54 protein-coding genes, 1 tRNA gene and 2 pseudogenes (1 of these 57 only partly in view) are annotated in these 55,956 nt (G+C 70.6%); 12 read left to right on the forward strand and 45 right to left on the reverse strand.

All coding sequences use genetic code 11. From position 1 onward, the window contains the following. Positions 1 to 143 (forward strand): annotated as a pseudogene (locus AB4Y78_RS14560) (IS5/IS1182 family transposase); the annotation flags it as partial. Positions 144 to 203: 60 nt separating this feature from the next. Here the strand turns inward: AB4Y78_RS14560 and AB4Y78_RS14565 are convergent. The 5 genes from AB4Y78_RS14565 to AB4Y78_RS14585 all read right to left on the reverse strand — a co-directional run bounded on the left by AB4Y78_RS14565 (position 204) and on the right by AB4Y78_RS14585 (position 4,717). Beyond that, positions 204 to 1,184, reverse strand: a complete 981-nt coding sequence (locus AB4Y78_RS14565) for a co-chaperone YbbN (RefSeq protein ID WP_306512473.1) — start codon at positions 1,182 to 1,184, stop codon at positions 204 to 206. 33 nt (positions 1,185 to 1,217) lie between these two features. Beyond that, entirely contained in the window at positions 1,218 to 2,195 is a 978-nt protein-coding gene (locus AB4Y78_RS14570; protein ID WP_306512475.1) for a hypothetical protein, read from the reverse strand. Continuing rightward, positions 2,192 to 2,830 carry a hypothetical protein gene (locus AB4Y78_RS14575; RefSeq protein ID WP_306512477.1) on the reverse strand — a complete coding sequence of 213 codons (639 nt, stop codon included), beginning with the start codon at positions 2,828 to 2,830 and terminating at the stop codon, positions 2,192 to 2,194. The genes AB4Y78_RS14570 and AB4Y78_RS14575 overlap by 4 nt, the downstream gene beginning before the upstream one ends. A 107-nt stretch (positions 2,831 to 2,937) precedes the next feature. Beyond that, positions 2,938 to 3,240, reverse strand: a complete 303-nt coding sequence (locus AB4Y78_RS14580) for a thiamine-binding protein (RefSeq protein ID WP_259909990.1) — start codon at positions 3,238 to 3,240, stop codon at positions 2,938 to 2,940. 13 nt (positions 3,241 to 3,253) lie between these two features. Further along, a complete protein-coding gene (locus AB4Y78_RS14585) occupies positions 3,254 to 4,717 on the reverse strand; it encodes a serine/threonine-protein kinase (RefSeq protein WP_259909991.1) in 1,464 nt (487 codons plus the stop codon). A 102-nt stretch (positions 4,718 to 4,819) separates the two neighbouring features. Here AB4Y78_RS14585 and AB4Y78_RS14590 point away from each other — a divergent pair, with 102 nt between their 5' ends. Beyond that, positions 4,820 to 5,374: a hypothetical protein gene (locus tag AB4Y78_RS14590; RefSeq protein ID WP_259909993.1), complete on the forward strand. Its 555-nt coding sequence runs from the start codon at positions 4,820 to 4,822 to the stop codon at positions 5,372 to 5,374. Positions 5,375 to 5,550: 176 nt separating this feature from the next. Here AB4Y78_RS14590 and meaB read toward each other — a convergent pair whose 3' ends face one another. Next, complete coding sequence (gene meaB, locus AB4Y78_RS14595) at positions 5,551 to 6,513, reverse strand: methylmalonyl Co-A mutase-associated GTPase MeaB (protein ID WP_265231353.1); 963 nt, start codon at positions 6,511 to 6,513, stop codon at positions 5,551 to 5,553. Positions 6,514 to 6,515: 2 nt separating this feature from the next. Next, complete coding sequence (locus AB4Y78_RS14600) at positions 6,516 to 7,712, reverse strand: acetyl-CoA C-acetyltransferase (protein ID WP_007929357.1); 1,197 nt, start codon at positions 7,710 to 7,712, stop codon at positions 6,516 to 6,518. A 210-nt stretch (positions 7,713 to 7,922) separates the two neighbouring features. On the opposite strand from AB4Y78_RS14600, the gene mce reads away from it, so the two are divergent. After that, positions 7,923 to 8,354, forward strand: a complete 432-nt coding sequence (gene mce, locus AB4Y78_RS14605) for a methylmalonyl-CoA epimerase (protein WP_265231350.1) — start codon at positions 7,923 to 7,925, stop codon at positions 8,352 to 8,354. Positions 8,355 to 8,634: 280 nt separating this feature from the next. Beyond that, the gene (ccrA, locus tag AB4Y78_RS14610; protein ID WP_202865254.1) at positions 8,635 to 9,975 is read left to right on the forward strand and encodes a crotonyl-CoA carboxylase/reductase; all 1,341 of its coding nucleotides are present in this window, start codon (positions 8,635 to 8,637) and stop codon (positions 9,973 to 9,975) included. A gap of 357 nt (positions 9,976 to 10,332) precedes the next feature. On the opposite strand, the gene AB4Y78_RS14615 is transcribed toward ccrA, so the two are convergent. Beyond that, entirely contained in the window at positions 10,333 to 10,617 is a 285-nt protein-coding gene (locus tag AB4Y78_RS14615) for a hypothetical protein (RefSeq protein ID WP_259909997.1), read from the reverse strand. A gap of 75 nt (positions 10,618 to 10,692) precedes the next feature. Here AB4Y78_RS14615 and AB4Y78_RS14620 point away from each other — a divergent pair, with 75 nt between their 5' ends. Further along, complete coding sequence (locus AB4Y78_RS14620) at positions 10,693 to 11,247, forward strand: DUF421 domain-containing protein (RefSeq protein ID WP_265231348.1); 555 nt, start codon at positions 10,693 to 10,695, stop codon at positions 11,245 to 11,247. 61 nt (positions 11,248 to 11,308) lie between these two features. Here AB4Y78_RS14620 and AB4Y78_RS14625 read toward each other — a convergent pair whose 3' ends face one another. Beyond that, the gene (locus AB4Y78_RS14625; protein ID WP_007929969.1) at positions 11,309 to 12,517 is read right to left on the reverse strand and encodes a 3-hydroxyacyl-CoA dehydrogenase NAD-binding domain-containing protein; all 1,209 of its coding nucleotides are present in this window, start codon (positions 12,515 to 12,517) and stop codon (positions 11,309 to 11,311) included. 93 nt (positions 12,518 to 12,610) lie between these two features. Between AB4Y78_RS14625 and nucS the strand changes: the two genes are divergently transcribed. Beyond that, on the forward strand, positions 12,611 to 13,306 hold the full coding sequence (gene nucS / locus AB4Y78_RS14630; RefSeq protein WP_265231346.1) for an endonuclease NucS: 696 nt from the start codon (positions 12,611 to 12,613) through the stop codon (positions 13,304 to 13,306). 139 nt (positions 13,307 to 13,445) lie between these two features. Here nucS and AB4Y78_RS14635 read toward each other — a convergent pair whose 3' ends face one another. The 5 genes and pseudogenes from AB4Y78_RS14635 to AB4Y78_RS14655 all read right to left on the reverse strand — a co-directional run bounded on the left by AB4Y78_RS14635 (position 13,446) and on the right by AB4Y78_RS14655 (position 17,414). Further along, positions 13,446 to 13,760 carry a hypothetical protein gene (locus AB4Y78_RS14635; protein ID WP_265231344.1) on the reverse strand — a complete coding sequence of 105 codons (315 nt, stop codon included), beginning with the start codon at positions 13,758 to 13,760 and terminating at the stop codon, positions 13,446 to 13,448. Between the two features lie 23 nt (positions 13,761 to 13,783). Beyond that, positions 13,784 to 15,799, reverse strand: coding sequence for a protein meaA (locus AB4Y78_RS14640; protein WP_441715132.1), 2,016 nt, complete (start codon positions 15,797 to 15,799; stop codon positions 13,784 to 13,786). Positions 15,800 to 15,944: 145 nt separating this feature from the next. Next, complete coding sequence (locus tag AB4Y78_RS14645; RefSeq protein ID WP_306513893.1) at positions 15,945 to 16,415, reverse strand: DUF418 domain-containing protein; 471 nt, start codon at positions 16,413 to 16,415, stop codon at positions 15,945 to 15,947. Continuing rightward, positions 16,407 to 16,931: pseudogene (locus AB4Y78_RS14650) on the reverse strand (hypothetical protein); the annotation flags it as partial. The gene AB4Y78_RS14645 and the pseudogene AB4Y78_RS14650, both read right to left, overlap by 9 nt. Positions 16,932 to 17,057: 126 nt before the next feature. Continuing rightward, positions 17,058 to 17,414, reverse strand: a complete 357-nt coding sequence (locus AB4Y78_RS14655) for an STAS domain-containing protein (protein ID WP_306513889.1) — start codon at positions 17,412 to 17,414, stop codon at positions 17,058 to 17,060. A gap of 166 nt (positions 17,415 to 17,580) precedes the next feature. Between AB4Y78_RS14655 and AB4Y78_RS14660 the strand changes: the two genes are divergently transcribed. Beyond that, a complete protein-coding gene (locus AB4Y78_RS14660) occupies positions 17,581 to 18,210 on the forward strand; it encodes a cob(I)yrinic acid a,c-diamide adenosyltransferase (RefSeq protein WP_282072791.1) in 630 nt (209 codons plus the stop codon). On the opposite strand, the gene AB4Y78_RS14665 is transcribed toward AB4Y78_RS14660, so the two are convergent. From AB4Y78_RS14665 to rpmE, 19 genes are all read right to left on the reverse strand, one after another. After that, a complete protein-coding gene (locus tag AB4Y78_RS14665; protein WP_306513887.1) occupies positions 18,203 to 18,634 on the reverse strand; it encodes a DUF2550 family protein in 432 nt (143 codons plus the stop codon). The genes AB4Y78_RS14660 and AB4Y78_RS14665 overlap by 8 nt on opposite strands. Before the next feature lie 6 nt (positions 18,635 to 18,640). Further along, the gene (locus AB4Y78_RS14670; RefSeq protein ID WP_306513885.1) at positions 18,641 to 18,907 is read right to left on the reverse strand and encodes a F0F1 ATP synthase subunit epsilon; all 267 of its coding nucleotides are present in this window, start codon (positions 18,905 to 18,907) and stop codon (positions 18,641 to 18,643) included. A gap of 74 nt (positions 18,908 to 18,981) precedes the next feature. Next, positions 18,982 to 19,461 carry a DUF2752 domain-containing protein gene (locus tag AB4Y78_RS14675; protein ID WP_306513883.1) on the reverse strand — a complete coding sequence of 160 codons (480 nt, stop codon included), beginning with the start codon at positions 19,459 to 19,461 and terminating at the stop codon, positions 18,982 to 18,984. Then, positions 19,458 to 20,000, reverse strand: a complete 543-nt coding sequence (locus AB4Y78_RS14680) for an NINE protein (RefSeq protein ID WP_306513881.1) — start codon at positions 19,998 to 20,000, stop codon at positions 19,458 to 19,460. Before AB4Y78_RS14680 ends, AB4Y78_RS14675 begins: the two co-directional genes overlap by 4 nt. A 129-nt stretch (positions 20,001 to 20,129) precedes the next feature. Further along, positions 20,130 to 21,584: a F0F1 ATP synthase subunit beta gene (gene atpD, locus AB4Y78_RS14685; RefSeq protein ID WP_282072798.1), complete on the reverse strand. Its 1,455-nt coding sequence runs from the start codon at positions 21,582 to 21,584 to the stop codon at positions 20,130 to 20,132. A 17-nt stretch (positions 21,585 to 21,601) separates the two neighbouring features. After that, positions 21,602 to 22,501, reverse strand: coding sequence for a F0F1 ATP synthase subunit gamma (locus tag AB4Y78_RS14690; RefSeq protein ID WP_007926956.1), 900 nt, complete (start codon positions 22,499 to 22,501; stop codon positions 21,602 to 21,604). A gap of 101 nt (positions 22,502 to 22,602) precedes the next feature. Next, entirely contained in the window at positions 22,603 to 24,240 is a 1,638-nt protein-coding gene (gene atpA, locus AB4Y78_RS14695) for a F0F1 ATP synthase subunit alpha (RefSeq protein WP_007926955.1), read from the reverse strand. Positions 24,241 to 24,313: 73 nt separating this feature from the next. Continuing rightward, entirely contained in the window at positions 24,314 to 25,123 is an 810-nt protein-coding gene (locus AB4Y78_RS14700; protein ID WP_306514292.1) for a F0F1 ATP synthase subunit delta, read from the reverse strand. After that, a complete protein-coding gene (locus tag AB4Y78_RS14705) occupies positions 25,123 to 25,719 on the reverse strand; it encodes a F0F1 ATP synthase subunit B (RefSeq protein ID WP_282072805.1) in 597 nt (198 codons plus the stop codon). The genes AB4Y78_RS14700 and AB4Y78_RS14705 overlap by 1 nt, the downstream gene beginning before the upstream one ends. 50 nt (positions 25,720 to 25,769) lie before the next feature. After that, positions 25,770 to 25,976 carry an ATP synthase F0 subunit C gene (locus AB4Y78_RS14710; RefSeq protein ID WP_007926951.1) on the reverse strand — a complete coding sequence of 69 codons (207 nt, stop codon included), beginning with the start codon at positions 25,974 to 25,976 and terminating at the stop codon, positions 25,770 to 25,772. Positions 25,977 to 26,076: 100 nt separating this feature from the next. After that, the gene (gene atpB / locus AB4Y78_RS14715; RefSeq protein ID WP_007926950.1) at positions 26,077 to 26,874 is read right to left on the reverse strand and encodes a F0F1 ATP synthase subunit A; all 798 of its coding nucleotides are present in this window, start codon (positions 26,872 to 26,874) and stop codon (positions 26,077 to 26,079) included. Next, the gene (locus tag AB4Y78_RS14720; RefSeq protein WP_265231332.1) at positions 26,871 to 27,206 is read right to left on the reverse strand and encodes an AtpZ/AtpI family protein; all 336 of its coding nucleotides are present in this window, start codon (positions 27,204 to 27,206) and stop codon (positions 26,871 to 26,873) included. Before AB4Y78_RS14720 ends, atpB begins: the two co-directional genes overlap by 4 nt. A gap of 41 nt (positions 27,207 to 27,247) precedes the next feature. Continuing rightward, complete coding sequence (locus AB4Y78_RS14725) at positions 27,248 to 27,667, reverse strand: hypothetical protein (protein ID WP_259912125.1); 420 nt, start codon at positions 27,665 to 27,667, stop codon at positions 27,248 to 27,250. Positions 27,668 to 27,786: 119 nt separating this feature from the next. Beyond that, complete coding sequence (locus tag AB4Y78_RS14730; RefSeq protein ID WP_306514296.1) at positions 27,787 to 28,932, reverse strand: glycosyltransferase family 4 protein; 1,146 nt, start codon at positions 28,930 to 28,932, stop codon at positions 27,787 to 27,789. Between the two features lie 69 nt (positions 28,933 to 29,001). Continuing rightward, positions 29,002 to 30,279, reverse strand: coding sequence for a serine hydroxymethyltransferase (gene glyA, locus AB4Y78_RS14735; protein WP_441715117.1), 1,278 nt, complete (start codon positions 30,277 to 30,279; stop codon positions 29,002 to 29,004). Beyond that, the gene (locus AB4Y78_RS14740; RefSeq protein ID WP_128276978.1) at positions 30,276 to 31,154 is read right to left on the reverse strand and encodes an L-threonylcarbamoyladenylate synthase; all 879 of its coding nucleotides are present in this window, start codon (positions 31,152 to 31,154) and stop codon (positions 30,276 to 30,278) included. The genes glyA and AB4Y78_RS14740 overlap by 4 nt, the downstream gene beginning before the upstream one ends. 10 nt (positions 31,155 to 31,164) lie before the next feature. Further along, complete coding sequence (prmC, locus tag AB4Y78_RS14745; RefSeq protein ID WP_306514299.1) at positions 31,165 to 32,070, reverse strand: peptide chain release factor N(5)-glutamine methyltransferase; 906 nt, start codon at positions 32,068 to 32,070, stop codon at positions 31,165 to 31,167. Continuing rightward, the gene (gene prfA, locus AB4Y78_RS14750; RefSeq protein WP_306514301.1) at positions 32,067 to 33,155 is read right to left on the reverse strand and encodes a peptide chain release factor 1; all 1,089 of its coding nucleotides are present in this window, start codon (positions 33,153 to 33,155) and stop codon (positions 32,067 to 32,069) included. The genes prmC and prfA overlap by 4 nt, the downstream gene beginning before the upstream one ends. 90 nt (positions 33,156 to 33,245) lie before the next feature. Beyond that, positions 33,246 to 33,464, reverse strand: coding sequence for a 50S ribosomal protein L31 (gene rpmE / locus AB4Y78_RS14755; RefSeq protein ID WP_306514302.1), 219 nt, complete (start codon positions 33,462 to 33,464; stop codon positions 33,246 to 33,248). Between the two features lie 195 nt (positions 33,465 to 33,659). Here rpmE and AB4Y78_RS14760 point away from each other — a divergent pair, with 195 nt between their 5' ends. Next, positions 33,660 to 34,229, forward strand: a complete 570-nt coding sequence (locus AB4Y78_RS14760) for a GNAT family N-acetyltransferase (protein ID WP_441715119.1) — start codon at positions 33,660 to 33,662, stop codon at positions 34,227 to 34,229. Positions 34,230 to 34,254: 25 nt separating this feature from the next. On the opposite strand, the gene AB4Y78_RS14765 is transcribed toward AB4Y78_RS14760, so the two are convergent. From AB4Y78_RS14765 to argS, 7 genes are all read right to left on the reverse strand, one after another. Further along, positions 34,255 to 34,716, reverse strand: a complete 462-nt coding sequence (locus tag AB4Y78_RS14765) for a sensor histidine kinase (protein ID WP_007927783.1) — start codon at positions 34,714 to 34,716, stop codon at positions 34,255 to 34,257. A 69-nt stretch (positions 34,717 to 34,785) separates the two neighbouring features. After that, positions 34,786 to 36,789 (reverse strand): transcription termination factor Rho, encoded by a 2,004-nt coding sequence (rho, locus tag AB4Y78_RS14770; RefSeq protein ID WP_407716933.1) that lies wholly within the window; start codon positions 36,787 to 36,789, stop codon positions 34,786 to 34,788. 423 nt (positions 36,790 to 37,212) lie between these two features. Further along, on the reverse strand, positions 37,213 to 38,142 hold the full coding sequence (thrB, locus tag AB4Y78_RS14775) for a homoserine kinase (protein WP_441715122.1): 930 nt from the start codon (positions 38,140 to 38,142) through the stop codon (positions 37,213 to 37,215). Positions 38,143 to 38,144: 2 nt separating this feature from the next. Continuing rightward, entirely contained in the window at positions 38,145 to 39,245 is a 1,101-nt protein-coding gene (thrC, locus tag AB4Y78_RS14780; RefSeq protein ID WP_007927789.1) for a threonine synthase, read from the reverse strand. Between the two features lies 1 nt (position 39,246). Further along, on the reverse strand, positions 39,247 to 40,572 hold the full coding sequence (locus tag AB4Y78_RS14785) for a homoserine dehydrogenase (RefSeq protein ID WP_441715124.1): 1,326 nt from the start codon (positions 40,570 to 40,572) through the stop codon (positions 39,247 to 39,249). Further along, positions 40,569 to 42,032 carry a diaminopimelate decarboxylase gene (gene lysA / locus AB4Y78_RS14790; protein ID WP_441715126.1) on the reverse strand — a complete coding sequence of 488 codons (1,464 nt, stop codon included), beginning with the start codon at positions 42,030 to 42,032 and terminating at the stop codon, positions 40,569 to 40,571. Before lysA ends, AB4Y78_RS14785 begins: the two co-directional genes overlap by 4 nt. Positions 42,033 to 42,051: 19 nt before the next feature. Further along, a complete protein-coding gene (gene argS / locus AB4Y78_RS14795; RefSeq protein WP_441715128.1) occupies positions 42,052 to 43,695 on the reverse strand; it encodes an arginine--tRNA ligase in 1,644 nt (547 codons plus the stop codon). 95 nt (positions 43,696 to 43,790) lie between these two features. Here argS and AB4Y78_RS14800 point away from each other — a divergent pair. Continuing rightward, positions 43,791 to 43,863, forward strand: a tRNA-Arg gene (locus AB4Y78_RS14800). 142 nt (positions 43,864 to 44,005) lie between these two features. On the opposite strand, the gene AB4Y78_RS14805 is transcribed toward AB4Y78_RS14800, so the two are convergent. From AB4Y78_RS14805 to AB4Y78_RS14825, 5 genes are all read right to left on the reverse strand, one after another. Then, positions 44,006 to 44,149, reverse strand: a complete 144-nt coding sequence (locus AB4Y78_RS14805) for a methionine/alanine import family NSS transporter small subunit (RefSeq protein ID WP_083853725.1) — start codon at positions 44,147 to 44,149, stop codon at positions 44,006 to 44,008. Beyond that, positions 44,146 to 45,729, reverse strand: a complete 1,584-nt coding sequence (locus AB4Y78_RS14810) for a sodium-dependent transporter (protein ID WP_007927796.1) — start codon at positions 45,727 to 45,729, stop codon at positions 44,146 to 44,148. The genes AB4Y78_RS14805 and AB4Y78_RS14810 overlap by 4 nt, the downstream gene beginning before the upstream one ends. Positions 45,730 to 46,151: 422 nt before the next feature. Then, positions 46,152 to 47,183 carry a hemolysin family protein gene (locus AB4Y78_RS14815; protein ID WP_387355472.1) on the reverse strand — a complete coding sequence of 344 codons (1,032 nt, stop codon included), beginning with the start codon at positions 47,181 to 47,183 and terminating at the stop codon, positions 46,152 to 46,154. Beyond that, positions 47,180 to 48,523 (reverse strand): hemolysin family protein, encoded by a 1,344-nt coding sequence (locus AB4Y78_RS14820; protein WP_282071673.1) that lies wholly within the window; start codon positions 48,521 to 48,523, stop codon positions 47,180 to 47,182. Before AB4Y78_RS14820 ends, AB4Y78_RS14815 begins: the two co-directional genes overlap by 4 nt. A 396-nt stretch (positions 48,524 to 48,919) precedes the next feature. After that, positions 48,920 to 49,198, reverse strand: a complete 279-nt coding sequence (locus tag AB4Y78_RS14825) for a GIY-YIG nuclease family protein (RefSeq protein WP_259912110.1) — start codon at positions 49,196 to 49,198, stop codon at positions 48,920 to 48,922. Between the two features lie 601 nt (positions 49,199 to 49,799). On the opposite strand from AB4Y78_RS14825, the gene AB4Y78_RS14830 reads away from it, so the two are divergent. The 3 genes from AB4Y78_RS14830 to AB4Y78_RS14840 form a co-directional block, all read left to right on the forward strand. Then, positions 49,800 to 50,774: an ABC transporter ATP-binding protein gene (locus AB4Y78_RS14830; RefSeq protein ID WP_441715717.1), complete on the forward strand. Its 975-nt coding sequence runs from the start codon at positions 49,800 to 49,802 to the stop codon at positions 50,772 to 50,774. Then, positions 50,774 to 51,604, forward strand: coding sequence for a hypothetical protein (locus tag AB4Y78_RS14835; protein ID WP_441715715.1), 831 nt, complete (start codon positions 50,774 to 50,776; stop codon positions 51,602 to 51,604). The genes AB4Y78_RS14830 and AB4Y78_RS14835 overlap by 1 nt, the downstream gene beginning before the upstream one ends. Positions 51,605 to 52,280: 676 nt before the next feature. Then, positions 52,281 to 55,956, forward strand: partial view of a multifunctional oxoglutarate decarboxylase/oxoglutarate dehydrogenase thiamine pyrophosphate-binding subunit/dihydrolipoyllysine-residue succinyltransferase subunit gene (locus AB4Y78_RS14840; RefSeq protein WP_441715713.1) — the 5' portion only. It continues 131 nt past the right edge of the window; only the first 3,676 of its 3,807 coding nucleotides appear in the window; it begins with the start codon at positions 52,281 to 52,283; its stop codon lies off the right edge, out of view.

Consider the following 55,956-nt stretch of genomic DNA (forward strand, 5'->3'; position numbering starts at 1 on the left):
ACGTCGTCGAGTGCCGCTTCGCCAAGCTCAAGCAATGGCGCGCACTGGCCTGCCGCTACGACAAGCTCGCCCTGACCTACCGCGCCGCCGTCGTCCTCCACGCAGTGATCGCCTGGACCCAACTTTTGTCAGACACGCCCTAGGGAAATGCGGCCAGGCGTGCGCATTTCCCTAGGGAAATGCGCAGGTGGGGTGGGGCGGGGTCAGAAGAGGGCGCTCATCAGGCTGGTCCGGCCCTTGCGCACCCGCTCGTCGTGGTTGCCGACGACGGCGAAGAGGTCGAGCAGGTGGGCCTTGATGCGGTCGCGCTCCTCGGCCTGCGTCACCCGGACGAGGTCGATGAGTCGGGTGAAGGCATCTTCCACGTGGCCGCCGAGCACGTCGAGGTCGGCGACGACGAGCGCCGCCTCCACGTCGGAGGGGTCCCCGGCCGCGCGCTCCCTGGCCTGCTGCAGGTCGACCCCGCGGGTGCGCTTCATGAGCGCCACCTGCGCCAGACCGAGCTGGGCATCGGTGTCCTTGGGGTTGGCCGCGATGGCCTGCTCGTAGGCGGCCGTCGCCGCGTCGAGGTCGTCCCGCTCGATGGCGTCGTAGGCCTCCTGGTGCAGGGGCGGCAACTCCTCCTCCGCCTCGGGCGCCGCGCCGCCGCTGACGCGGCCGGTCACCCCGTGCTGCACGGCGACCTGGAGCAGCTGGTCCAGGACCTGGCGGAACTGCTCCTTGTCGACCATCCCGGTGAAGAGCGGGACCGGCTGACCACCCACGAGGCCGAGCGCGACCGGCACCTCGGGCGGCTGGATCGCGGACATGATCCCCGGGTTGGTCGCCACGTCGAGGCCGACGACCTGCAGCCGGCCCTCGAGACCGGCAGCCAGGTCGATCACGTCGTCGAGCAGCGCCCGACTCTGCGGGTGCTGGGAGGACCAGACGATCGCCACGGCGGGGACGACGCTCGTGCGGCTGACGATCTGGTTGAAGGTCGCGTCCGTCGCCTCGACGACCGGGCCGTCGATCGCGCCGCCGGCATCGGCGGCCTGCCCCGCAGACTGACGGGGCGCGGCGGAGGAGGGTGCAGCGGCCGGCTGACCGGCTCCCGCCGAGGTCGGCGGCTGACCGGGTCGGGCCGCCCCTCCGAGGCTGGAGAGGTCGACGGCTCCACGCAGTGCTCGGGTCGGATCACTCATGGCGCCATTGTCCCCTACCGGCGCGGCGGGCGATCACCTGCCCTTGGCCGACTCCAGGACGTCGCTGGCGCCGACGACGCGCGCCTTGCCCTCCGGTGGCGTCACGAAGGCCACCGTCTCGGCGTGCTTGACGGTGAGCGACTTCTTCACGGAGGACCGGTCGATCTCACGCTTGAGCGCCGGCTGCTCGATCTTCAGCTCCTTGAGCTTGGACGTCGCCGTGATCGTGTCGGTCCGCGTCATCGGCAGGAAGGTCAGCGAGCCACCGTCGGCGAGCTCGAACTCGACGCTCTGCCCGTCGGCGATCGCCTGGCTCTGCCGGTAGGTCGCGAGCTTGCCGAGGTCCTTGGACGTCGCCTTGGCGTTCTTCTTCAGGGCCGCGGAAAATCCGTCGCTGACGGAGACGTCGGCGGGCGCCTTCGATGCGGGGTAGGCCACGCCCTTCGCCCACGCGTCGGCCGCGGCGGTGACGTCCTGCGAGGGAGCCTTGGACACCTTGACCGGCGAGCCCTCCTCGATCGGGGCGAGCGCCGGCACGCTGGCACCGGAGGCCATCGGCACGTCCGCAAAGAGCGTGTACGGCTTGTCGACGGCCGGGGCGACGAGCACGTGGAGGTACTGCACGTCATCGGTCTGCGAGGTGGCGAGCACCGCGCGCGGCCAGTCGGTGCCGCGGCTGACCGCGAGCACCTTGAGGCCGTCGATCGTGTCGTCGCTGCGGCTGGTGCGGTCCTTGGTCTCGACGGCCGCCTCGACCTCGCGCAGCGCCGGGCCGGAGAGGACGTCGGCGCGCGTGGCCTCGCCCTTCTTGTCCGAGGCGCGGCTGACGTCGACGGCACCGGTGATGACCCGGTCGGCGACCTGGTCGGCGGCCTGCGAGGAGATCGAGGCGCCACCGGTGTCCTCGGCCGGCGCGTCGTGCACGCCGGCGATCGAGGCGCCGAGGCCGCAGCCGCCCAGGGCGACCGGCAGGGTGACGAGGGTGATGACGAAGGGGGTGCGACGGGTCATGCGCGCTCCTCACGGGTCGTGCGGGAGACCCGCGAGCGGATGACGCCGGCGAGGCCGGAGCGGATGAGCAGGACGATGCCGGCGGCGAGCAGCAGGAGGCCGACGACGAGGGTGACGAGGGCGGTCATGCCCCAGCTGCCGTCCTCGACGGTCATCGTCACCGACTCGATCTCGCTGCCCTCGGGGGCGGCGACGACGAAGGTCTGGGGGGCGTCGTCCTGGTCGACGGTGCGGGTGATCTCCCCCTTCGCGGCGGAGGACTGCTGCCAGATGTCCAGACCGGCGGGGTCGATGGCCTCGCCCTGGCCCTGGTCGGTGGCCGTGAGGGCCCAGTCGCTGACGTCGACGCCGGCGACCTGCGCGCGCTGCGCGTCGCCGAAGAAGGCCTCGACGTCAGAGGGGCGGGCGGTGCCGACCCACACGTCGCCCGAGCCGGTCGCGGTGATCTCGACCGGGTGGTCGACGCGGTTGAGCACGTCGGGCTCGAGGACGACGACCCGCTGGCCGGGCTCGGCAGTGAAGGTGGCCGTGCCGGAGGTGCCGAGGTGGGCGAGGAACCACGCCCCGACCACGGCGGCCACGAGGCCGACGAGGGCCAGGAGGGCGCCGGCCACGCGCTGGATGAGCATGCTCACGTCGAGTGCTTTCGGTCAGACATCAGGGGGTGTCACCGAACCGGCGACGTCCCACCATGACAAAGGTCGACCGAATGTCACAAATCGGTCACGACTGCGACCATGGCTCAGTCGCCGGCGAGCAGCCCCTCGACGCGCTCGACCTTGGCGGCCATCTGGCCGGTGTGCCCGGCCCGGATGTCGGCCTTCATCACGAGGCCGACGCGGTCGCCGTAGGGCTCCATCGCGTCGACGCACGCCTTGACGACGGCCATCACCTCGTCCCACTCCCCCTCGATGGTCGTGAACATCGAGCCGAGGTCGTGGGGCAGCCCGCTGTCGCGGACGACACGCAGGGCCGCGGCCACCGCCTCGGCGTAGGAGCCCCGGTCGTCGGGCGACGAGGGAGCGATCGAGAAGGCGAGCAGCACGGGGACCTCCGGGTCACTTGGTCATGCGGAGCCGACCGTCGACGCGCTCGAGCACGTAGGTGTGCGTCTCGACGCTCTCGTCGCGGTCCTTGGGGTGGTAGGTGAGGGTCACGGTGACCTCGCGCGCTTCCTCGTCGACCGTGATGTCGCTCGTCTCGACCGACTCGATACCGCTCCAGAAGTCGTCGTAGCCGGCACGGTCGGTCTGGCGCGACGGCGCGAGCATGTCCCACGCGGCGTCACGGTCGGAGGTCACCGTCGAGAAGTAGTCCTCGACGAAGGTGCGCCCCTCGTCCTGCGTGATCCCGTCGTCATCGCTCTCGCTCGACGAGCTCGACGAGGGCTCGGTCGTCGTCGAGCTCGACGACGGCTGGCTCGACGTGGACTCGCTGGGCGGGGGGTCTTCGCTCGTCGACACCTCGGTCGTGGTGCTCGACCCGCCCGGCGACCCGCTGTCGTCCCCGCGCGAGGCGGCGAAGGCGATCGCGGCCACGGCCAGGGCGACGAGACCCGCGGCGAGCAGGACCCACAGCCACCCGACTCCGCGGCGTGGCGGCAGCCGGTAGGGGTCCTCGGTCGCAGCACCACCCGGGACGAAGGGGGCGCTCCCCCCGTGGTCGGGTGCCGTCGCGACGGCCGTCGGGGCGGCTCCCGCAACGGCACCGGAGCCGCCTGCGGCGACGTCCTCGAGCCGACGCAGCACCTGGCTCATCGTGCCCCGACGGGCCGGGTCGCGGGAGAGCATGTCGGCGAGCACCGGCTCGAGCGGCCCCGCACGCTCGGGCCGCCGCGGCGGGTGGGCCGCGATGCTGCGCAGGGTGGCCAGGGCATTGCCCTGGGGTGGGTAGGCGTCCTTGCCCTCGACGGCGAAGTAGATGACCGCTCCGAGGGCCCAGACGTCGGCGGCCTCGCCGTGGTGACCGCCCACGGCGACCTCGGGCGCCATGTAGCTCGGGGTGCCGGTGACCATGCCCGTCTGGGTCAGCTGCTCGTCGCCACCGGAGCGGGCGATGCCGAAGTCGCCCAGCTTGGGGCGGCCCCCGCCGATGAGGACGTTGGCCGGCTTGACGTCGCGGTGGACGATGCCCGCCCGGTGTGCCGCGGCGAGCGCGCCGGCGAGCTGGGCGCCGAGGTCGGCCGCCCCCTTCGGCGTCATCGGGCCGCGCTCGCGGATGGCAGAGGTCAGGGTCGGGCCGGCGACGTACTCCATGACGAGCCAGGGCGTGCCCTCGTGCTCGGCCACGTCGTAGACCGCGACGACGTTGGGGTGGTTGAGCGCGGCCGCGGCCCGGGCCTCGCGCATGGCGCGACGGGTCTCCCCTTCGCTCTCGCCCGAGAAGTCGCCGATCTGCTTGGCCGCCACCTGGCGCCCGAGCACGGTGTCCCGGGCCAACCACACGGTGCCCATCCCGCCACGACCGATGGGCCGCACGGTCTCGTAGCGGCCACCGATGAGCTGGGGCGTGGTCTCAGTCATGTCCGGGCCAGCGTAGATGCTCGCGCGCGGCTACCGGCACGTAGACTGCCGCCCGCAAGCGTCCGCCTGCTCCGTCGTCGTGTCCTACAGGGGGATCCCGCCATGTCGTACCCAGCTCCGCCGCCTCCCGGTGGCGCCGGTCAGCCCAACCCGTACCAGAGCACGCCCTACGGGGCCGGGCCGGCGGGTCCCGCACCGAAGAAGGACAACACGCTGCTGTGGATCCTCGGCATCATCGCGGGCGTCGTCCTGCTGTGCTGCTGCGGTGTCGGCGGCTTCTTCCTCTTCATCGCCAACGAGGCGGACGACGCGATCTCGAGCTACTCCTCCTCCGCCGGCGCGGGCAAGGACGCCGACGCCGCGAGCGCTCAGGTCATCGGTGAGGGCAGCTCCGCCACCGTCGACGGCGCGGCGATCCGGCCCGGGTGGTCCGAGTCCGGCGGCGACATCTCGGGGCTGGCCGTGCGCAACGACAGCGGCTCCTCCGACTCCTTCTACCTGACCTTCTACTTCATGAAGGACGGCTCGGTCGTCGAGGACATCGTGTGCACGACCGACTTCCTCGACGCCGGTGCGACGGACTACTCCGCCTCGTGCGTGGGTGCCTTCGACGACCTCGGCGACGTCGACGAGATCCGGGTGCGCGAAGGGGTCTGACGCCCGACGCACGACGGGATCCTCGTCAGCGTCGAGTGACCTGAGTGGTGGGCGGCAGGCCGGCGAGGCCGACCTGCCCCCACCCCCGCCACCGCATTTCCCTAGGCAGATGACAGGTCCGGTGGTGATTTCCCTAGGTAGATGCGCCCGACGAGCTCTGGCAGTACGCCAGACGGCTACAGACCGAGGGCTCCGCGCAACTCGTGCGCCGCGGCGAAGGGGTCCGTGGCACCGTCGACGACCCGCCCGGCAAGCGTGTCGAGCGCGCCCCCCGAGCCGAGGTCACCGAGTCGCTCCCGCAGACCGGCGACGACGAGCGCGGTGATCTCGTCGCGGGCGCGGGCCGTGCGACGCTCCCGCAGGGTCCCGCTCGAGGCCAGCCACGACAGGTGCTCACCCAGCGCGTCGACGGTCTCGTCGACGCCGGTGCCCTCGAGTGCGGAGGCCCGCACCACCGTGCGACGCCAACCGCCCGGGACGGAGCTCTCCCCCATCTGGATCATGTGGCGCAGGTCCCGCACGGTCGCATCGGCACCGTCGCGGTCGGCCTTGTTGACCACGAAGACGTCCCCGATCTCGAGGATCCCCGCCTTCGCCGCCTGGATGCCATCGCCCATGCCGGGCGCGAGCAGCACGAGCGTCGTGTCCGCCGCCCCGGCGATCTCGACCTCGGACTGACCGACGCCGACGGTCTCGACGAGGATCGTCCCGAAGCCCGCCGCGTCGAGCACCCGGATGGCCTGCGGAGCCGAGACCGAGAGCCCGCCGAGGTGACCGCGGCTGGCGAGCGAGCGGATGTAGACCCCCGGGTCGCTGGCCGAGTCGTTCATCCGGATGCGGTCGCCGAGCAGCGCACCTCCGGAGAAGGGCGACGAGGGGTCGACGGCGATGACGGCGACCTTTTCCCCCTTCGCCCGCAGGGCACGCACGAGCGCGTCGGTGGTCGTCGACTTGCCGACGCCGGGGGCGCCGGTGATGCCGACGACGTGGGCGCCGCCCGTGTGGGGAGCGAGCGCCGCCATGACCTCGGGCAGGGCCGGGTGCTGGTCGTCGACGAGCGAGATGAGTCGCCCGACGGCACGCGACGTCCCCGCCCTGGCCTCCTCGACCAGGACGGGGACATCGATGCTGCGGCTCAAGCTCAGGCGCTCGGCACGCGGATGATCAGGGCGTCACCCTGACCACCGCCACCGCAGAGCGCGGCCGCACCGACGCCGCCACCGCGACGCTTGAGCTCGTGGGCCAGGGTGAGCACGACGCGAGCACCGGAGGAGCCGAGCGGGTGACCCATGGCGATGGCGCCACCGTTGGGGTTGACCTTGTCCTCGGCCAGGCCGAGTTGCTGCGCCGAAGCCAGGCCGACGGCGGCGAAGGCCTCATTGATCTCGACGACGTCGAGGTCGGAGGCGGAGATGCCCTCCTTCGTGGCGGCAGCCTCGATGGCATTGGCCGGCTGCGCCTGCAGCGTGGAGTCGGGGCCGGCGACGACGCCGTGGGCACCGATCTCGGCCAGCCAGGTGAGGCCGAGCTCCTCCGCCTTCGACTTCTTCATGACGACGACGGCGGTCGCACCGTCGGAGATCTGCGAGGCCGAGCCGGCGGTGATGGTGCCGTCCTTGGCGAAGGCCGGACGCAGCTTGCCGAGGGACTCGGCGGTCGTGTCGGCGCGCACACCCTCGTCGGTGTCGAAGACGACCGGGTCACCCTTGCGCTGCGGGATCTCGACCGGGACGACCTCGTCGGCGAACTTGCCCTCGGCCCAGGCCTTGGCGGCCTTCTGGTGGCTCGCGGCGGCGAAGGCGTCCTGCTCCTCGCGGGAGAAGGCGGAGTCGTCGGCGTTCTTGGCCTCGGTGAGCGCGCCCATCGCCTGGTCGGTGATGACGTCGTGCAGACCGTCGTAGGCCATCGAGTCCTTGAGCTTGGTGTCGCCGTACTTGATGCCCTCACGACTCTTGGGCAGCAGGTGCGGGGCGTTGGTCATCGACTCCTGGCCGCCGGCGACGACGATCTCGAACTCGCCGGCGCGGATCAGCTGGTCGGCGAGCGCGATGGCGTCGATGCCGGAGAGGCAGACCTTGTTGACGGTGAGGGCGGGGACGCTCTTGGGGATGCCGCCCTTGATGGCCGCCTGCCGGGCCGGGATCTGGCCCTCGCCCGCGGTGAGGACCTGGCCCATGATGACGTAGTCGACGTCCTCACCCTTGACGCCGGCCTTGTCGAGGGCGCCCTTGATGGCGAAGCCGCCGAGGTCCGAGCCGGAGAAGCCCTTGAGCGAGCCGCTCATGCGGCCCATCGGGGTGCGGGCCCCCGCGACGATGACGGTGGGGTCGGTGGACATGCGTTGGCCTCCGGGGTGCGTGTCGGGGACGGCGCCGCAGCGGCGCCGTGTCTTGCCCGTCACCCTAGCGACGCGGACGAAGGGAGGGCAGTGCCCCCCGGCGTGGGGCCCGTCACGACTGGCGCAGTCGTCTCGTCCGCCCCGCCCGGGTGGGGCAGGCCACAGGCGAAGGGGGCGCGACAGCCCCCTTCGCCTCTCTAGGCTGCGGGCATGACCGATCTCTTCACCGCCATCGACCACGTGGGCGTCGCCGTGCCCGACCTCGACGAGGCCATCGCCTTCTACCGCGACTCCTACGGCATGGAGCTCGCGCACGAGGAGACCAACGAGGAGCAGGGCGTGCGCGAGGCGATGATGCGCGTCGGCGCCTCCGGCTCGTGCATCCAGCTGCTCGCGCCGCTCTCGCCCGAGTCGACGATCGCGAAGTTCCTCGACCGCAACGGCCAGGGCATCCAGCAGCTCGCCTACCGCGTCGAGGACATCGACGCGGTGTGCGCGACGCTGCGCGAGCGCGGTCTGCGCCTGCTCTACGACACCCCCAAGCGGGGCACGAGCAACTCGCGGGTCAACTTCATCCACCCCAAGGACGCGGGCGGCATCCTCGTCGAGCTCGTCGAGCCGGCGGCCGACGCCGCGCACTGACCGGCCTCGGACGAAGGGGGTGGGGCGCCGCGACGGCGCCCCACCCCCTTCGTGCTGCCCGCTGGTGAGAGACGTCACGAGCCCGCCAGCGGGCGTCGACCGAGGCCGACGGCGACGATGGTCTGCAGCAGTCGCCGCTCACGGTGCGGGTCGGCCGCCACACCGACGGTGTGAACTCAGTCATGAGACCGCCCCCCGCACCGCCGCGACGACCTAGGTTGCACGCAGACGTACGACCGAGCCCCATCCCCACGAGGCCGAGGAGCCCATACACATGGCAATCGACCAGATCCGCGACGCGATCCTCTCCGGTGACCGCAGCGAAGAGACCTACGCCAACCTCCCCCTGCCGGACACCTACCGCGCGACGACCGTCCACAAGGACGAGGTCGAGATGTTCAAGGGGCTGAAGAGCCGCGACAAGGACCCGCGCAAGTCCCTCCACATCGACGACGTGCCGATCCCCGAGCTGGCCCCCGACGAGGCGCTCGTCGCCGTCATGGCCAGCGCGATCAACTTCAACACGGTGTGGACCTCGATCTTCGAGCCGGTCTCGACCTTCGGCTTCCTCGAGCGCTACGGCCGTCTCAACAAGTACTCCAAGCGCCACGACCTGCCGTACCACATCGTCGGCTCCGACCTCTCCGGCGTGGTCCTGCGCACCGGCGGCCACGTCTCGAAGTGGAAGCCCGGCCAGGAGGTCGTCGCCCACTGCCTGTCCGTCGAGCTCGAGGACGCCGACGGCCACGACGACACGATGATGGACCCGCAGCAGCGCATCTGGGGCTTCGAGACCAACTTCGGTGGTCTCGCCGAGCTGGCGATCGTCAAGGCCAACCAGCTCATGCCCAAGCCGGAGCACCTCACCTGGGAGGAGTCCGCCTCCCCCGGTCTGGTGAACTCCACCGCCTACCGCCAGCTGATCTCCAAGAACGGCGCCGCACTCAAGCTCGGCGACCGCGTGCTCATCTGGGGCGCCTCGGGTGGCCTCGGTTCCTACGCCACGCAGATGGCGCTCGCTGCCGGCGCGACCCCGATCTGCGTCGTCTCCTCCCCCGAGAAGGCCCAGATCTGCCGCGACATGGGCGCCGAGCTGATCATCGACCGCAACGCCGAGGGCTACAAGTTCTGGAACGACGACAACACCGAGCAGAACCCCAAGGAGTGGCAGCGCCTCGGCAAGAAGATCCGTGAGCTCACGGGCGGCCACGACGTCGACGTCGTCTTCGAGCACCCCGGCCGCGAGACCTTCGGCGCCTCGGTCTACGTCACCCGCAAGGGCGGCAAGATCGTCACCTGCGCGTCGACCTCGGGCTACATGCACGAGTACGACAACCGCTACCTGTGGATGAACCTCAAGAGCATCATCTCCAGCCACTTCGCGAACTACCGCGAGTCGTGGGAGGCCAACGAGCTCATCAACCGCGGCCTCGTCCACCCGACCCTGAGCAAGACGTACGCGCTCGAGGAGGTCGGCCAGGCGACGCTCGACGTGCACCACAACAAGCACCAGGGCAAGGTCGGCGTGCTCGCCCTCGCCCCCGAGCCGGGCCTGGGCGTCACCGACCCCGAGAAGCGCGCGAAGTTCGAGAAGCAGATCAACCGCTTCCAGGCGGTCTGACCCGCCTCGGGCTTCCCCACCCGCACGAAGGGGGCCACACCGGATCACCGGTGCGGCCCCCTTCGTCATGCCGTGGGGCGCGCTCCCGTGGTCGAGCGAAGGGAGCGGACGGCGACAGGTAGTGCACCAGCACCTACGGTCCCCGAAGGGGCCGACGCGGCCGTCACGGCGCCGATCCCTGAGGAGGCCGCCCGTGGTCGTCACGGCGCCGACCCCCAAGGAGGCCGCCCGCGACCACCCCGACACCGATCCCTGAGGAGGCCGCCCGCGGCCGTCTCGAAGGGACCAGGCCAGGAAACCCGGATGTCCCGGCCATGGCTCGAAGGGAGGGACGACCACCGACCCCCGGGGCCAGGGTCAGCGCCCGTAGCGCCCTTGGTCGCGTGCCTGCCAGCAGCGAGAGTGCCAGTGCCGTCGGTCGTCCACTCCCCCGAGACCGTCGTCGGGCCAGACGACGACGTGCGGCGTGCCCGGTCGGATCTCGTGCGTGCACCCGGGGCAGGTGTACGTGCGCTCGGAGGTCTGCCCGCTCAGCCGCCGCACGATCCACGTGCGCCCCATCCACGTCTCCCGCGTCTGCGGCGCGCGCCCGAGCGCGAGCGGGCGGTGCTCGTCACGGCGACGACGGTTGCTGCGGGGCATGGGACCATGCTGTCCCACGCCCCGTCCGCCGGGCCAGTCGGTCCGGCTCGACGCCGACCGACGAATCGAGGACCTGTGCGCGACCTGCTCTGGATCACCCCGACGGAGGCGGTCTCCGTGGCCGTGGGCACGGCCGGCATGTACCTCGCGATGCTCCTCCTCGTGCGAGTTCTGGGTCAGCGGGTCCTCTCGGGCATGTCGAGTTTCGACCTCGTCGCGGTCATCGCCTTCGGCTCGATCATCGGGCGGGCCTCCCTCGGCGACTTCCCGATGCTCGGCAGCGGGCTCGTCGCCCTGACGACACTCGTGTCGATGCAGGGACTCCTCGGGGTGCTACGGCATCGCGGGTGGATCCAGCGCACGATCGTCAACCCTCCGGTCCTGCTCATGGCCGGCCCGCACGTCATCGAGGCGCACATGCGCCGCTGCCACGTCCTCCCGGGCGAGCTCCAGTCGCGGCTGCGGCTCGCCGGGGTGCGCCATCACGAGGAGGTCGTCGCGGTGACCTTCGAGCCGTCGGGGGCGATCAGCGTGCTGCGGCGCGGTGAGCCCGTCGACCCGCTGCTCCTCAGCGGGGTCGTGGGTGCCTCGCTGGTCCCTCCGGAGCTGCTGGCCCCCTCGTCACCGTGACCTCGACGTGCCACGGCCCCGGACCAAAGGGAGGGTCCGGGGCCGTGGCACGTGGGCGGGATCAGTAGGTGCGGAAGCCCTCGCCCGTCTTGCGGCCGAGCTTGCCCGCGGCGACGACCTCACGCAGGAGCGGGGCCGGCGTGAGGGACTCGTGCTGGAACTCCGCGAGCAACTCCTCCTCGATCGCGAGCGCGACGTCGTTGCCGACGACGTCGAGCAGCGCGAAGGGGCCCATCGGGTAGCCGTAGTGCTCGGTGATGGCCCCGTCGATGACGTCGAGCTCGGCTCCCTCCTCGTGCGCCTTGATGGCGTCGTTGAGGTAGGGGAAGAGCAGCGCGTTGACGATGAAGCCGGAGCGGTCGGCGCAGCTGACGGCGACCTTGCGGGTGCTGCGGCACAGGTCCTGGACGGTGTCGAGCACGTCCTGGCCGGTCGTCGGGTGGTTGATGACCTCGACGAGCTTCATGATCGGGGCCGGGTTGAAGAAGTGCATCCCGACGACGTCCTGCGGGCGCTTGGTCTGCGCGGCGAGGTCGGCGATGGACAGCGAGGAGGTCGTCGTGGCGAGGATCGCACCGGGCTTGCAGATGCGGTCGAGGTCGGCGAAGAGCTGGTTCTTGATGCCGATCTCCTCGGCGATGGCCTCGACGACGATGTCGACGTCGCCGAGCGCCTCGCGCTCGGTGGCGCCGGTGAGGCGGCCGAGGATCGCGTCGGCGTCGCCCTGCTCGAGGCGGCCCTTGTCGACCTGGCGGGAGAGGTTCTTGGCGATCTTGGCCTGCACGGCGTCGACCTTGTCCTGCGTACGGGCGACGTAGGTGACGGGGAAGCCGTTGGCCGCGAAGACCTCGACGATGCCGCTGGCCATCGTGCCGGAGCCGACGACGCCCACGGTCTTGATCGGGCGGGCGGCACCCTGGCCGTTCGCGGCGGGGGTCAGCTCGTCGGCGACGACCTCGTCCCCGGCGTAGCTGTAGAAGCCCTGGCCCGCGGCCTTGCCGGTGCGGCCCTCGGAGATGAGGCGCTCGATGGCCGGGTTGGGCTGGTGGCGGGGGTCGTTGGTCTCGGCGAAGCGCGCGGCGAGCGCGTCGCGGACGGTCTCGAGGCCGAGCTCGTCGATGACCGTGAGCGGTCCCTTGGGCAGGCCGCAGCCGAAGCGCATGCCGTTGTCGATGTCCTCGCGGGAGGCGTACTGCTCGTCGAACATCGAGGCGGCGTGGTTCAGGTACGGGAAGACCAGGGCGTCAGCAAGGGCGCGGGAGTCAGACATGTCGGCACTATCGCAGTCCGTCTGACCCGTCGGTAGGGGGCGGCGGCGTGATGGTCCGCACAGGCATTTCGTCGGACGCGTAGGGTCTGCGGGGTGCGAGTGGTGATTGCGACCTGCAGTGTCGACTACGAGGGGCGACTCAATGCCCACCTGCCCCTGGCGACCCGTCTGCTCATGGTCAAGGCCGATGGTTCGGTCCTCGTCCACAGCGACGGCGGCTCCTACAAGCCCTTGAACTGGATGGCTCCCCCGTGCTCCATGGCCGAGGTCGAGCCGGACGAGACGGAGGCCACGGAGGGAGTCGAGGCGGTCTGGGTGGTGCAGCACGCCAAGACGGAGGACCGCTTGCGGGTCAAGCTGCACGAGGTGCACCACGACTCGGCCCACGACCTCGGTGTTGACCCCGGTCTGGTCAAGGACGGTGTCGAGGCTCACCTGCAAAAGCTGCTGGCGGAGCACATCGAGACCCTCGGTGAGGGCTACGCCCTCGTGCGTCGCGAGTACATGACCGCCATCGGTCCGGTGGACATCCTCGCCAAGGACGCGAAGGGGCTCTCCGTCGCCGTCGAGATCAAGCGCCGCGGCGAGATCGACGGCGTCGAGCAGCTGACCCGCTACCTCGAGCTGATGAACCGCGACCCCGCCCTGCGCCCCGTCACCGGGGTCTTCGCGGCGCAGGTCATCAAGCCCCAGGCCCGCACCCTCGCCGAGGACCGCGGCATCCGCTGCGTGACGCTCGACTACGACGAGCTCAAGGGCATCGACAACAGCGCCCACCGCCTCTTCTGACGCCTGCCCCGCCCACATTTCCCTAGGGAAATACGCACTCCTGCCCGCATTTCCCTAGGGAAATGACCACTCTCTTGCGCATTTCCCTAGGGAAATGCGCAGGTGGGGTGGGCAGGTCGGTCACATCAGGTAGGTCGGGTCACCTCACCTCGAGGCGGACGAAGGGGGTCTCCCCCGCCGTGGTGCCCGGCGCGAGGACGAGCACGGTCTCGCCCCGGTGCAGGTCGGCGATCTCGCCGAGCACCGGCGAGGTCGGCGGCCCCTCGAGCAGCCCCGGCTCCGTCTCGAGCGGCACGTCGAGCAGCTGCGCGAGCTGCTCCCCCGCCACATCGCCCGGGGCGCAGGCGACGGCCAGCACCCGCTCACCCGCGAGCGCGTCGACGAGCGCCGTCGCCGCCCCCGCATCGCGCGGTGGGGCGGCGACGAGCAACGTCGCCGGGCAGTGCAGGGCCATACCCGCAGGCTAGCCCTGACGGATCAGGCGTCGGCCGTCTCGAGCGCCGGCAGGCCGCGGTTGTCGCGGATGATGTCGAGGAAACGGCCCATGATCTCATTGAGCCCGAAGTCCTTGGGCGTGAAGACGGCTGCGACACCGAGCTCGCGCAGCTTCGCCGCGTCCGACTCCGGGATGATGCCGCCGACGATGACGGGGATGTCACCGGCGCCCTGGGCCTTGAGGCCGTCGATCACGTCCGGGACGAGCTCCATGTGCGACCCGGAGAGGATCGAGATGCCGACGAGGTCGACGTCCTCCGCGACGGCCGCGGAGACGATCTGCTCCGGCGTGAGTCGGATGCCCTGGTAGATGACCTCGAAGCCCGTATCACGGGCGCGCACCGCGATCTGCTCGGCGCCGTTGGAGTGCCCGTCGAGGCCGGGCTTGCCGACGAGGACGCGCAGCTTTTCGCCGAGCTCCTCCCCCGTGGCCCGCACGCGGTCGCGGACGGCGACGAGGTCGGCCGAGCCGCCGTCGGCGACGCCGACCGAGCCGGAGACGCCGGTGGGAGCGCGGAACTCGCCGAAGACCTCGCGCAGGGCCTGCGCCCACTCCCCGACGGTGACGCCCGCCCGGGCGCAGGCGAGCGAGGCCTCGAAGAGGTTGTCGCTCGTCGCGGCGACCTCCTGGAGTCGGGCGACGGCCTCCTGGGCAGCCTGCGCCCCGGCCGGGTCGGCGTCGCGCTCGGTGCGCCACGCGCGCACGGCCTCGATCGCCTTGGCCTCGACGTCGGCGTCGACGGTCTGGATCGCGGTGTCGAGGTCGGCCGTCAGCAGGTTGGGCTCGGTGGTCTCGAACTTGTTGACGCCCACGACGATGTCCTCGCCGGCCTCGATGCGCTGGCGGCGCAGGGCGTGGCTCGCGACGAGGGCGTTCTTCATGTACCCGGACTCGACGGCCGGCACGGCGCCGCCCATGTCCTGGATGCGCTGGATCTCGGCCTTGGCCCCCTCGACGAGCTCGGCGACCTTCTTTTCCACGACCGGCGAGCCGGCGAAGAGGTCGTCGTACTCGAGCAGGTCGGACTCGAAGGCGAGGACCTGCTGCAGGCGCAGCGACCACTGCTGGTCCCACGGGCGGGGCAGGCCGAGCGCCTCGTTCCACGCGGGCAGCTGGACGGCGCGGGCGCGCGCGTCCTTGCTCAGCGTGACCGCGAGCATCTCGAGGACGATCCGCTGGACGTTGTTTTCCGGCTGGGCCTCGGTCAGTCCGAGGCTGTTGACCTGGACGCCGTAGCGGAAGCGGCGCTGCTTGGGGTCGGTGACGCCGTAGCGCTCGCGGCAGATCTCGTCCCAGAGCTCGACGAAGGCGCGCATCTTGCACATCTCCTCGACGAAGCGCACGCCGGCGTTGACGAAGAAGGAGATCCGCGCGACGACCTTGCCGAAGTCCTCCTCGGGCACCCGGCCGGACTCCTTGACGGCGTCGAGCACGGCGAGCGCGGTGGACATCGAGTAGGCGATCTCCTGGACGGGAGTCGCCCCGGCCTCCTGCAGGTGGTAGCTGCAGATGTTGATCGGGTTCCACTTGGGGATCTCGCCGACGGTGTAGGTCACCATGTCGGTGATGAGGCGCATCGAGGGCCCGGGCGGGAAGACGTAGGTCCCGCGGCTCAGGTACTCCTTGATGATGTCGTTCTGCGTCGTGCCGGCCAGGCGGGCGCGCACCTCGGCGGGGTCCTGCCCGGCGGCCTCGGCCTGCTCCTCGGCGGCGACCTGGTAGAGCGCGAGCATGTACATCGCGACGGCGTTGATCGTCATCGACGTGTTCATCTCGCCGAGGGGGATCTGGTCGAAGAGGCGCCGCATGTCGCCGATGTGGCTGATCGGCACGCCGACCTTGCCGACCTCGCCACGGCTGAGCACGTGGTCGGGGTCGTAGCCCGTCTGCGTCGGCAGGTCGAAGGCGACGGACAGACCGGTCTGCCCCTTGGCGAGGTTGCGCCGGTAGAGCTCGTTGGACGCTGCGGCGCTGGAGTGCCCGGCGTAGGTGCGCATCACCCACGGGCGGTCACGCTCGGGGCGGGCGGCCTCGGCGGCAGGAGTGGGGGCATCGGTGCTGTCGGCCATGAGGGCAAGGTACCCGTGCGCGGCGACCGGGCGTACCCCCTTCCGCGGTGAAGGACGCCACACCCGGGGCCGATCACCCGATCCGGTCGGTCACCAGACCCATCACCCGCTCGAGCGGCCCCTTGCCCAGCAGCTGCCACCACGCCCAGCAGGCGAGGACGGTGACGGCGAGGACACCACCGGCGTACAGCGGCCAGCTCTCGTAGGGCGTCATCGGCGCCGTTGTGCGCTGCACGAGGGCGATGAGTCCGACGTGGAGCGCGTAGGCCGTGAGGGCCAGGGCGCCGACGGCCCGCACGGGGGCGAGCGCCGTGACGAGAGGCTGTGCCGGCGACCAGCGGGCAAGCAGGATGACGGCGCCACACGCACAGCCGGCGAGGGCGACGTCGAGCAGCGCGTCGGGCACGTCCCCGGAGACGACCTCGCTCACGCCCAGCCCTCGACCCGACACACGCAGCGCCACGACGGCCAGCCCGGCCACCAGACCGACCGCCAGCGTCCCGGCGGCCACCCGCGCGGTGAGCCGCAGCCGGGCGAGGACCACCCCGGCGAGGACGAAGGGGAGCAGGCTCACCACGCGGTAGTGGGTCGAGAGGACGAACCACTGCAGCACCTGGTCCACGAGCGCGGGCGAGTACACGCGCTCCGGCGCGAAGGCCGCCCTGGCCGCGGCGTTGACCGACGGGCCGACCGCGAAGACGAGCACCGTGACGGCACCCAGGACGCGCACCGGCAGCAGGGCGAAGGGAGCCGCGACGACGAGCGTCGCACCGAGCGACATCAGCACGATCGCGACGAAGGTCTCGAGCTCCTGCAGACCCAGGCCGATGGCCACGAGCAGCAGTCCCCGCACGAGGTTGCGGGCGAGGAAGACCCACCCGCGCACGGGGGCGTCGCGGCGGGTGAGGACGATGCCGGCTGAGATGCCCATGACGAGGGCGAAGAGCGGCGAGGCGACGTTGTTGACCAGGGTGATGGCGATCTTGACGACCTCGGAGTCCAGGGGCGCCCACACCCGCACGTGCGCGATGACCATGCACACGACGGCGACGCCGCGGACGAGGTCGACCGCGGGTCACGGGCGCCGTCCCACGGGTAGGTCCGGGTCGGCTCTCGGTCCTGGCTCACGCGTCCTCCGGTCGTCGCGGTCGACCGGAGTTTAGGGGGCGGCGGTGGCCGAAGGGGGTCAGCCGACCGCGAACCGGGAGCGGCGCAGGGCCACCGCCGGAGCGGGCGTCTCGGCGAGCAGCCGAGCCAGCCCGGCGCGGCGCAGGAGCCGGGTCGTGCGCTCGTCCGCGCCGGTGAAGCGCAGGCGACGTCCGGCGCGGGCGGCCCGGGCGTGGGCACCGACGAGCGTCGCGAAGCCGACCTGGTCGACGACGGTGGACTCGGAGATGTCGACGAGCAGGTCGTTGCCCTCGCGGATGGCCCGGATGAACTCCTGCCGCAGGTCGGCGCTGTGCCGCAGGTCGAAGGGGGCGTGCACCCGGACCCGGGTCGCTCCCACACCACCGACGGGCGCCAGCGCGGTCATCGCGCTCATGACGCTCACCTGCCTTCCCCTGATGCGTCGTCCTGGCTTCCTCCAGTGTGACGGGCGTCGCGTACGGGGCCCAGCAGGTGGCAATCACGATGTGATCACGCCATGACCAGGACTCCGTCAGGTCCAGGTCACCGGTCCCCCCTTCGGCCTCTGCCACGATGGCCCCATGGTCAACCTCACGAGGATCTACACCCGCACCGGCGACGAGGGCACGACGGCGCTCGGCGACTTCAGCCGGACCGCCAAGACGGACGTGCGGCTGCAGGCCTACGCCGACGCCAACGAGGCCAATGCGGTCATCGGGGTGGCCATCGCGACGGGCGGTCTCACGGATGAGGTCGTCGCGACCCTCACCCGGGTGCAGAACGACCTCTTCGACCTCGGCGCCGACCTGTCGACGCCGCTGCAGGCCGACCCCGAGTACCCGCCGCTGCGCGTCAAGCAGGCCTGGGTCGACGAGCTCGAGGCCGACTGCGACCACTACCTGACGCAGGTGGACAAGCTGCGCTCCTTCATCCTGCCGGGGGGCACGGCCGGCTCGGCCCACCTGCACCACGCGACGACCGTCGTGCGGCGTGCGGAGCGCTCCGCGTGGGCAGCGCGTGAGGTCTACGGCACCGAGGTCGCCGACGAGCGCGGCACCGGCGGGGTCAACCCGCTGACGACGACCTATCTCAACCGGCTGTCGGACCTGCTCTTCATCCTCGCGCGCGTGGCCAACCTCGAGATCGGCGGGGACGTGCTGTGGCAGCCGGGCGGCGGTCGTGAGGAGCGCCCCGACCGCTCCGCTAGGTGACGTTGACCCCGCGGCCAGGGGGCGCCGACTCCAGCCACGAGCGGACGGCGGGGTAGATCTTCGGCTCGACCGCAAGGTCGGCGAGGTGCCCCTCCTCCCCCGTCAGCCGCAGCGAGACGGCGGCCGCGAGCCCGGGCATCGAGACCGACTCGGAGGACGGGGTGGAGATCTCCAGGCCCTCACGGTCCCAGGAGTAGCTGGCATTGGTCGACAGACCGCTGACGCGGAACCACTCAAGGCTCTCGGAGCGCAGACGCAACAACCCCAGTCGCCATCGCGGCGACCCGGGCAGGCGGAGTGCACAGGGACAGACGGGGCCGTGCGCGGCCAGCGACCGTCGACGCAGCCAGAGAAGGACGAGCCACAGGGCGATGACGACACACCCAGCGAGGAGGATCACCTCCACCACGCCCAGGGTCGTCATCGCGGGTCAGCTCTTGGCCGGCGCCTGGACCGTCTCGGCGACGATCGTCACGTTGTCGTGGTCGACGGACAGGAAGCCACCGTCGATCGTCGCCGTCTGGTCGCCCTCGGTGGAGTGGATGACGACGTCGCCCTCGATGAGGACGCCGAGCAGGGGGGTGTGACCGGGCAGGATGCCGATCTCGCCTTCGGTGCTGCGGGCGCGCACCATGGTGGCCTCACCGGACCAGACCTTGCGGTCGGCGGCGACGAGTTCAACGTTGAGGGAGCTCACGGGTGGGGTCCTTCGTCTCGGTACGGCGGCAGGCTGTCATCGTATCCCGCCGGGGTGATGGGTCTGCGCGCGCCTCAGGAGACGACGAGCGAGAAGTAGTCCTGCCCCATGCCCAGGCTGATCATCCGCACGACCGAGTAGCCCAGCCACACGATGACGAGGGTCAGCACGATCTTGGGGTTGAGCCAGTCGAGCAACCTCTCGGTGGGTCGTCGCCGCACGAGCGCGACCGCGGTGTAGACGACCAGGCCAGCGGCCATCGCCATGCCGATCGGGCCGAAGAGGTTGTACTCGAAGGCGGTGAGGACGTCGCCGTGCGCCATGTGCACCCACGCGCGCGTCATGCCGCACCCCGGGCACGGCAGGCCCGTCAGCAGGCGCAGCGCGCACGTCGGGTCGCCGGAGTCGACCGACTGGACCGGCCAGGCCCGAGCGATGACCAGCCCGACGAGGCTGATCGCGGCGAGCACCGGCACGATGGCGCGCTGGGTGATGCCCACGCCCTTCGCCAGGTGGACCTGCTGGTGCTGCGGCGGCACGACGGGCTGGGTCATCGCAGCGGGCGCCCGTCGACGTCGACCATCTTGCGGGTGGCGACGAGGACGATGTCGATGATCGTCCAGATCGTCATGCCGCCACAGGTGACGAGCTTGAGGACGCCCAGCCCGACCTGCCCGAGGTACATGCGGTCGACACCGAAACCCCCGACGAGGACCGACAGGAGCAGCGTCGTCATCCACTCGCGGGTGGAAAACAGCCCGGGGACCTGCGAGGCCGGGAACCAGTTGTCCGAGCCCTCCCCGCGGACCGGGCTGTCGCCCTTGAGCTGGCCGTTGGTCGCCATGGCGGCGAGCTCGGCCAGCCCGTAGGGCCCGTACTCCTGCCCCATGACGTTGACGTGGTACCGCCCGCTCGACGGCTGCTGCGGGGCCTGGTAGCCACCCGGGGCACCCTGCGGCGGCTGGCCGTAGGGCTGCTGCTGGCCGGGGGGCTGGTAGCCGGACGGCGGCGGCGCCTGCTGCGACTGCCCGCTCTGGGGCTGCTGGCCCGGGGGCGGCGGAGGTGCGTAGGGCTGCTCGCCGGAAGTCGTCATGGCCGCCAGTATACGGGCGGGCCCGCGTGCGCCCCAATGCCGTCCGACCGGGGGCGGCCCTCCCCCGCGACGGCGACGGCCGCCCCCTTCGTGACGAAGGGAGCGGCCGTGGCCGTGCTGCGGGTGGGGTCAGAGGCTCTTCTGGATCTCCGCCCACTGGCGCTCGACGTCGTCGAGGCCACCGCACATGAAGAAGGCCTGCTCGGCCACGTGGTCGTACTCACCGTCGGCGATCTTGGTGAAGGCCTCGATGGTGTCGGCCAGCGAGACCGTCGACCCCTCGATGCCGGTGAACTGCTTGGCGACGTAGGTGTTCTGCGACAGGAAGCGCTGGATGCGACGCGCCCGGTTGACGAGGATCTTGTCCTCCTCGGACAGCTCGTCGATACCGAGGATGGCGATGATGTCCTGCAGCTCCTTGTTCTTCTGCAGGATCGACTTCACGCGGACCGCGGTGTTGTAGTGGTCCTCCGCGATGTAGCGACGGTCGAGGATGCGGCTCGTCGAGGTGAGCGGGTCCACGGCCGGGTAGATACCCATGGACGCGATCTCACGGTTGAGCTCGGTCGTCGCGTCGAGGTGCGCGAAGGTCGTCGCCGGGGCCGGGTCGGTGTAGTCGTCGGCCGGCACGTAGATCGCCTGCATCGAGGTGATCGAGTGACCACGCGTCGAGGTGATGCGCTCCTGGAGGACGCCCATCTCGTCGGCGAGGGTCGGCTGGTAGCCCACGGCGGAGGGCATGCGGCCCAGCAGCGTGGAGACCTCGGAGCCGGCCTGCGTGAAGCGGAAGATGTTGTCGATGAAGAGCAGCACGTCCTGCTTCTGCACATCGCGGAAGTACTCCGCCATGGTCAGCGCGGACAGGGCCACGCGCAGACGCGTGCCCGGCGGCTCGTCCATCTGGCCGAAGACCAGGGCGGTCTGACCGAGGACGCCGGCCTCCTCCATCTCGACCATGAGGTCGTTGCCCTCACGGGTGCGCTCGCCGACACCGGCGAAGACGGAGACACCGCCGTGGTCGCGCGCGACGCGGGCGATCATCTCCTGGATGAGGACGGTCTTGCCGACACCGGCACCACCGAAGAGGCCGATCTTGCCACCCAGGACGTAGGGGGTCAGCAGGTCGATGACCTTGATGCCGGTCTCGAACATCTGGGTCTTCGACTCGAGCTGGTCGAAGGCCGGGGCGGAGCGGTGGATGCCCCAGCGCTCGTTGACCTCGAGGGTCTCGCCCTCCTCGAGGTTGAGGCAGGCGCCGGTCGTGTTGAAGACCTTGCCGAGGGTGACGTCGCCGACGGGGACGCTGATCGGGCCGCCGGTGTCCTGCACCTGGCCGCCGCGGACGAGGCCGTCGGTGGGCTGCAGGGAGATGGCGCGGACCATGTTGTCGCCGATGTGCTGGGCGACCTCGAGGTTCAGCGTGCGGGTGGTCTCCCCGAGCTGGACCTCGGTGGTGAGCAGGTTGTACTGGTCGGGCATCGTGTCGGCGCTGAACTCGACGTCGACGACCGGGCCGGTGACGCGGGAGATGCGCCCGACCCCACCCGCCTGGGTGGTGTTCTCTTCGGTGACGGTGGCAGTCATGGGTTCTCTCTACCTTCTCACTTGGACTCGGCCAGGGCCCCGGCCCCGCCGACGATCTCGGAGATTTCCTGGGTGATCTCGGCCTGACGGGCCTGGTTGGCCAGTCGGGTGTACTTCTTGATGAGCTCCTCGGCGTTGTCCGTCGCCGACTTCATGGCGCGCTGGCGCGCCGCGAGCTCGGAGGCAGCCGCCTGGAGGAGGCAGTTGAAGATGCGCGCGTTGACGTAGCGCGGCAGGAGCGTGTCGAGCAGCTCCTCGCCGCTCGGCTCGAACTCGTAGAGCGGGTAGAGCTCGTCCGCGCCCGGCTCCTCGACGCCCTCGACGACCTCGAGCGGCAGCAGCCGGATGACCTCGGCCTCCTGCGTCACCATCGAGACGAAGCGCGTGTAGACGACGTGGACCTCGTCGACGCCGCCCTCCTCGTACTCCTTGACGAAGTCCGCGACGAGCCGCTCGCCGATCTCACGGGCGTTCTCGAAGCTCGGCTTCTCGGACGAGCCGGTCCACTCCGCGACGAACTCCTTCTTGCGGAAGGAGTAGTAGGAGACCGCGCGACGACCCACGAGGTACGTCTGGACCTCCTTGCCCTGGTCACGAAGGGCGGCGGAGACCCGCTCCCCCTCCTTGAGGACGTTGGAGTTGTAGCCGCCCGCGAGGCCGCGGTCGGCCGCGATGACGAGCACCGCGGCACGGCGCACGTTTTCCGGCTCGGTGGTCAGCGGGTGGTCCTCGTCGGAGTACGTGGCCACGGCCGATGCCGCGCGGGTGAGTGCGCGGGCGTAGGGCGTGGACTCACGCACGGCCTGCTGGGCCTTGACGACCCGCGAGGCCGCCATGAGCTCCATGGCGCGCGTGATCTTCTTGGTCGCACTGACGGACCGGATGCGCTGCCGGTACTCCCGGATCTGCGCTCCCATGTGCTTCCGCCTCTCTGGTGGTCTGTGGTCGGCTCAGGGCCGGCGGTCGGGGGCTGCTGCCCCCGGTCGGGCGCCGCTGACGGCGCCCGACCGGTGGTGGGTCAGCGCTTCTGCTTGACGATCTGGACCTGCTCGGAGTCCTGGGCGTCGTCGCCCGACTCCTCCGCCGAACCGACCGGGACGTCCTCCTTGTTGGAGGGGACGAAGCTGTCGCGGAAGGTCTTGATCTCGGCCTCGAGGGCGGAGATCGTCGAGTCCTCGAGCTTGCCCGTCTCCTGGATGCCCTCCATGAGGTCGTTCTTGTTGCGCCGCAGGTGGTCGAGGAACTCGGCCTCGAAGCGACGCACGTCCTCGACGGCGATTGGGTCCAGCTCACCGGTGGTGCCGGCCCAGATGGCGACGGCCTGCTCGGGGACCGGGTAGGGGTCGGCCTGCTTCTGCTTGAGCAGCTCGACGAGGCGGGCGCCTCGGGCCAGCTGCTGCTTCGACGCGGGGTCGAGGTCCGAAGCGAACATCGCGAAGGCCTCGAGCGCGCGGTACTGGGCCAGGTCGAGCTTGAGGCGACCGGAGACCGACTTCATCGCCTTGGTCTGCGCGGCCGAGCCGACACGCGAGACCGAGACACCCACGTCGATGGCGGGGCGGACGTCGGAGTTGAAGAGGTCGGCCTGCAGGTAGATCTGGCCGTCGGTGATCGAGATGACGTTGGTCGGGATGTACGCCGAGACGTCGCCCGCCTTCGTCTCGATGATCGGCAGACCGGTCATCGAGCCGGCGCCCATGTCGTCCGAGAGCTTGGCGCAGCGCTCGAGCAGACGCGAGTGCAGGTAGAAGACGTCACCCGGGTAGGCCTCGCGGCCCGGCGGGCGGCGGAGCAGCAGCGACATCGAGCGGTAGGCCTCGGCCTGCTTGCTCAGGTCGTCAAAGACGATGAGGACGTGCTTGCCCTGGTACATCCAGTGCTGACCGATGGCCGAGCCGGTGAAGGGGGCGAGGTACTTGAAGCCGGCGGCGTCGGAGGCGGGGGCCGCGACGATCGTCGTGTACTCCATCGCGCCGGCCTCCTCGAGCGTGCCCTTGACGGACGCGATCGTGGAGCCCTTCTGGCCGATGGCGACGTAGATGCAGCGGACCTGCTTCTGCGGGTCGCCGGTCTCCCAGAACTGCTTCTGGTTGATGATCGTGTCGACCGCAACCGTGGTCTTGCCGGTCTGGCGGTCACCGATGATCAGCTGACGCTGGCCACGGCCGATCGGGGTCATGGCGTCGACCGACTTCAGACCGGTCTGCAGCGGCTCGTGGACCGACTTGCGCTGGACGACCGAGGGAGCCTGCAGCTCGAGCGCGCGGCGCTCCTCGGCCTCGATGTCGCCGAGGCCGTCGATCGGCTGGCCGAGCGGGTTGACGACGCGGCCGAGGAAGTTGTCACCGACCGGGACCGAGAGGACCTCGCCGGTGCGCTTGACGGTCTGGCCCTCTTCGATCTTGGAGAAGTCGCCGAGGACGACGACGCCGATCTCGTGGACGTCGAGGTTGAGCGCGAGGCCGAGGGTGCCGTCCTCGAACTCGAGCAGCTCGTTGGTCATGGCCGAAGGGAGTCCCTCGACGTGGGCGATGCCGTCACCGGTGTCGGTGACGCGACCGACCTCTTCGCGGGAGGCCGCGCCCGGGTTGTAGGACCGCACGTAGCCGTCCAGGGCGTCCCGGATCTCCTCCGGACGGATCGAAAGCTCCGTCATGTTGTCTTCTCCTCGTTGCCGGCCGCTGTGTCGGCCGAGTATGTGGTCTGCATGGGTGGTCTGACCCGGGCTGTCAGCCGGCCAGGTGGCGCTTCGCCTCGTCGAGACGTCGCAGGACGGTCCCGTCGACGACCTCGTCGCCGATCTGGACCCGGATCCCGCCGATGACGTCCTCGTCGTGGACGATCTGCAGCTGGACGGGCTTGCTGTAGATCTGCTGCAGCGCGCCGGCGAGCCGGGCGTGCTGCTCCTGCGTGAGGTCGACCGCGGTCGTGACGACGGCAGTCAGCTGCTGGCGACGCTCGGCCGCGATGTCGAGGTACTCCTCGAGCGTGCGGTCGAAGCGACGGCCTCGGGGGGCGAGCACCGACTGGCGTGCCAGTCGGACCGTCTCCGGACGGGCCTTGCCCTGCAGCAGCCCGCCGACCAGGTCCGCCTTGCCAGCGGCGTCGCCGGAGCGGTTGCCGATGGCGTCGCGCAGCTCGGGGTTGCCGGCCACGACGCGCTCGAAGCGGAAGAGCTCGTCCTCGACCTGGTCGATCGCACCGGCATCCTCGGCCCCCTTGAGGCAGGCCTCGACGGCGAAGCGCTCGAGCGTGTCGGTGAGGTCGCGCTCCTGCGCCCATCGCTGGGCGACGAGCACGGCGACGATGCCGACGGTCTCGTTGGAGACCTTGCCGTGCAGCAGCCGGGTGATGAGGTCCGCCTTGTCCTTCCCCTCGCGGGAGGGGTCGGCGACGCCGCGACGCAGGGTCGCGTTGTCGTCGAGCAGCGCGGTCACCGCGAAGAGCTCGTCCGCCACGACGGCCGGGTCACCGGACATCAGGGCCGTCTCGAAGGACTGACGCCCTTCGGCCACGGCTGCGCGGGAGGAGCCTCGCATCAGGCGTCACCCTGCTGGGACTGACCGACCTTTTCGGGCTGGACCTGACCGGACTCCAGCTCGGCCAGGAAGCGGTCGATGAGACCCGCACGGCTCGAGGAGTCCTGCAGCTCGTGGCCGACGATGCGACCGGCCAGGTCGGTCGACAGGCGACCCACCTCACCGCGCAGCGAGACGGCCGCCTGCTGGCGCTCGGCCTCGATCTGCTTGTGCGCCGACTCGGTGATGCGGTTGGCCTCGTCCTGGGCCTGACCACGCATCTCCGCGACGATCGCGGCGCCCTCGGCGCGCGCGTCCTCACGGATCTTCGCGGCCTCGGCACGGGCCTCGGCCAGCTGGGCCTCGTACTGGGCCTTGGCGGCCTCGGCCTCGGCCTGGGCGTTCTCGGCCTGGGCGATGCCACCCTCGATCGCGGCGTGACGCTCGGCGTAGGCCTTCTCGATGTTCGGGACCACGTACTTCGCGACGACGAAGTACAGGATCGCGAACATGACGAGACCGAAGACGAGCTCCGGGATGTGCGGGATGAGCGGCATGCTCTCCCCGTCGGCCGCGGCGAGACCCACGACCGACGAGGCGGTTGCGGTGATGTGCACGGGTACTCCTAGTTACTGGTGCCGATGACGGATGGCCGTTGCCGGCAGGCTCAGAGGAAGAAGAGCACCAGACCGAAGATGGCGAGGGCCTCGGCGAGGGCGAAGCCGAGGATGGCGATCGGCTGCAGCAGGCCGCGGGCCTCGGGCTGACGGGCGACACCGTTGATGTAGGCGGCGAAGATCAGACCGACGGCGATGGCCGGGCCGATGGCGGAGAGGCCGTAACCGATGAGCGAGAGGTTGCCGGAGATTTCCACGATGATTCCTCTTTCGTGTTTCTGTGATCCACCGCGGGGTCTGTCCCGTGGGGAAGTTCTGTGTGGTGGTGCTATGCAGTTGTGGGTGCGGGGTGCCGACTCAGTGGTCGTCGGCCAGTGCTCCGGCGATGTAGCTGGAGGTCAGGAGGACGAAGACGAAGGCCTGCAGGAACTGCACCAGGGCCTCGAAGAGGACCATGACGCCGGCCATGAGGAAGGTCGGCAGGGACAGGAACTTCAGCAGGATGCCGCCGTCCAGCAGGAAGTAGGCGCCGGCGGTGACGAAGAGGTAGATGACCATGTGACCGGCAAACATGTTGCCGAAGAGTCGCAGGGCCAGCGTCAGCGGCCGGGTGATGAAGTAGGTGATCAGCTCGAGCAGGAAGACGACGGGCACGATCCAGCCCGGCAGCCCCGGGGGCACCATGTGCTTGAAGTAGCCGACGAAGCCCATCTTCTGGAAGCCGATCCAGTGGTAGACCACGTAGACGACCGCGACGAGGGCGATCGGGAAGCCGATCTTGCCGGTGACCGGGTTCATCGCGAAGGGGAAGATCCCCATCAGGTTGTAGAAGAGCACCATCGTGAAGAGGGTGACGATGAGCGGCACGAACTTGCGGAACTCCTTGGTCCCGATCATGTCGCGCGCCACGCTGTTGCGCGGGAAGTTGTAGAAGCCCTCGAGGAGCCACTGCCCCTTGCTCGGGACGACGGCCGCCTTGCGGCTCAGGGTGATCAGCGCGATCGAGACGACCGCGGTGACGATGGCGGCCCACGCCATCTGGTTGGTGACGACGATGCCGCCGACCTCGAAGAGCGGCTGCCAGAAGATCTCCGGCGTCGGGGAGTGGAACTCCCCTCCACCGGCAGCAGGCAGCGCGGGCGCAGTCAGGATCACTGGTTCTCCTCGTTGTGTGGCTGGGCACCGAGCGTCGACGCGGTGGCGCGGTCGGGGTGGGGTGCCTGGGACGTACCGTACCGGAGCCAGATCACGTACAGCGACAGTGCCATACCGCCGACGACTCCGATGATGACGAGGAACGACGTCCCCAGCCACCGATCGAGCAGCCAGCCGATCGCGCCGTACAGGATGGGCCCGGTGATCAAGTGGGCGAGGACCGTGGCGGCCATCGCGTCGGATGCGGCCGCAGGATGGGGCCGCGTCGGGTCGGTGCGGTAGCGCTCGGCGCTCGCCGCAGACTCCTCGGCGCTCGGGAGCGCCTTGGTCACGAAGCGAGGGGTCTCCCCCTTCGGCCGCCGGGCCAGGGCCCTCATGCGCCGGCTCCGGTCGGGTGGATCAGGTGGCGCGCGCGCACGTAGCCGGCCACGACGCCTGTCTGGAGCACGACGGTCGCGACGATGGCGGAGAGGGCAGCGGTGCGGCCGTCGAGCCACGACATCTCGCGCAGGACTGCGACGGCCGCGACGAGGAGGATGAGCTGGCCGAGGTAGACCACCCCGGCACCGGCCATCGACGTCCCCACGTCACCGGCCACGATGAGCGAGATCGCCATGAGTCCGGTGAGGACGACGAAGAAGGCGAGGAGCGACCCGGCGAGGGCGCTCAGGGCGCCGTCGGCCCCCTTCGCCACGGCACCACCGGCAGTGGTGAGCGCGGTCCCGATGACCCCGGCGACGAGGACGCCACGGCGCATGCCCGGCACGGGGCTTCGGCGCTGAGTCGTCGTCATCGGCTCATTTCGGGACGGGAGCTGAGGTGCTCTTCGGGTCGGACCAGACGGTCCGGCGGGCGCTTGTGAAAGTTTACACAAGCGTCCCGAGGGCCACCAATTCCCAGCAGTGCGGCCCCTCACACGTCGATCCGCTGCCCCTGGTCGTCGTACTCCTTGGGCCGGTGCCCCGGTGCCGAAAATCGCGGCAGCCAGGTCGTCAGACCCGCCGCCAGCGCGAGCATGAGCACTCCCCCGACGGCCGCGACGAGCGGCGGCAGGACGACGAAGCTCACCGAGCCCAGCGCGACGACGCCACCCCACAGCCACAGCAGGAGGACGGCGCGACGGTGCCCGTGACCGATGCGCAGCATCCGGTGGTGCAGGTGCTGGGCGTCGGCCTGCCAGGGTCGCTGACCGCGGGCAGTGCGACGGGCGACGGCCCACACGACGTCGAGCAGGGGCAGCAGCATGATCGAGATCGGGATGAGCAGCGGCAGGACGGTGGCCGCGACCTGGTTGGCGCCGAGCTGGCTCACCTGGGCCGGGTCGATCTGTCCGACGTTGAGGATCGCCGCCGCCGCGAGCAGCAGCCCGAGCGTCAGCGCACCCGAGTCGCCCATGAAGAGCTTGGCGGGGAAGACGTTGTGCGGGAGGAAGCCCAGGCAGGCTCCTGCGAGCGCGGCGGAGACGAAGGTCGCCCCGGAGAAGACGTTGGGCGGCGCATAGCTGGCGGAGATGAGGTAGCTGTAGATGAAGAAGGCGATCGCCGCGATGGCCACCAGCCCCGCGGCGAGCCCGTCGAGGCCGTCGATGAAGTTCACCGCGTTGATGCACAACACGACGATGAAGATCGTCATGAGCACGAGCAGCGGCGCCGGCAGCACGGTGACGACCCCGAGGGGCAGCGAGAAGAACTGCACGCCGGCGAAGGCGATGATCGCCGCGGCCACGAGCTGGCCGCCGAGCTTGGTCAGGGCGTCGAGCTCGCGCACGTCGTCGATCGCCCCGACGAGGCAGACCACGCCGGCGCCGATGAGGATGCCGATGAGCTCCCCCGACTCGAAGACCTGCCGGAGGAAGGGCATCCGCCAGGCAACGAGCGTCGCCGCGGCGTAGCCGAGGAACATCGCCGCCCCACCCAGGCGCGGGATGGGCACGACGTGGACGTCGCGCTCCCGCACCTCGGTGAAGGCACCGACCCGGATGGCGACCGTCCGCAGCAACGGCACGAGGACATAGGTCGTGACGAGCGCGGTGAGGAAGACGAAGACGTACTCCCTCACCGCTGCCCCCCGACGCTCGTGGTTTCGAGGCTCGTCGCAGAGCTCCTCACACCTCAACCACCGTTGGGATCAGCGGGGGTAGGCCGGGAAGGTGGTGACGAGCTCGCTCACCTGGGCCCGCACCTCGCGCGAGACGGCGTGCTCCGGGTCGGCGTCGCCCGTCGTGACCGCCGTGTGGATGAGCTCGGCGATCTTGACCATCTCGTCCGTGCCCATGCCCTGCGTCGTGACGCACGGCGTGCCGACGCGGATGCCGGAGGCGACCGAGGGCTTCTGCGGGTCGTTGGGGATGGCGTTCTTGTTGAGCGTGATGCCGGCCGCGTCGCAGCGCGCCTCGGCGTCGACACCGGTGACGCCGACGCCCTGCAGGTCGAGCAGCGACAGGTGGGTGTCGGTGCCGCCGGTCGTCGGGCGGATGCCGCGCCCCCGCAGCTCGTCGGCGAGCACCTTGGAGTTGGCGATGACATCGGCCGCGTACTGCTGGTACTCGGGCGTCGCGCACTCCTTGAAGTTCACCGCCTTGGCCGCGATCGTGTGCATCTGCGGGCCGCCCTGCATCATCGGGAAGATCGCCTTGTCGAGCGCCTTGGCGTGCTCCTCCTTGCACACGAGTGCACCGGAGCGGGGGCCGCGCAGGACCTTGTGCGTCGTGAAGGTGACGACGTCGGCGAGCGGGACCGGGCTCGGGATCGCCTTGCCGGCGACGAGGCCGATGAAGTGCGCCGCGTCGACCCACATAATCGCGCCGACCTCGTCGCAGATCGCGCGGATCCGCTCGAAGTCGAGCAGCCGCGGGATCGCGGAGCCGCCGGAGCAGATGACCTTGGGCCGGTGCTCCTTGGCCAGACGATCCATCTCGTCGTAGTCGACGTCCTCGGTCTCGGGGTGCACACCGTAGTGGACGGCGTCGAACCACTTGCCGGAGAAGGAGACCTTGGTGCCGTGCGTGAGGTGGCCACCGTGCGGCAGCGACATCGCGAGGATCTTCTCCCCCGGCTGGAGGAAGGCACCGTAGACCGCCTGGTTGGCGTTCGCCCCGGAGTGCGCCTGGACGTTGGCGTGCTCGGCACCGAGCAGGCTCTTGGCGCGCTCGATCGCCAGGTTTTCCGCCTTGTCGACCTCGGAGCAGCCACCGTAGTAGCGCCGGCCCGGGTAGCCCTCGGCGTACTTGTTGCTCAAAGTCGAGCCGAGTGCCGTGAGCACCTCGGGCGAGGAGATGTTCTCGCTGGCGATGAGCTGCAGGCCCCCGCGGATGCGGTCGAGCTCGCTGGTGAGCACACCGGCGATCTCCGGGTCGAAGGCGCTCAGTGCGCCGAAGTCGGAGCCGTAGAAGGTGTCGTCGGTCATCGCGGTGCCTCCGGGTCGGGGGTGGTGTCGGTCGTCGGGTCGTGCACGTCAGCGGTCGGGCCGCCGTCTGCGGGGAGATCTTCCCACTGCTCGTCGTCGCCGGCACCGGCGCCATGGCGCGGGCGGTGCAGACGGGCCTCCTCCGCGGCCGCGACGACGGGGTCCTCGTCGTGGTACTCGGGCAGGTCGCCGGGCTGCGGGTCGTCGAAGGGGGGCACGCCCCCTTCGTCGTCGGCCCGGTCGAAGCCGTCGCCGAGGATCTCCTCGAGACGGTCTCGACCGATCGCACCCAGGCGCAGGACCTCGGGTCGCTCGCCCGTGCAGTCGATGATCGTCGACGGCTCGAGGCTGGTGCGCGGGCCGCCGTCGAGGTAGACGCTGACGACCGGGCCGAGCTGCACGGCGGCGTCGGTGATGGTCGTGGCGGCCGGCTCGCCGGTGCGGTTGGCGCTCGTCACCGCCATCGGACCGGTCTCGCGCAGGACCTCGAGCGCGATCTCGTCGTCGGGCATGCGCAGGGCGACGGTGCCGGCGGTCTCGCCGAGGTCCCAGTGGAGGGAGGGCTGGGCGAGCAGCACCAGGGTGAGCGGGCCGGGCCACAGCTCGTCGATGAGCCGGCGGGCCCAGTCGGGGACGGCCCGGGCCAGCCCGTCGACGGTGCGCACGTCGGGGATGAGGACGGGCGGGGGCATCTCGCGGCCCCTCCCCTTCGCCATGAGGACGTTGGCGACGGCCGCCGGGTCGAAGGCGTCGGCCCCGATCCCGTAGACGGTGTCGGTGGGGATGACGACGATCTCGCCGCGGCGGACGGCGTCGACCGTGGTGGCGACGCTCCCGGTGCGGTCGTCGGAGGTCGCATCGACGACTGGACTCATGCGCCACACCCTAGTCGGCTGCAGCCGGTCCCCGACGGGCGCCTGCGCCACGCCGGGCGGTCGTCGTCCGGGCGCGGCCGGTGAGGTCGGCGTGGTCGGCGACGTCGCTCCAGTCGCCGGTCGCGGCGAGCGCGCGAGGCAGGCTCTCGCCCTGGCTGTCGGCATGCTCCATGACGAGCCGGCCGCCCGGTCGCAGCAGGGCCGCCGCGGTGGCGGCGACGGCGAGGGGGATGGCCAGACCGTCGTCGCTGCCGCCGTAGAGCGCCATGTCGGGGTCGTGGTCGGCGACCTCGGGGTCGAGCGGCACCATGCCGGCGGGGATGTAGGGCGGGTTGCTCACGACGACGTCCACGCGGCCGACGAGGTCGGCGAGCCCGGGCACGTCGCGCGGGTCCGCGGTGGCGTCGGCGGCGACGAGCGCGACGGGCAGGCCGGTCGCCTCGACGTTGCGGGCGGCCCAGGCGAGGGCGAGGTCGCTGAGCTCGACGGCCGTGACCTCGGCGTCCGTCTCGTCGGCGACGGCGAGCGCGAGCGCCCCGGAGCCGGTGCACAGGTCGACGACGAGCGGCCGGTCGGTGGCCGGCAGTGCGGCGATGACGTGGTCGACGGCCTGCTCGGTCTCCGGGCGGGGCACGAAGACCCCCGGCCCGACGTGCAGCTCGAGCCGGCGGAAGGGGGCGGTGCCGGTGAGGTGCTGCAGCGGCACCCGGGTGGCCCGCTCCTCGACGAGACGGCGCAACCGCTCGGCGGTCGCGTCGTCGAGCTCGCCGCCGAGGACGAGCCGGCGCTCGACCTCGCCCCGGTCGGCGCCGAGCACGTGCCCGACGAGGGCGAGGGCGTCGGCGCGGGGTGAGGGCACCTCGGCCGCGGTGAGCGCGGCTGTCGCCTCCGTCAGCGCCGAGCGAAGGGAGGTCACTCCCCTGCCCCGGCGAGGGCGGCGAGGCGCGCCTCCTCGTCGGCCTGCACCGCGGAATCGACGACCGGGTCGAGGTCGCCGTCGAGGACGGCGTCGAGGCGGTTGGCCTTGAATCCGGTGCGGTGGTCGCTGATCCGGTTTTCCGGGAAGTTGTAGGTGCGGATCCGCTCGGAGCGGTCGACGGTGCGCACCTGCGAGGCGCGCGCCTCCTTGACCTCGGCCGCCGCCTCGTCCATGGCCATCTGGTGCAGGCGGGCGCGCAGCACGCGCATCGCCGACTCCTTGTTCTGCAGCTGGGACTTCTCGTTCTGGCAGGAGACGACCGTGCCGGTCGGCAGGTGGGTGATGCGCACCGCGGAGTCGGTCGTGTTGACCGACTGCCCGCCGGGCCCGGAGGAGCGATAGACGTCGATCTTCAGGTCGTTGGGGTGCAGCACGTCGACGTCGGCTGTGTCTTCGATGTCGGGCATGACCCAGACGCCCGCGGCCGAGGTGTGGATCCGGCCCTGGCTCTCGGTGACGGGGACGCGCTGGACGCGGTGGACTCCCCCTTCGTACTTGAGGCGGGCCCAGGGCGCGGCGCCGGGCTCGGGGGTCCCCTTGGCCGCGACGGCGACGCGCACGTCCTTGTAGCCGCCGAGGTCGGACTCGGTGGCGTCGAGCAGGCGGGTGGTCCAGCCGCGCTTCTCCGCGTGCCGCAGGTACATGCGCAGCAGGTCACCGGCGAAGAGGGCCGACTCCTCTCCCCCTTCGCCCGCCTTGATCTCGAGGATGACGTCACGGTCGTCGTCGGGGTCGCGCGGGATGAGCAGACGGCGCAGCCGGTCCTCGAGGGCGGCGACGGAGGCCTCGAGTGCGGGGACCTCCTCGGCGAAGGCGGGGTCCTCGCCGGCGAGCTCACGCGCCGCCTCGAGGTCGCCGGTGGCGAGGTCGAGCTCGCGCTGCACGGTCACGACCGGGGTCAGCTCGGCATAGCGACGGTTGACCTCGCGCAGCCGGTCGGGGTCACCGATGACGGCCGGGTCGGCCAGGGCGTGCTCGAGCTCGGAGTGCTCGGCGAGCAGTGTCTCGACGGACTCGAGCACGGGGACCTCCTGGCGGTCGGTGGGGGCGGCGGTGGCTGGAGACGACGATGCGCCGGCCAGCCCGCGGGGCTGACCGGCGCATCGAGGTGACTACTTGGCCTCGGTCTTCTGGCCGTAGCGCTTCTGGAAGCGGGCCACGCGACCACCGGTGTCCATGATCTTCTGCTTGCCCGTGTAGAACGGGTGGCACTGGCTGCAGACCTCGGCGCGGATCTGGTGGTCCGGCTTGGTGCTGCGGGTGGCGAAGGTGTTGCCGCAGGTGCACGAGACGGTCGTCGCCTCGTAGGTGGGGTGGATGTCCTTCTTCACGTGGTGCTCCTCGGGTCGTGAGTGTGTCCGGGTCGGCGCTGCGCCGGAGTGGGCCGACAGCTGCGGACGTCTGCGCCGCGTGCCGTGAACCGGACCAACCATGAATTGTGCCATGACGCGCACAGGGGTTCCAAACACACGATCGGCCGGCGTTGTTCCCCGGTCCGCCGCGGGCGACTGCGGCAGGATGGGCCCATGGCTCCTCCCCGCCCCCGTCTGCCCCGGCGCACCTCCCGCGAGCGACGAAGGGAGCCTGTCCCCGGCCCCGTGGAGGGCTCGGTCATCCGCCCTGCCGTGCCGAGCGACGGCGCGACGATCGTCGCCCTGCGGGCGCTGATGTTCGAGGCGATGGGCACGCCCGCCGAGCAGATCTCCGACCCGACCTGGCAGGAGGACGCCTCGCGCTGGCTGCAGGCGCACCTGGCCGACGAGCACACCCACGTCGTCGTCGCGGAGGCCAACGGCACGGTCGTCTCGTGCGCGATCGGCCAGGTCCTCGACCTCATGCCCTCCCCCACGCGGGCCGGCGAGGGCGGGCTCATCACCAACATCGCGACCTTCCCCCGGCACCGCCGGCTCGGCTTCACCCACGCGGTCCTCGCCTCGCTGCTCGAGTGGTTCGAGGAGGAGACCGAGGTCGAGGTCGTGACGCTCAACGCGACCGAGGCCGGGCGGGACATCTACGACGACTACGGCTTCGTCGACTCGACCTTCCCCGAGATGCGGCTGCGGCTGGAGCGGTCGACGGCGGCACCCGACGCCTGACCGGCCGGCCGCGCCCGGGTGATGCTCAGGGGGCGATGGGCAGGGTGATCGTCACCGTGGTCCCCTCGCCCTCGACCGACTCGAGGTCCACCGTGCCGCCGTGCACCTCCGCGATGGTCCGGACGATGACCAGGCCCAGCCCCGTGCCCTGGATCTGGCCGGCCTGGGCATCACTCGCCCGGAAGAACCGGGTGAAGAGCCGTTGTCGCTCGGCCTCGGGGATCCCCATGCCCGAGTCGCGACAGGTGATGCGCACGACGTCACCATGACGGTCGGTCGTCACCGCGACCGTGCCACCGGCGGGCGTGAACTTCACGGCATTGCTCACGACATTGGTCACTGCCCTCTCGATCTGCTGGGCATCGCCGTGGACGGGGACGGGCTCGTCTCCACGCTCGATGGTGAGGTCCACCCCGGCCGCCTGCGCGACCGGGCACAGCTGCTCGACGACGCGCTCGGGGAGAGCCTCGGAACCCGGCCGTCTCACCGGACAGGCCTCCCTTCGTCGTCCTCCACGGGCGCACGGTCGACCCCCTTCGATGGTGCGGGCGGACGGTCAGGCCGTCTCGTCCTCGTCGCCGAGCTTGATCGAGCTGGTCTGCTGGACCTGCATGAGGAACTCGTAGTTCGTCTTGGTCTTGCGCAGCCGGTCGAGGAGCAGCTCGACGCCCTGCTGGGTGTCGAGGGCGGCGAGCACGCGGCGCAGCTTCCACATGATCTTCAGCTCCTCGGGCGCGAGGAGGATCTCCTCGCGGCGGGTGCCGGAGCCGTTGACGTCCACGGCCGGGAAGATGCGGCGGTTGGCCAGGCCACGGTCGAGCTTGAGCTCCATGTTGCCCGTGCCCTTGAACTCCTCGAAGATCACCTCGTCCATGCGCGAGCCGGTCTCGACGAGCGCGGTGGCGAGGATGGTCAGCGAGCCGCCGTTCTCGATGTTGCGGGCGGCGCCGAAGAACTTCTTCGGCGGGTAGAGCGCCGCGGAGTCGACACCACCGGAGAGGATGCGCCCACTCGCCGGGGCGGCGAGGTTGTAGGCGCGACCCAGCTTGGTGATCGAGTCGAGGAGCACGACGACGTCGTGGCCCATCTCGACGAGACGCTTGGCCCGCTCGATGGCCAGCTCGGCGACCGTCGTGTGGTCGTCGGCCGGGCGGTCGAAGGTCGAGGAGATGACCTCGCCCTTGACCGCGCGCTGCATGTCGGTGACCTCTTCGGGGCGCTCGTCGACGAGGACGACCATGAGGTGGCACTCGGGGTTGTTGGTGGTGATCGCGTTGGCGATCGACTGCATGACCATCGTCTTGCCGGCCTTGGCCGGGGCGACGATGAGGCCACGCTGGCCCTTGCCGATCGGGGCGACGAGGTCGATGATCCGGGTCGTCAGGATGTTGGACTCGGTCTCCAGACGCAGGCGGTCCTGCGGGTAGAGCGGCGTCAGCTTGCCGAAGTCCGCGCGACGCTTGGCGTCGTCGGGGGTCATGCCGTTGACGGTCTCGAGCTTCGCGAGCGGGTTGTACTTGCCGCGGTTGCCCTTGGTGTTGATCGTCTGCTGCTGCGGCTCCTCGCCCTCACGGGCGGCCTTGACCTGACCGGTGACGGCGTCACCCTTGCGCAGGCCGTTGCGCTTGACGACACCGAGCGGCACGTAGATGTCGTTGGGTCCGGGCAGGTAACCCGAGGTGCGGATGAAGGCGTAGTTGTCGAGGACGTCGAGGATGCCCGCGACGGGGACGAGCACGTCGTCCTCGTGGATCTGCGGCTCGGTGTCGTCGAACTGCTGACCGCCGCCGCGCCGCTTGTCACGGTTGCGGTTGCGATTGCGATTGCGGCTGCGCCGGCCGCCGCGCTCGTCGTCACCCTGGTTGCGGTTGTCGTTGCCGCCGCCACGGTTGTCGTTGCCGCGGTTGTTGTCGCGGTCGTTGCGGTCGTTGTTGCGACCGCCCTGGTTGTCGCCGCCGCGGTTGTTGTCGCGGTTGCCACCCTGGTTGTCGTTGCCGCGGGTGTTGCCCTGGTTGCGGTCGTTGCGGCCGCCTTGGTCGTTGCCCTGGTTGCGACCGCCCTGGTCGTTGCGGTCGTTGCGAGCGCCCTGGTCGTTGCGGTCGTTGCGAGCGCCCTGGTCGTTGCCCTGGCTGCGGTCGTTGCCGCGGCCCCGACCCTGCTCGCGCTGGCCCTGCTCACGACCGGAGTCGGTGCGCTCGGCGCTCGGGGCCTCGGCCTGGGCCGCGGCGCCCTTGTCGGCACCCGTGTCCGAGCCCTTGTCGGTGCTCTCGGTGCTCTGGGCGGCCGGCGCCACGTCGGCGGCGGGGGCCTGCTCCGGGGCGGACGCCGCGCGGGAGGCGCGACGGGGAGCCTTGGCGGGCTGCTCGGCGGAGGAGCCGGACTGCTGGGCGCGGATGGCGGCGACGAGGTCGCTCTTGCGCATCTTGGCGGTGCCCGTGATCCCCATGCTCGAGGCGAGCTGCTGCAGCTGGGCCAGGCGCATCGCGCTGAGTGCGCCGGATCGGCGAGGCTGCTCCGCGGTCGCGGGAGCGGTGGTGTCGCCAGTGCTGGTGTCGGTCACGAAGGACCCTTTCCCTCGTAGGGCCCGCCGCGCAGGGCAGGCCTGATGAGTCCCGTCAAGAGCGGGAATGTTGGTGAGATCCCCACGGCTGCGCGCCTGACCCGGAGGCCGATGGCACTCACGTGGGGGAAGCTCCGGGACCTCATGTGCCCCCGACTGGGATGTCAGGGCACCGGACCTCGAAGGAGCACAGCCAATGTATCACTGCACCCCCTGTCACCCGCACATCCGGCCCGCGTCACCCCCTGCGCGCACGTGCCCGGGATGGCGCCGACCACCGCCCGCCTCCACCCCTGCGTATTTCCCTAGGCAAATACGGACTTCCCTGCGCATTTCCCTAGGCAAATGCGGGCCTCCCTGCGCATTTGCCTAGGGAAATGCCGGCTTCCGTGGTGATTTCCCTAGGGAAATGCGGAAGGGGGGTCAGACGAGGTGGACGCCGTGGGTGGGGACGCCGGGGGTGAGCACCCGCCAGCCGGCGGGCACGAGCGGGGCCACCTCGGCGACCCGGTCGGCGGACGTCAGCACGAGCACGGACGGACCGGCGCCGGAGATCGTCGCGGCGAGACCGGCCCCCCGCAGTGTGTCGACGAGCGCCATGCTCTGCGGGTAGCTCGGGCGACGGGGCTCCTGGTGCAGCAGGTCGTGGGTCGCCTCGACGAGCAGCTCCGGCGCCGCGGTGAGGGCGTGCACGAGCAGCCCTGTGCGGGCCGAGTTGGCCGCGGCGGTGGCCAGCGGCACGACCTCGGGCAGCACCGTCCGGGCGGTGTGCGTGCTCAGCGTCGTCTCCGGCACGAGGACGACGGCCTCGATCTGCGGGTGCAGACGAAGAGGGACGCTGCGGGTCCGCGGCAGCGGTCCGCCGGGGTCGGTGACGGAGAGCGTCGCCCCGCCGTAGACGCTCGCCGACGCGTTGTCCGGGTGCCCTTCGAGGGCACTGGCGATGCCGTTGACGACGTCGAGGTCGAGCTCGGTCCCGGCGAGGGCACCACCGCGGACGGCGAGCGCGTGGGCCGCGGCAACACCGCCGACGATGGCCGTCGCCGATGAACCCATCCCCCGGCCGTGGGGCACCGCATTGGTCGCGCGCAGGTGCAGCCCGGCCGGCGGGGGCACGTCGAGGTGCTGCCAGGCGGTGATCATCGTGCGCACGACGAGGTGGCTCTCGTTGCGGGGCACGCTGTCGGCCCCGGACCCCTCGACCTCGATGACCAGGCCGGGTTCGGCCGTGACGGTGACGGTGCACTCGTCCCAGACGCCGAGCGCCAGCCCGACGCAGTCGAAGCCGGGCCCGAGGTTGGCACTGGACGCGGGCACCCGCAGGGTGACCGACGTCCCGGCGGGGATCGTCACGCTCAGTCCTGCAGGCCGAGCTCGCGGGCGATCGCGTAGGCCTCGGCCGGCACGCTCACCGGGGCGATGTCGCTGCCGTCGGCATTCTTCAGCGCCCACTGCGGGTCCTTGAGCCCGTGACCGGTCACGGTGCAGACGATCGTCGCGCCAGCGGGGACCTGCCCGGCCGCGGAGGCCTTGAGCAGGCCGGCGACCGAGGCCGCCGAGGCGGGCTCGACGAAGATGCCCTCGCGCGAGGACAGCAGCCGGTGCGCCTGGAGGATCTCCTCGTCCGTGACGGCCTCGATACGACCGCCGGAGTCGTCGCGCGCGGCCTCGGCCTGCTGCCACGACGCGGGGTTGCCGATGCGGATCGCCGTCGCGATCGTGTCGGGCTCGTCGACCGGGTGCCCGAGGACGATGGGCGCCGAGCCGGCGGCCTGGAAGCCCCACATCTGCGGCGTGCGGGTGGCCACCGGCGCGAGGGTGCCGGAGACCCCTTCGGTCTCGGTGGCGTACTCGCGGTAACCGCGCCAGTAGGCGGTGATGTTGCCAGCGTTGCCGACCGGCAGGCAGTGGATGTCGGGGGCGTCGCCGAGCGCGTCGACGATCTCGAAGGAGGCCGTCTTCTGCCCCTCGATGCGGGCCGGGTTGACCGAGTTGACCAGCTCGACCGGGTACGACTCGGCGAGCTTGCGGGCGACGTCGAGGCAGTGGTCGAAGTTGCCGTCGACCTGCAGCAGGGTCGCGCCGTGGGCGATGGCCTGCGACAGCTTGCCCATCGCGATCTTGCCCTCGGGGACGAGGACGGCACAGGTCATGCCGGCCTTCGTCGCATAGGCGGCCGCGGAGGCCGAGGTGTTGCCGGTGGACGCGCAGATGACGGCCTTGGCCCCCTTCGCCGCCGCCATCGACATCGCGGCGGTCATGCCGCGGTCCTTGAAGGAGCCGGTGGGGTTGAGGCCCTCGTACTTGACGTGCACCTGCGCGCCGACGAGCTCGCTGAGGTGCTCGGCGGGGATGAGGGGGGTCCCCCCTTCGCGCAGGGTGACGGTCGGGGCGCCGGCCAGCATGGGCAGCCGGTCGGCGTACTCGGTGATGACGCCGCGCCACTGGTGGGCCATGTCAGTTCCCTTCAACACGCATGACGGAGGTGACCTCGTTGACCGTGTCGAGCCCGTCGAGCTCGTTGACGGTCGCGGAGAGCGCGGCATCGGTCGCCGCGTGGGTGACGATGACGAGAATCGCCCGCGCCGAGCCGTCGTCGTCGGTGACGACCTGCTGGCGCACGGTCTCGATGGAGACGTCGTGCTCGGCGAAGACCGAGGCGACGCTCGCGAGCACGCCCGAGCGGTCGGCGACGTCGAGGCTGACGTGGTAGCGGGTGATCGCCTCGCCCATCGGCAGGACGGGCAGGTCCGCGTAGGCGCTCTCCCCCGGCCCGCGGCCGCCGGTGACCCGCGCGCGGGCCACCGCGACGAGGTCGCCGAGCACGGCGCTGGCCGTCGGGTCGCCGCCGGCACCCTGCCCGTAGAACATCAGCTCGCCGGCGCCCTCGGCCTCGACGAAGACCGCGTTGTACGCCTCGCGGACGGAGGCCAGGGGGTGGCTGAGCGGGATGAGCGCCGGGTGGACGCGCGCGGAGATGCCCCCCCGCCCGTCCTCGCCCGTCACCCGCTCGCAGATCGCGAGCAGCTTGACGGTGCAGCCCATCTCCTGCGCGGCGGCGATGTCGCGGGCGCTCACCTCGGTGATGCCCTCACGGTGGACGTCGGCGCTCGCGACCCGCGAGTGGAAGGCCAGCGAGGAGAGGATCGCGGCCTTGGCCGCGGCGTCGAAGCCTTCGACGTCGGCGGTCGGGTCGGCCTCGGCGTAGCCGAGTGCCTGGGCCCGCTCGACGGTCTCGGCGAAGCCGGCACCCGTGGAGTCCATGGCGTCGAGCACGAAGTTGGTCGTGCCGTTGACGATCCCGATGACGCGGCGGATCGAGTCGCCGGCGAGCGAGTCGCGGATCGGCCGCAGGATCGGGATGGCTCCGGCGACGGCGGCCTCGTAGTAGAGGTCGACGCCGTGCTGCTCGGCGGCCGCGTAGAGCGTCGGGCCGTCCTCGGCGAGCAGCGCCTTGTTGGCCGTGACGACCGAGGCCCCGTGCTCCATCGCCGAGAGGATCAGGCTGCGGGCGGGCTCGATGCCGCCGATGACCTCGACGACGATGTCGGCGCGCGTGACGAGCTCGGCCGCGTCGGTCATGAAGAGCGCCGGGTCGACCCCGAGGTCGGAGCGGTCACGGCCGGCCCGCCGCACGGCGATGCCGACGATCTCGAGCGGTCGACCGATCCGCTGCGCCAGGTCGTCGGCCTGCGCGGTGAGCAGCCGGGCGACGCTGCCGCCGACGACACCACCGCCGAGCAGAGCGACGCGAAGGGGGGTCTGGTCGGGGGCGGTGGTCATCGGACCTCCTGGAGCGGGCTGGGCTCGTCCACGTCGAGGGCGAGCAGGTCGTCGATCGTCTCGCGTCGCACGATGACCCGTGCAACGCCGTCTCGCACCGCGATCACGGGCGGCCGCGGCGTGTGGTTGTACTGGTTGGACAGGCTGCGGCAGTAGGCGCCGGTGCCGGGGACGGCGATGAGGTCACCGGGCGTGATGTCGTCGGGCAGGTACTCGTCCATGACCACGATGTCGCCGCTCTCGCAGTGCCGCCCGACGACCCGCACGAGTCGAGCGGGTGCGGTGGAGCGGCGCCCCGCAAGGGTGCACGAGTAGTCGGCGCCGTAGAGCGCGGTGCGCACGTTGTCGCTCATGCCACCGTCGACGGAGACGTAGGAGCGGGTGACGCCGTGGCTCACCTCGACGTCCTTGACCGTGCCGATCTCGTAGAGGGTGAAGGCGCTCGGCCCGGCGATGGCGCGGCCCGGCTCGATGGAGATGCGCGGCAGCGGCGCCTCGGGGTGGCCGTCGCGGAAGCCCTTGAGCTCGCGGTCGACGAGCTCGGCCATCTGGGTGCCGAGCTGGGCGGGGGTGAGCGGCTCGTGCTCGGAGGTGTAGGCGATGCCGTAGCCACCACCGAGGTCCATCTCGGGCATGGCGATCCCGTGCTCGTCGGCGACCTCGGTGTGCAGGTCGATGAGCCGGCGGGCGGCGATCTCGAAGCCGGAGGTGTCGAAGATCTGGCTGCCGATGTGGCTGTGCAGGCCGAGCAGGCGCAGCTGCTCCCCCTTCGCCACGATGGCGTCGATCGCGGCGCGGGCCTGCCCACCGGCGAGGGAGAAGCCGAACTTCTGGTCCTCGTGCGCGGTGGCGATGAACTCGTGGGTGTGCGCCTCGACGCCGACGGTGACGCGGACCATGACCGGGGCGGTGACGCCGAGCTCGGCGGCGACGGCGGCGACCCGCTCGATCTCGTCGAAGGAGTCGACGACGATGCGCCCGACGCCGTAGGCGAGGGCCTGGCGCAGCTCCGCGACCGACTTGTTGTTGCCGTGCAACGCGATCCGCTCACCCGGGAAGCCGACGCGCTGCGCGACGGCCAGCTCGCCGCCGCTGCACGTGTCGAGGCCGAGCCCCTCCTCCATGATCCACCGGGCGACGGCGGAGCAGAGGAAGGCCTTGCCGGCGTAGTAGACGTCGGCACCGGCCACCGCAGCGAAGGGAGCGGTGAAGTCGTCGCGGAAGGCCCGTGCGCGCGAGCGGAAGTCATCCTCGTCGAGGACGTAGGCGGCGGTGCCGAAGTCACGGGCGATGTCGGTCACCCGCAGCCCGCCGACGGCGAGGACGCCGCTGTCGTCACGGGTGACGTTGCTCGGCCACAGCTGCGGCAGCAGCTCCATGACGTCGCTCGGGTAGGGCAGCCACTGGGGCGCCGCGCCGTAGCCGTCGGCGTGGAGGATGCCGGCCTCGTGGGCCCTCATGTTGGTCGCCACGGTCGCCTCACATGCGCTCGGGCGCCGAGACGCCGAGCAGGTCGAGGCCGTTGGCGAGCACCTGGCGGGTGGCGTCGTTGAGCCACAGGCGCGTGCGGTGCGTGTCGGTGAGCTCCTCGTCGGAGCGCGGGCGCACGCGGCAGGTGTCGTACCACTTGTGGAAGTGCCCGGCGAGGGTCTCGAGGTAGCGGGCGACGCGGTGCGGTTCACGCAGCTCGGCCGCGTGGGCGACGACCCGCGGGAAGTCGCCGAGCGTGGCGAGCAGGGTCGCCTCGGTCGGGTCCGAGAGCAGCCCCGGCTCGAAGGCGTCGGCGCGGTCGATGCCGTCCTCGGCGGCCAGGCGCGCGACGTTGGCGGTGCGCGCGTGTGCGTACTGCACGTAGAAGACGGGGTTGTCGTTGGTCTGCTTGCGCAGCTCCTCGCCGTCGAGGCTGAGCGGGCTGTCCGCGGGGTAGCGGGCCAGCGAGTAGCGCACGGCGTCGGAGCCGATCCACGAGATGAGGTCGCGCAGCTCGATGATGTTGCCGGCGCGCTTCGACAGCTTGGCGCCGTTGAGGTTGACGAGCTGCCCGATGCGGATCTCGATGTTGGTGTCCGGGTCGTCACCTGCGCAGGCGGCGATGGCCTTGAGCCGGGAGACGTAGCCGTGGTGGTCGGCACCGAGGAGGTAGATCTTCTCGGGGAAGCCGCGGTCCTTCTTGCTCAGGTAGTACGCGGCGTCGGCGGCGAAGTACGTGGGCACGCCGTCGGCGCGGACCAGGACGCGGTCCTTGTCGTCGCCGAAGTCAGTGGTGCGCAGCCAGACGGCCCCGTCGCGGTCGTCGACGTGGCCCTGCTCTCGCAGGCGGGCGATGGCGGCCTGGACCGCTCCCCCGTCGTGCAGGGTCTTTTCGGAGAACCACACGTCGAAGTGCACGCCGAAGTCGTCGAGGGTGGACCGGATGTCGGCGAGCTGGGCCTCGTAGCCGAGCTGGCGGGCGACGGCCAGGGCCTCGTTATGCGGCAGCTCGAGCAGGTCGGGGCGGGCGCGAAGGGCGGTCTCCGCCAGGTCGTCGACGTAGGCACCGGGGTACCCGCCCTCGGGTGTGGGTTCCCCCTTCGCCCGGGCCAGGACGGAGGCGGCGAAGTTGTCCATCTGGGCGCCGGCGTCGTTGATGTAGTACTCGGAGGTGACGGCCGCTCCGGAGGCCGCGAGCAGGCGGCGGATCGAGTCGCCGAGCGCTGCCCAGCGGGTGTGGCCGATGTGCAGCGGACCGGTGGGGTTGGCGGAGATGAACTCGAGGTTGACCGTGTGGCCGGCCATCGCCTCGTTGCGGCCGTAGGCGGCACCGGCCTCGACGATCGAGCGCGCGAGCTCACCGGCGGAGGCGGCGTCGAGGGTGATGTTGAGGAAGCCCGGGCCGGCGATCTCGATGTCGGCGATGCCTGCGGTGGCGCCGAGACGCGCGGCGACGACCGCGGCGACGTCCCGGGGCTTCATGCCGGCCGGCTTGGCCAGCTGCATCGAGATGTTGCTCGTCCAGTCACCGTGGCCCTTTTGCTTCGGTCGCTCCACGCGGATCTCGGCGGGCACCTCGACGGTCATCTCGCCGGCCTCGACGGCGGCGGTCAGGGCGGCACGGATCGCTGCAACAAGCTCTTCGGGGGTCACGGTCGGCCAGTCTAGGTGCGCGGCGGTCGTGCCCGTCGCGGCGGTCGATTCTCGGGACGGGCGAGCCCGGTGCTAACCTCACCGGGCACCACCCCGCCTCCGTAGCTCAGGGGATAGAGCACTGGTTTCCGGTACCAGGGGCCGCAGGTTCGAATCCTGCCGGGGGCGCGTTTTTCCACGAAGGGCCGCCAGCACTCGCTGGCGGCCCTTCGGCGTGGCCGCACGAATCGAAGGCCCCCGCTCAGCCGAGCGGAGGCCTTCGTCGTACTCGCGTGCGGGGGCTCCCCTTCGCACGTCGTGGCCAGGCCTCCTACAGGTCCCGGTGCATCCCGGGGTCGCCCGGCTCGTCGGCCGCGGAGTCGCCGCGGACGCTGAGGTTGAGGATCGCTGCGGCGAGCCCACCCCAGATGGTGAGCATCGCGACGATCATCATGACGATCGCTGTCGTGGTCATGCCGTGTCACCTCCGTCGACGATCAGGGCGTCCTCGGCGCGCTCGGCGGCCTCGATCTCGTCCGGGTCGGCGCTGAGCAGCACGCCGCGACGCCACGGCACGAGGGAGAGCACGATGGCGATGATCGGCAGCGCCGCGGCCATGCCCCAGCCGAAGACGTTGAGCAGCTGCGCCGGGTAGTCCTCGTAGGGGGCGACGATCTTGGCCTCGAGCTCACGCACGAGCATCACGACGAGGACGATCGGCAGCAGCGCGCCGACGATCCAGCGCCACCAGCCGCGCAGCCTGATCGAGCTGACCCGGTCCATGTGACCCTCGAGCTCTGGCAGCTTGGCCAGGACGCCGGAGACGACGAGCATCATGACCGTGGCCACCGCGAGGATGCCGAAGGAGTTGACGAAGGCGTCGAGGGTGTCGAGCAGGTAGATCCCACCCGTGGTCGAAAACATCGCGATGCTGGCCACGGCCATGGGGACCCCGACGACGAAGGTCGCCGTCCGGCGGGAGATGCCGACCTTGTCGCGGATGGCGCCGATGACGACCTCGAGGATCGAGATGAGCGAGGTGATGCCGGCGAGGACGAGCGAGCCGAAGAAGAGCACGCCCAGGACAGCGCCGGCCGGCGCCTCGTTGATGATCGCGGGGAAGGCGACGAAGGCCAAGCCGATGCCGCTGGCGACGACTTCGCTGATGTCCTGGCCGGAGGCCTGGGCCATGAAGCCGAGCGCGGCGAAGACCCCGATACCGGCGAGCAGCTCGAAGCCGGAGTTGGCGAAGGCCACGACAGACCCCGACCCCGTCATGTCGGTCTTGCGGCCGACGTAGCTGGCGTAGGTGATCATGATGCCGAAGCCCACCGACAGGCTGAAGAAGATCTGGCCGACGGCGGAGATCCACACGCTGGTGTCCTTCAGCGCGGCCCAGTCGGGGGTGAAGAAGGCGTTGAGACCGCTGCCGGCGCCGTCGAGGGTGAGGGAGATGACCACCAGCGCGATGAAGGCGACGACCAGCGCCGGGATGAAGATGACCGCGGTGCGCCCGATGCCGGCCTGGACGCCCATCGCGAGCACGCCGATCGTCACGACCCAGAAGAGGACCATCGTCAGCGTGATCTCGGGGACGAAGTCGAAGGTCGGCCCGGGCGTCTCCGCGGCGCTGAGGTAGTCGCCGAAGAAGTAGCTGTTGGGGTCCTCGCCCCAGCCCTTCGTGAACGACAGCACCGTGTACTTGCCGGCCCAGGCGAGGATCGCGGCGTAGTAGACCGCGATGACGATGCAGATGAGCACCTGCCACCACCCCAGCCACTCCGCGCCGCGACCTAGCCGTCGCAACGACAAAGGGGCCGACCCGCGGAAGCGGTGGCCGATCGAGTAGTCGAGGTAGAGCAGCGGGATGCCGGCGAGGAGCAGCGCGACGAGGTAGGGGATGAGGAAGGCGCCGCCGCCCCCTTCGTAGGCGACGTAGGGGAAGCGCCAGATGTTGCCCAGCCCGACGGCTGATCCGATCGCGGCGAAGATGAAGACCTTGCGCGAGGAGAAACCCTCCCTGGGCTTGACCTCGGTGGCCGGTGCGCGGGACATGCTCACTCTCCTGATGTCAGATGAACTCCAACATGTTCCAGTATCCGCTCCCGATGTGGCCCACGCCACGCCGATCGGCGGGCGGTCGGGGCCCACAGGCCGCCAGAGAATCCGCATTTCCCTAGGCAAATGACCGGTCTGGTGGTGATTTGCCTAGGGAAATACGGTCTGGGGTGCGCATTTCCCTAGGCAAATACGGCCAAGGGTGCACATTGCCCTAGGGAAATGTGGCCGGGCGACCTGCCAGGCGTCGCGTACGGACATCGCCGTAGGACGAGCAGCTCGGCGCGCACCCGCGCACCCGCGGGCCTTCGGGCTCGTCGGCGAGCAGGTCCTTGAGCCGGTTGATCCGGTGACCCGCGAGTACAGAGCACGACGTGACCACCTGGCGTGGGATCAGCCGCCGTGACGGCCGAAGGGGGTCAGCCCCGCTGCGTGGAGTCCGTCACCTCGCCGACGAGCTCCTCGATGACGTCCTCGAGGAAGACGACGCCGCGGACGGAGCCGTCGCCGTCGACGACCCGCGCCAGGTGGGTGCCGGTGCGCTGCATGGTAGCGAGCACGTCCTCGACCTCGTCGTCCGGCTGCACGGTCGCCATGCGGCGCAGGCGCTTGCGCGGGACCGGCTGGCTGCGCTCGTCACCGTCGGCGTAGAGCACGTCCTTGAGGTGGAGGTAGCCGGCGAGCTCGCCGCCCTCGTCGACCGTCGGGTAGCGCGAGTAGCCGTGCTTGGCGACGAGTCGCTCGATGTCGTCGGGCGTCGCGTCTCGCGGCACGGTGACGAGGTCGGCGACCGGGACACCCACGTCGGCGGCGTCCTTGTCGGAGAACTCGAGGGCCGCCCCGACAAGGCCGTACTTATCGGACTCGACGAGCCCTTCGCGGTGCGACTCGTGGACGATCTGTTGGACCTCCTCGGCGGTGAAGGCCGAGCCCACCTCGTCCTTGGGCTCGATGCCCATGGCCCGGACGAAGGCCTTGGAGACCCAGTCCATGAGGACGATGACCGGCTTGGCGATCTTCATGACCCACATGAGCGGCGGGACGAGCAGCATCGCGGAGCGCTCGGGGCCGGCGATCGCCAGGTTTTTGGGCACCATCTCGCCGACGACGACGTGCAGGTAGACGACGATGAGGATCGCGAGCACGAGCGAGGTCGCGTCGGTGAAGGCATCGGGCACCCCGATGCGCTCCATGACCGGGTGCAGCGCGTGGTGCAGCGCCGCCTCGGAGATCGCACCGAGCAGCACCGAGCAGATCGTGATGCCGAGCTGACAGGTCGCCAGCAGGACCCCCGTGTGCTGCAGGGCCTCCACGGCGATCGCGGCCCGCTTGTCGCCCGCGTCCGCAAGCGGCTCGAGCTGTGAGCGCCGCGCGGACATCGCCGCGAACTCGGCGCCGACGAAGAAGGCATTGGCGAGCAGCAGCGCCACGGTGATCAGGATCGTCGTCATGCCGGCTCACCCCCCTTCGTCGTGTCGTCGGAGTCGGTGGCGTCGTCGCCGACCTGCTCGACGAAACGCAGCCGGTCGACACGGCGGGTGTCCATGTCGGCCACGGTGATCTGCCAGCCCTCGATCTCGATGACGTCGCCGACCTCGGGGACGCGGCCGAGCTCGGCCATGACCCAGCCTCCGACGGTCTCGTAGGCCGGGCCCTCGGGCACGGGGGCGCCGACGCGGTCACGGACCTCGTCGGGGCGCCACAGACCCGGCACGGTCCACACGCCGTCGCCGAGGTCGCGGCCGGTGGTCTGGGCGAGGTCGTGCTCGTCGTTGACCTCGCCGACGATCTCCTCGACGAGGTCCTCGAGGGTGACGACACCTGCGGTGCCGCCGTACTCGTCGACGACGACGCCCATCTGCAGGCCGGAGTCACGTAGCTGGATGAGCAGCGGGTCCAGGCGCAGGGTCTCGGGGACGACGACGGGGTCGATCATCAGGGCCGAGACGGGCACGGCGGCGCGGCGCTCATGGGGCACGGCGATCGCCTTCTTGACGTGGACGACACCGTCGACGTCGTCCCAGTCCTCCCCGGTGACGGGGAATCGGGAGTGGCCGGTGCGACGCGCGAGGGCGACGAGGTCCTCGGCGGAGGCGGTGCGGTCGATGGAGCTGGCGCGGTTGCGCGGGGTCATGACGTCGGCGGCCGTCTGCTCGCCGAAGCCGAGGGAGCGGGCGACGAGCCGGCCGGTGCCGGAGTCGAGGGTGCCCGCCTCGACGGAGGTGCGCACGAGCGAGGCCAGCTCCGCGGGGCTGCGGGCGGCAGACAGCTCCTCCTGGGGCTCGACGCCCATGCGGTGCAGCACCCAGTTGGCGCTGCCGTTGAGGACGAAGATCAGCGGCTTGAAGAGGACGCCGACGATCCGCATGGGGCGGGCGACGACCTTCGCCGTGCCGAGCGGCTCGGAGACGGCGAGGGTCTTGGGGACCATCTCGCCGAGGATCATCGAAAAGACGGTTGCGATGACGAGAGCGAGCCCGCTCGCCGTGGACGACGCCGCCCGCTCCGGCAGGCCGAGGGCCTCGAGCCCCGGCTGGATGAGCGCACCGACCGCCGGGCTGGCGATGAAACCGAGGGCCAGGGTCGTGACCGTGATGCCGATCTGGCAGGCCGACAGCAGTGTGGAGAGCGTGCGAAGGGAGGTGAGCACCGGCTTCGCGCCGTGGTCGCCGGAGTCGACGGCCCGCTGGACCGTGGGCCGGTCGAGGGCGACGAGCGAAAACTCTGCCGCGACGAAGAGGGCGGTACCGAGGGTGAGGAGGAGGGCAAGGACTAAGAGACCTATGGTCATGGTGGGCGAGATTCTACGGGGAACCCGCTGGGAGACGGCTGTGAGCATGCTCCGCCCCGCTCCCTGAGGAGGGCTCGAAGGGAGACCCCACCCCCGCTCCCTGAGGAGGTCGCCCCGCGACCGTCTCGAAGGGAGACCCCGGCCACCGCTCCCTGAGGAGGTCGCCCCGCGACCGTCTCGAAGGGAGACCCCACCCCCGCTCCCTGAGGAGGTCGCCCCGCGACCGTCTCGAAGGGAGACCCCACCCCCGCTCCCTGCCCCTCGAGACGGCGCTGGCGCGCCTCCTCGGGACCCGGAGGACGCTCTGCGACCGTCTCGAAGGGAGACCCCACCCCCGCCCCCTGCCACCGCTCCCTGAGGAGGTCGCTCTGCGACGGTCTCGAAGGGAGAGCACCGTCAGGTCCGTCGACGGGCCAACATCTGGATCGCGTCGAAGTCGCCGCGGATCAGCGCCTCCTTCTTGGCGCGTGACCAACCGTGGATCTGGCGCTCGATGGCATATGCCTGCGTCACTCGAGGGGTCTCGGCTGCCCACACGAGCTCGACGGGCATCCGACTCTTGGTGTACGCCGATCCGCCACCTTCACCGTGCTGCCGCATCCGAGCCTCGAGATTGCGCGCGCTGCCGACGTAGTAGGAGCCATCAGCACAGCGAAGGATGTAGACGTGGGCCATGGGTTCGATCCCAGCAGGTCCGGGGGTGGGCGAAGGGAGGTTTTCCACAGTGGTCCGGGGTCTCCCTTCGAGACGGTCGCAGAGCGACCTCCTCAGGGAGCGGTGGGCTGGGTCGCCCTTCGAGCTCTCCTCCGGGAGCGAAAGTCTCTCCCCGGTCCCTGAGGAGCGAGGCCGCCTGCGGCCGACGTCTCCCCTCCGGTCCCTGAGGAGCGAGGCGGTCCACGGCCGAGCGTCTCGAAGAGACGACGCCAACCTCCCTTCGAGACGGTCGCAGAGCGACCTCCTCAGGGAGCGGTGGGCTGGGTCGCCCTTCGAGCTCTCCTCCGGGAGCGAAAGTCTCTCCCCGGTCCCTGAGGAGCGAGGCCGTCCACGGCCAAGCGTCTCGAAGGGACGTCACCGATCTCCCTTCGAGACGGTCGCAGAGCGACCTCCTCAGGGAGCGGTGGTCGTGGGTCGCGGGGCGACCTCCTCAGGGAGCGGGGGGCGGTGGTGGGGCGGGCCTCCACCCGTGGGGGGAGGCGCGATTCATCCGATGGGTGGATGTCCCCCTTCGCCCGGGATGGTTGCATGGGACCCGACATCAACCGATGAAGGGGACTTCATGACCACCACGGGAGCGCGCGTCGAAGTACGCAACCTCACCAAGAGGTTTGGCAGCTTCACCGCTGTCGATGATCTCAGCTTCAACGTCGAGCCGGGCCGGATCACCGGCTTCCTCGGCCCCAACGGCGCCGGCAAGACGACGAGCCTGCGGATGCTGCTCGGCCTCGTCAAGCAGACCCAGGGCACGGCGACGATCGACGGCAAGCCCTACCGCGAGCTCGACCAGCCGCTGCGTGTGGTCGGGTCGGCGCTCGAGGCGACCAACTTCCACCCGGGGCGCTCCGGTCGCGACCACCTGCGGGTGCTCGCCGCGACCTCCGGCATCCCCGACAGGCGTGTCGACGAGCTGCTCGAGCTCACCGGCATCCCGGCCGCGGCCCGCAAAAAGGCCGGCGGCTACAGCATGGGCATGCGCCAGCGGCTCGGCCTGGCGGCCGCGCTCCTCGGCGACCCGCGCCTGCTCGTCCTCGACGAGCCGGCCAACGGGCTCGACCCGGAGGGCATCCGCTGGCTGCGCGGCTTCCTGCGCCACCTCGCGAGCGAAGGACGCACGATCCTCGTCTCCAGCCACCTGCTGCAGGAGATCGAGCAGACCGTCGACGACGTCGTCATCCTCGCCAACGGCAAACTCGTCAAGGAGGGCACCGTCGGTGACCTGCGCGGCGCGGCGACCTCGCTCGTGCGCACGACCGACGCCGACACGCTCATCGGTGCGCTGCGCGTCGCCGACGTGCCGGCGAAGCTGCAGGACGACGGCGGCGTCGTCGCCGAGACCGACGACCTGCGTCTGGTGGGCGATGTCGCCCTTCGCGCCGGTGTCCCGGTCCACGAGCTGCGTCCGCTCGCCGCGGACCTCGAGCAGCTCTTCTTCTCCCTCACCGAGGGCACGAACCGCAACCTCGGTGACACCGGGGGTTCGGCGGCGCCGGCGATGACCGACGCCATCGAGGGCCAGGAAGGGGCGAACGGCTGATGCTGGGTGCGATCAAGTCCGAGATCCGCAAGATCTTCACGACCAAGCTGTGGTGGGGCATGGGCATCGGGATGGCGGCCTTCGCCTTCCTGTTGTCGATGGCCGCCGCCTCGCTCATCGGTCTGACCAACCCCGACGGCTCGAGCGCGGGCTTCGACTCGATGACGGGCGCGACCGGCCAGATGGTCTACAGCGCCGGTCTGCTCGGTGAGTTCGGCAGCATGTCGGCGCTCTTCCCGCTGGCGCTCGGTGTCCTGCTCATCACGACCGAGTACCGGCACAAGACGGCGACGGCCACCTACCTGGCGACGCCGCGGCGGTGGATCGTCGCGATCGCCAAGACCCTCGCGGTCATCGTCGTCGGCGCCGTCCTCGGTGTCGTGCACGTCATCGCGTCAGTCGGGGGCGGTGCGCTGGTCCTCACGGTCTTCAAGGACCAGCCGCTGCTGCTCGGCAACAGCGACGTCGTCGCGACCTACGGCACCTCGATCGTCGCGACGGTCGTGTGGACGCTCATCGGCTTCGGCTTCGGCATGCTCGTGCGCAACCAGATCGCGGCGGTGCTCATCGCGGTGGCCTTCGGCTTCCTCGGTCAGCTCATCCTCAACATCGCCTTCGCGATCCTCGGATGGACGACCGCCGCGAAGTTCATCCCCGGCAACCTCACGACCGGCATGCTCGTCACCGCCGACCCGAGCGGTGGCGCCGTGGACGGCGGCGGCGACAGCTACTACTTCGCGTGGTGGCTGAGCGCACTCATCCTCATCGGCTACGCCGCGGTCCTCACCCTGCTCGGGTCGATCCTGTCCAACCGCAAGGACATCACCTGACGTAGCGCACCGCGCCTCACCCGCGGGACCGTCCTCGTGACGAAGGGGGGCGGTCCCGCGTCTGTGCGCCCCCTCCCTTCGAGACGGGCGCGGGAGCAAACAGCGGTCCCTGAGGAGCGAGGCCGTCCACGGCCGAGCGTCTCGAAGGGACGTCACCGATCTCCCTTCGAGGCGGTCGCAGAGCGACCTCCTCAGGGAGCGGTGGTCGTGGGTCGCAGAGCGACCTCCTCAGGGAGCGGAAATCTCCCCCCGGTCCCTGCCCTTCGAGACGGCGCTGGCGCGCCTCCCCAGGACCCGGAGCGAGGCCGTCCACGGCCGAGCGTCTCGACGGGACATCACCGATCTCCCTTCGAGACGGTCGCAGAGCGACCTCCTCAGGGAGCGGTGGTCGTGGGTCGCGGGGCGACCTCCTCAGGGAGCGGTGGTCGTGGGTCGCAGAGCGACCTCCCTTCGAGACGGTCGCAGAGCGACCTCCTCAGGGAGCGGTGGTCGTGGGTCGCGGGGCGACCTCCTCAGGGAACGGGGCCGGGGGCGGGAAGGGAGCGGGGAGGCGGGGGTGGCGCATGGCGTCCATCACGTTAGGCTGACCCGGTGGGGTCCGCGCTGCCTTCGGGCCCCGATTCGCGACTGTGACGAAAGAGGCGTATGCGCCGTGCCTGACCCCCAGGATGGCTCCGTGTCCCTGAACGACTTCGGCCCCAACGAGTGGCTGGTCGACGAGTTGTACGAGCAGTACACGAAGGACCGCAACAGCGTCGACAAGGCCTGGTGGGAGTTCTTCGAGAACTACACGCCAGGTCAGGGCGGCGGCGACAACGGGACCAGCGCGAAGGGGGCCGCCCCCGCCCCGCAGCAGACCGCCCCCGAGGCGAAGGCCGAGCCCAAGGCAGCGGCCAAGGCCGAGCCCGCCAAGGCCGAACCGAAGAAGGCAGAGGCCAAGGCCGAGCCCAAGAAGGCCGAGCCCAAGCAGGCTGAGCCGAAGAAGGACGAGGCGGCTAAGAGGGCCGAGCCGACCCCGCGCGAGGAGCAGAAGCCCGCCAAGGCCGAGGCGCCGGTGCAGGAGGACGTGCTCACCCCCCTTCGCGGCGCTGCCGCCCGGGTCGTGACCAACATGGAGGCCTCGCTCGAGGTCCCGACGGCGACGAGCGTGCGCGCTGTCCCCGCGAAGCTGCTCATCGACAACCGCATCGTCATCAACAACCACCTCAAGCGCAGCCGCGGTGGCAAGGTCTCCTTCACCCACATCATCGGGTACGCCCTCATCAAGGCGCTGCGGATGATGCCGGAGATGAATGTCGGCTACACGACGAACGACAAGGGCAAGCCCGTCGTCGTCCAGCCCGCGCACATCGGGCTGAGCATCGCCATCGACCTGCAGAAGGACGACGGCTCCCGCCAGCTCATGGTGCCCGTCGTCAAGCCCGCCGAGACGATGGACTTCAAGGCCTTCTGGCAGGCCTACGAGGTCGTCGTCACGAAGGCGCGTGACGGCAAGCTGACCGTCGAGGACTTCCAGGGCGCGACGATGTCGCTGACCAACCCCGGTGGCATCGGCACGGTCCACTCGATCCCGCGCCTGATGAAGGGCCTGGGCGCCATCATCGGCGTCGGCGCCCTCGACTACCCCGCCGAGTGGCAGGGCGCGAGCAACGAGACGCTCAACCGCAACGCCGTCTCCAAGATCCTCACGCTCACCTCGACCTACGACCACCGCATCATCCAGGGCGCGCAGTCCGGTGAGTTCCTGCGGGTCGTCCACCAGCTGCTCCTCGGCGCCGAGGGCTTCTACGACGAGATCTTCGAGAGCCTGCGCATCCCCTACGAGCCGGTGCGCTGGGTCCAGGACATCTCCACCTCCCACGACGACGACATCAACAAGGTGGCGCGCGTCCAGGAGCTCATCCACGCCTACCGCGTGCGCGGCCACCTCATGGCCGACATCGACCCGCTGGAGTACAAGCAGCGTCGTCACGAGGACCTGGACATCACCAGCCACGGCCTGACGCTGTGGGACCTCGACCGGCACTTCGCCACGGGCGGCTTCGGCGGTGAGCCCTTCCTCAAGCTGCGCAAGATCCTCGGCATCCTGCGCGACTCGTACTGCCGCACCACCGGCATCGAGTACATGCACATCCAGGACCCGGCGCAGCGCCGCTGGATGCAGGAGCGCGTCGAGGTCGGCTACGCCAAGACGACGAGCGACGAGCAGCTGCGCATCCTGCGCCGGCTCAACGCGGCGGAGGCCTTCGAGACCTTCCTGCAGACCAAGTTCGTCGGGCAGAAGCGCTTTTCCCTCGAGGGCGGCGAGTCGGTCATCGCCGTGCTCGACCGGATCCTGACCCGCGCCGCGGGCGAGGGCATGGACGAGGTCTGCATCGGCATGCCGCACCGCGGCCGGCTCAACGTCTTGGCCAACATCGCGGGCAAGTCCTACGGGCAGATCTTCCGCGAGTTCGAGGGCCAGCTCGACCCGAAGTCCGTCCAGGGCTCCGGCGACGTGAAGTACCACCTCGGCACCGAGGGCGAGTTCACCGGTGAGGACGGCGAGACGACGAAGGTCTACCTCGCGGCCAACCCGAGCCACCTCGAGGCGGTCAACCCGGTGCTCGAGGGCATCGTGCGCGCCAAGCAGGACCGGCTCAACCACGGCGGCGAGGACTTCCCCGTCCTGCCGATCCTCATGCACGGTGACGCGGCCTTCGCCGGTCAGGGTGTCGTGGCCGAGACGCTGCAGCAGAGCCAGCTGCGCGGCTACCGCACCGGCGGCACGATCCACGTCGTCGTCAACAACCAGGTCGGCTTCACGACCTCGCCGTCGGCGAGCCGCTCCTCGGTCTACTCGACGGACGTCGCGCGGATGATCCAGGCGCCGATCTTCCACGTCAACGGTGACGACCCGGAGGCCTGCGTGCGGGTCGCCGAGCTCGCCTTCGAGTTCCGGCAGAAGTTCCACAAGGACGTCGTCATCGACGTCGTCTGCTACCGCCGTCGTGGTCACAACGAGGGCGACGACCCGTCGATGACGCAGCCGCTCATGTACAAGCTCATCGAGTCCAAGCGATCGGTCCGCAAGCTGTACACGGAGAGCCTCATCGGTCGCAAGGACATCACCCCGGAGGAGGCGGACGCCGCGCTGCGCGACTACCAGGCGCAGCTCGAGCGGGTCTTCGTCGAGACCAAGGAGGCCCTCAAGGCTCCTGCCTCGCCGGCGGACGCCTCGAGCGACTCGGGCGACAGCGGCTCCGACGCCCCGGACAACGCCGGCCTCGAGCGGCCCGCCGCGCAGACGAGTGACCAGACGACGCGCTCGGCGACCGAGACGGCGATCTCCGAGACCGACCTCAAGCACATCGGCGACGTCTTCGACTCCCCGCCGGCGGACTTCACGATCCACCCGAAGCTGCAGCAGGCGATGCAGAAGCGTGCCGCCTCAGTGCACGAGGGCGGCATCGACTGGGGCACCGGCGAGATGCTCGCCGTGGGCTCGCTGCTCATGGACGGCACCCCGGTGCGTCTGGCCGGTCAGGACTCGCGTCGCGGCACCTTCGTGCAGCGGCACGCGGTCCTCATCGACAAGAACACCGGCGAGGAGTGGACGCCGCTCAACTACCTCGGTGGCGGGCAGGCCCGCTTCTGGGTCTACGACTCGCTGCTGTCGGAGTTCGCCGCGCTCGGCTTCGAGTACGGCTACTCCGTGGAGCGTCCCGACGCCCTCGTCATGTGGGAGGCGCAGTTCGGTGACTTCGTCAACGGCGCCGCGTCGATCATCGACGAGTTCATCTCCTCGTCGGAGCAGAAGTGGGGTCAGAACTCCTCGGTCGTCCTCCTCCTGCCGCACGGCTACGAGGGCCAGGGGCCGGACCACTCCTCCGCCCGCATCGAGCGCTTCCTCGCGCTGTGCGCGCAAAACAACATGACGGTCGCCTTCCCGTCGACGCCGGCGAGCTACTTCCACCTGCTGCGTCGTCAGGCCTACCACCGGCCGCGTCGCCCGCTCATCGTCTTCACCCCGAAGTCGATGCTGCGGCTCAAGGCCGCGAGCAGCCAGCCGGAGGACTTCACCGAGGGCACCTTCCGCGCGGTCCTGCCGGACATGGTCGGGCCGAAGGGAGAGGACGTCACCCGCGTCATCGTGGCGGCGGGCAAGGTCACGTGGGACCTCGAGGCCGAGCGCACGAAGCGCGGCGACGAGCAGACCGCGATCCTCCACCTCGAGCGGTACTACCCGCTGCCGGGTGAGGAGCTGGCCGCCGAGCTGGCGAAGTACCCCAACGCGGAGATCGTCCTCGTGCAGGAGGAGCCGGAAAACCAGGGTGCGTGGCCCTTCCTGGCCATGAACCTGCCGGCCGACC

It is taken from the genome of Janibacter sp. RAF52, from assembly GCF_052114035.1.
In the GTDB taxonomy this organism is placed as follows: Bacteria; Actinomycetota; Actinomycetes; order Actinomycetales; family Dermatophilaceae; genus Janibacter; species Janibacter hoylei.

Excerpts from the sequence above, each read along its gene's own strand:
- AB4Y78_RS14565 (WP_306512473.1), bottom strand. The coding sequence starts at position 1,184 with ATGAGTGATCCGACCCGAGCACTGCGTGGAGCCGTCGACCTCTCCAGC.
- AB4Y78_RS14570 (WP_306512475.1), bottom strand. The coding sequence starts at position 2,195 with ATGACCCGTCGCACCCCCTTCGTCATCACCCTCGTCACCCTGCCGGTC.
- AB4Y78_RS14585 (WP_259909991.1), bottom strand. The coding sequence starts at position 4,717 with ATGACTGAGACCACGCCCCAGCTCATCGGTGGCCGCTACGAGACCGTG.
- AB4Y78_RS14590 (WP_259909993.1), top strand. The coding sequence starts at position 4,820 with ATGTCGTACCCAGCTCCGCCGCCTCCCGGTGGCGCCGGTCAGCCCAAC.
- AB4Y78_RS14600 (WP_007929357.1), bottom strand. The coding sequence starts at position 7,712 with ATGTCCACCGACCCCACCGTCATCGTCGCGGGGGCCCGCACCCCGATG.
- mce (WP_265231350.1), top strand. The coding sequence starts at position 7,923 with ATGACCGATCTCTTCACCGCCATCGACCACGTGGGCGTCGCCGTGCCC.
- AB4Y78_RS14615 (WP_259909997.1), bottom strand. The coding sequence starts at position 10,617 with ATGCCCCGCAGCAACCGTCGTCGCCGTGACGAGCACCGCCCGCTCGCG.
- AB4Y78_RS14625 (WP_007929969.1), bottom strand. The coding sequence starts at position 12,517 with ATGTCTGACTCCCGCGCCCTTGCTGACGCCCTGGTCTTCCCGTACCTG.
- AB4Y78_RS14635 (WP_265231344.1), bottom strand. The coding sequence starts at position 13,760 with ATGGCCCTGCACTGCCCGGCGACGTTGCTCGTCGCCGCCCCACCGCGC.
- AB4Y78_RS14640 (WP_441715132.1), bottom strand. The coding sequence starts at position 15,799 with ATGCGCACCTACGCCGGGCACTCCAGCGCCGCAGCGTCCAACGAGCTC.
- AB4Y78_RS14655 (WP_306513889.1), bottom strand. The coding sequence starts at position 17,414 with ATGAGCGCGATGACCGCGCTGGCGCCCGTCGGTGGTGTGGGAGCGACC.
- AB4Y78_RS14660 (WP_282072791.1), top strand. The coding sequence starts at position 17,581 with ATGGTCAACCTCACGAGGATCTACACCCGCACCGGCGACGAGGGCACG.
- AB4Y78_RS14665 (WP_306513887.1), bottom strand. The coding sequence starts at position 18,634 with ATGACGACCCTGGGCGTGGTGGAGGTGATCCTCCTCGCTGGGTGTGTC.
- AB4Y78_RS14675 (WP_306513883.1), bottom strand. The coding sequence starts at position 19,461 with ATGACCCAGCCCGTCGTGCCGCCGCAGCACCAGCAGGTCCACCTGGCG.
- AB4Y78_RS14680 (WP_306513881.1), bottom strand. The coding sequence starts at position 20,000 with ATGACGACTTCCGGCGAGCAGCCCTACGCACCTCCGCCGCCCCCGGGC.
- atpD (WP_282072798.1), bottom strand. The coding sequence starts at position 21,584 with ATGACTGCCACCGTCACCGAAGAGAACACCACCCAGGCGGGTGGGGTC.
- AB4Y78_RS14690 (WP_007926956.1), bottom strand. The coding sequence starts at position 22,501 with ATGGGAGCGCAGATCCGGGAGTACCGGCAGCGCATCCGGTCCGTCAGT.
- atpA (WP_007926955.1), bottom strand. The coding sequence starts at position 24,240 with ATGACGGAGCTTTCGATCCGTCCGGAGGAGATCCGGGACGCCCTGGAC.
- AB4Y78_RS14700 (WP_306514292.1), bottom strand. The coding sequence starts at position 25,123 with ATGCGAGGCTCCTCCCGCGCAGCCGTGGCCGAAGGGCGTCAGTCCTTC.
- AB4Y78_RS14725 (WP_259912125.1), bottom strand. The coding sequence starts at position 27,667 with ATGACGACGACTCAGCGCCGAAGCCCCGTGCCGGGCATGCGCCGTGGC.
- glyA (WP_441715117.1), bottom strand. The coding sequence starts at position 30,279 with ATGACCGACGACACCTTCTACGGCTCCGACTTCGGCGCACTGAGCGCC.
- AB4Y78_RS14740 (WP_128276978.1), bottom strand. The coding sequence starts at position 31,154 with ATGAGTCCAGTCGTCGATGCGACCTCCGACGACCGCACCGGGAGCGTC.
- AB4Y78_RS14760 (WP_441715119.1), top strand. The coding sequence starts at position 33,660 with ATGGCTCCTCCCCGCCCCCGTCTGCCCCGGCGCACCTCCCGCGAGCGA.
- thrC (WP_007927789.1), bottom strand. The coding sequence starts at position 39,245 with ATGGCCCACCAGTGGCGCGGCGTCATCACCGAGTACGCCGACCGGCTG.
- AB4Y78_RS14785 (WP_441715124.1), bottom strand. The coding sequence starts at position 40,572 with ATGACCACCGCCCCCGACCAGACCCCCCTTCGCGTCGCTCTGCTCGGC.
- lysA (WP_441715126.1), bottom strand. The coding sequence starts at position 42,032 with ATGAGGGCCCACGAGGCCGGCATCCTCCACGCCGACGGCTACGGCGCG.
- AB4Y78_RS14805 (WP_083853725.1), bottom strand. The coding sequence starts at position 44,149 with ATGACCACGACAGCGATCGTCATGATGATCGTCGCGATGCTCACCATC.
- AB4Y78_RS14810 (WP_007927796.1), bottom strand. The coding sequence starts at position 45,729 with ATGTCCCGCGCACCGGCCACCGAGGTCAAGCCCAGGGAGGGTTTCTCC.
- AB4Y78_RS14815 (WP_387355472.1), bottom strand. The coding sequence starts at position 47,183 with ATGACGACGATCCTGATCACCGTGGCGCTGCTGCTCGCCAATGCCTTC.
- AB4Y78_RS14820 (WP_282071673.1), bottom strand. The coding sequence starts at position 48,523 with ATGACCATAGGTCTCTTAGTCCTTGCCCTCCTCCTCACCCTCGGTACC.
- AB4Y78_RS14825 (WP_259912110.1), bottom strand. The coding sequence starts at position 49,198 with ATGGCCCACGTCTACATCCTTCGCTGTGCTGATGGCTCCTACTACGTC.
- AB4Y78_RS14830 (WP_441715717.1), top strand. The coding sequence starts at position 49,800 with ATGACCACCACGGGAGCGCGCGTCGAAGTACGCAACCTCACCAAGAGG.
- AB4Y78_RS14835 (WP_441715715.1), top strand. The coding sequence starts at position 50,774 with ATGCTGGGTGCGATCAAGTCCGAGATCCGCAAGATCTTCACGACCAAG.